The following is a 56255-nucleotide window of genomic DNA, read 5'->3' as shown; positions in this document are numbered from 1 at the left end:
ATGTATTAACTGATGAAAAAATGAAACAAGCACTCATACTAGATGAAACAGTAGTAAAGAAAACGATTGAAGATGCCATGGTATCCGATAAAGGGCAACAATTCTGGGAAAAGCTCTTTAAAGATCCTGAGTTCTCATCGAAGTTCGCTAAAAGTATGGGGAAAGAACAAACCCAATTAATGAAAACCTTATTAAAAGACCCTGAATATCAAGCAGGCGTTATAGAAATTATGAAAAATCCTGAAGTAGAAAAAATGATGTTACAAACAATGAAGAGTAAAGAATACCGTCAATATCTACAACAAGTACTAACAGAAACTGCTGAAAGTCCACTCTTCCAAGCCAAGATGATTGATATCATTAGTAAAGGTGTGCAAAAAGCTGAAAAAGGCGGATCTGGTAAGAAAGAAGCAGGCGGTGACGGTGGTTCTCAAGGCGGGAAGAAGGAAGAATAGTAAAAAATAATAACTATAATAACGAGTGGACAATTTATACATTGTTCACTCGTTATTACTTTATCTTGCTATTAACAGACGAAATGGCCCCCTCTAGTTAAGCGAAAGGTTTACTAGCAACAAAAGCCTTATTGTTGTCAGTAACAGGTGAACCCCACTGATTAAAGTTTCACTTTATTTTTGTGTAACAGCTGTTCTATCAATTACTGTTTCAGCTATTTTACTATAAATAATGCCCGTTGTATGTGTATCTTCATATACTGAAGGAGCAAAGTCTTCTTTATTCCAATCGGGTTGTTGTAGCGGAATGCGACCAAGAACATTCGTTTGTAATTCGGTAGCTAACTTATCTCCCCCGCCTTTTCCAAATACATATTCTTTCTCACCAGTTACCTTACTTTCAAAATATGCCATATTCTCAACAACACCAAGAATACTATGTTCAGTGCGCAATGCCATCGCTCCAGCACGCGCTGCTACAAACGCAGCTGTTGGATGAGGCGTCGTTACAATAATCTCTTTGCAAGATGGCAACATTGAGTGCACATCTAACGCAACATCACCTGTGCCTGGTGGCAAATCTAGTACTAAATAATCTAAATCGCCCCATTCTACTTCTGTGAAGAAGTGGTTTAACATTTTCCCAAGCATAGGTCCTCTCCAAATAACTGGTGCATTATCCTCTACAAAGAAGCCCATTGAGATTACCTTTACACCTAAACGTTCCACCGGAATTATCTTGTCACCTCTTACGATAGGACGTTTTTCTATCCCCATCATGTCTGGCACACTAAAACCGTAAATGTCCGCATCAATAATACCAACTTTTTTTCCTAAACGAGCTAAAGCAACTGCAAGGTTAACGGAAACAGTTGATTTTCCCACGCCACCTTTTCCACTCGCTACTGCTAAGAATGTTGTTTTTGAATTAGGTGACAATAAAGATTCACTTTGCTCTTCTTCTTGTTCCGGTGCAAACTGAGCTAATTCCTCTTCTGTAAATTCTGCAAAACGAAGTCCAACTGTTGCTGCCCCAAGTTCTTTTACTAACTTTACAATTCCAGACTGCAACTGCATTTGTTCCGCTGTACCGGTTTTTACGATTGCAATTTTGACACTCACATGTTCCTTCTCTGGCTTGACTGTTACCTCTTTAATTGCACTTGTTTCTTTTAATGTTTTATGTAAAAACGGATCTACAATCCCTTCTAACGCTTCAACCACTTGCTCTTTCGTTATCATAATTAGCCCAGCCCCCTGTATGAAAAATAACGTAATGTTAATTGAATTTATCTCTGCTTATCCTTGAAATAAATGCGTTTACATTTCCAGTATAACATATTTTCCGAAAACTTCGTTAACGAGAGAAGCTCAAAAAAATCCTCCTTATTCTGGAGGATTTCCTTTTTCCGTGAAATAACGTAATATACCACGGTATATTGCAGCTGCTACCTTTTGCTGATATTTCTCCGAATTTAACATATACCTTTCGTTCACATTCGATAAAAAGCCAGCTTCAATTAAAGCACCTGGTGTTTTAGAATACTTTAATAAATATACATGCGAAATTGTCTTAGCAGAACGATTCGTGTTTTCTAAACTTGTTCTCAATTCAGCCTGTATAAATTTTGCAGCACGTTCATTTTCAATCGAAGAGCGGTAATAGAACGTTTGTGCGCCTTTCGATCCACTACTAGTTAAAGCATTTAAATGAATACTTGCAAAAAAGTCTACATCAGGTTTATTGATGATTTCTACACGTTTTTTTAAATCCTCTGCTTTACGTCTACTATATGACTTTGTATCTTTGTTAGCTAAATCATAATCTCCCTCACGCGTTAAAATAACTAGTGCACCTTGTTCTTGTAAATAGTCTTGTACCTTTTTTGTAATTTCAAGCGTAATATCCTTTTCTATAATATCCTTTCCACCAACAGCCCCTCCATCTGGTCCACCATGCCCAGCATCTAATACAATTACTTTCCCTGATAAGGGTAAATTCCAAGCTCGCCACGATTTTGTAATTTGAAATTCTTGTTTAACTAAAAAAAACAATACAACCGCAGCGAGCGCAAAAGAGATAATTCGAATTCTCTTCATACCTTTCCTCCTCCAGCTAGTCCCTCTAATTACTTATATGGGACAAGAGGAAAGTTTATGCTTGTCTTAATGAAGCTTTAATCGATATCTTCTTTCACCTTTTTCATACCCTTCTTGCCACCACAATCCTATAAACTGCTGACAAGATTCAAAAAGTAATTCCTCATCTTTCAACTTTATTTCTCGCATAGTCATACTCGTTAAAAATTGAAATAGCGTTTCAGTTAATTGTTGTTCTTCTTCTAAAGCTCTATATTTCACATCAAAAATCGATTCACCATAATAACCAAATTTACTGTATCTCGCTCCTAATAAATAAGATTCTATCCCTAATTCAATACAGTAATCTTCATACTGACGATGAAGCTCTTGCATTTGAAAGGCATCACGAATATTTGAACGCAATGTTTTTAATGATAATTCCCGCAACATCTTCCGCTCGTATTTTAACTGCTTTTCTTTTTGTTTTTCTTGTAAGCTGACAATGACATTCATAGTACTTATAAACCTCCCTAATACGTATTAGTCTAAACTTCTAAAGAAGAAGCATACGCGTGGCGGTAGCACTAAAATATTCCAAGCTATAAAAATTGCAAAAGAGGAATGAAACATAAAAAAACCCCAACCAAGATGGTTGGGGTTTGTAGTTCGCAAAAATTAACGTTTTGAGAACTGAGGTGCACGACGTGCGCCTTTAAGACCGTATTTTTTACGCTCTTTCATACGTGCGTCACGAGTTAATAGACCTGCACGTTTTAGTGTTAGACGGTATTCTGGATCAGCTTTTAATAAAGCGCGAGAAATACCGTGACGAATAGCACCAGCTTGACCAGTGTATCCACCACCATTTACGTTTACAAGTACATCGTAGTTACCTAAAGTTTCTGTTGCAACTAGAGGTTGTTTCACTACTTCACGTAATGCAGCAAATGGGATATAGTTTTCAAAATCACGACCGTTAATGATAACGCGTCCTTCGCCTGGAACTAGGCGTACGCGCGCTACTGAACTCTTACGACGTCCAGTGCCATAGTATTGAACCTGTGCCAAAGTAAGCCCTCCTTTAATTAATTATCCGCGAAGTTCGTAAACTTCTGGTTTTTGTGCTTGGTGTGGATGCTCTGCTCCAGCATACACGTTAAGTTTCTTAGAAACTTGACGGCCTAAGCGTCCTTTTGGAAGCATGCCTTTAATTGCAAGCTCTAACATTTGTACAGGGTAGTTTGTACGCATTTCAAGAGCTGTTCTTTGCTTAAGTCCACCTGGGTGGTTAGTGTGACGGTAGTAAATTTTATCGTTTAATTTATTACCTGTTAAATGAATTTTCTCAGCGTTAATAATAATTACATGATCACCCGTGTCAACGTGTGGTGTAAATGTAGGTTTGTTTTTACCACGTAAAATGGATGCTACTTCACTAGCAAGGCGACCTAAAGTTTGACCTTCAGCATCAACCACATACCATTTACGCTCAACTTCGTTAGCTTTTGCCATAAAAGTCGTACGCATGTGTTTCCCTCCTCGTTATCTTTTCCATAGAAAAAATCTATTGTTTATCTTAAACACGATTTCCTTCCGGGGCTAATCGTGGTTTTAGAAACAATACCATATGTTATGATATACTTTTGAGTTTCTAATGTCAAGCAAATGTTACACCAGGATTAGTTGTTATAGTTTACCTCCCATAAGTAAAGCCCATGACCTGGAGCCATCTTTCCAGCAAACTGACGATTTTGTTTCGCTAAAATCTCTGGAATGCTATCAGGATCAAGCTTTCCTTGCCCTACGCTAAGTAACGTACCAACAATAATTCTGACCATATTATATAAAAATCCATTACCTACAAAACGAAAAATTATTTCATCATTTTGTTCAATTAACTCGATTTCATAAATTGTTCGCACTTTATCTTTTTTGTCAGTTTTTGCCGAACAAAAAGAAGTGAAATCATGTGTTCCAATAAAATAAGGAATTGCTTTTCTTATAGAGTTGATTTCGAGCGGATATGGATATTGATATACGTAATTTCTACGGAATACATCCGCAGTCTTTGATAATAATACACGATAACGATATTCTTTTTTCTCAACACCGTAACGTGCATGAAATTCTTCTGTTTTTTTCTCTACTTGCCTAATAACAATATCATCTGGCAACATTGTGTTTAAAGCATTAATCCATTGCCACTCTTCAAGAGACAAAGGAGTATCAAAGTGTATTACTTGTCCTTTTGCATGAACTGTAGAATCTGTTCTACCAGATGCCTGAACACGAACAAGTTCTCCCTTATGCAATTTCTGCAATGCTTTTTCTATCTCCTGTTGAACAGTACGATGGTTCGGCTGAATTTGATAACCACAAAAATGCATGCCATCATATGCAACCGTACATTTTATTCTATCCATTTCTCTATTCTCCATTACGATCGCACCCATGCCAAAATACAAGCTAAACAAAATAAGCTGACAATCGTTACTGTATCGCTTGTTTTCCAGCGTAGTTGCCTAAATTTAGTACGTCCTTCACCACTTTGATATCCACGAGCTTCCATCGCAATGGCTAAGTCCTCTGCACGCTTAAAAGCACTGATAAACAGAGGAACGAGCAGTGAAATAATAGCTTTCATTCTATCTTTTATCGGTCCCCCGGCAAAATCAATACCACGTGACGCTTGTGCTTTCATTATTTTACTCGTTTCATCCATTAATGTCGGGATAAAACGAAGAGAAATTGACATCATTAATGCGATTTCATGAACAGGAACCTTTATACGCTTCAACGGCTTTAATAACGTCTCCAAACCATCTGTAATTTCAATAGGTGTCGTCGTTAACGTTAATAATGTCGTCATTAAAATAATAACGAAGAATCGTACAGAAATGTATATCCCTTGCTCTAATCCTTTTTCATATATCGAAAACCAACCAAGCTGGAATAGTACATCCCCCTCCTTATTTGTAAAAATATGCAGGAAAAATGTAAAAAGAAAAATCCATAAAATTGGTTTTAAGCCCGAAAGTACATAACGAATCGGCACTTTTGCAAAAAATAAAGCAATGAGTGCATATAAAAATAAAAATCCATATGAAATCGCATTATTTGCTAAGAAAACAACAAATACATATAAAAAGACAATCAGCAGCTTCGTACGTGGATCAAGTTGATGAATAAGTGAATTCCCCGGGATATATCTCCCAATAATCAACTGCTGCATGATTCATGACCACCTTTTCGTAACACCTGCACAACTTCATGAGTAAGATCCTCTAAAGATAAGGTAGCCTTTGGAATTGAAATACCAAACTTCTCTTCAATTGCACGTTTATACTTTAATGACATAGGAAGATCCACACCAATTTTCTCTAGTTCATCGGCATGTGAAAATACTTCCTCTGCACTTCCTTGCAAAAAGACCGTTCCTTTATGCATAACTACAATCTGCTCCGCATACTGAGCAGCATCCTCCATATTATGCGTTACAAGGATAACTGTAAGCCCCTTTTCCTTGTGCAGCTTATAAAACATCTCCATAAGTTCGTTCTGCCCTTTTGGATCTAGTCCTGCTGTAGGTTCATCTAATACAAGCACTTCAGGTTCCATCGCCAGTACACCCGCTATAGCAACACGTCTCATTTGTCCACCACTTAATTCGAATGGAGAACGTGTTAACAGTTCCGGTTCTAGCCCTACAAGTTCAATTGCCTTTCTAGCCTTTTGCCTTGCTTCGTCTACAGATACTCCAAAATTAGTAGGGCCGAAACAAATATCTTTCTCCACAGTCTCTTCAAACAACTGATGTTCTGGGAATTGAAAGACAACCCCTACTTTTTTACGTAGTGGCTTTAACTTTTTTTCTTTCTTTCCTGCCGAAATCAAATGTTCACCAATTTGAACTGTACCATTTGTCGGCTGCAATAAACCATTTAAATGTTGAATCATCGTTGACTTACCTGAACCAGTATGACCAATAATGGCATAATAGCCCCCACTTGGAAACGACACATCTACATCATAAAGTGCGCGTCTTTCAAATGGAGTTTTATATTGATAACGATGCTCTACTTTTTGGAATGTAATCTCCAAAGTTCGTTCACCAAGCTTTCCATTGTAAGATGCGTATTTTGCAAGAGAATTTCATTTCTTTTTAATAATTCTGCTATTTTCACTGAAAACGGTACATCTAAGCCAATTTCTTGGAGCATATGAGAGGATTTGAAAATTTTTTCTGGAGTCCCTTCCTCTAATATTTCTCCCTTATTTAAAATAATGACACGATCTGACTGTGCCGCTTCTTCTAAATCGTGCGTAATCGATAACACGGTAATACCTTTTTGAGTAACAAGTTGTCTAACCGTTTCTACTACTTCACGTCTCCCTTGAGGGTCTAACATTGACGTTGCTTCATCTAATATTAAAATAGATGGTTGAAGTGCTAAAACGCCTGCTATTGCCACTCGCTGCTTTTGCCCACCAGATAAGGAATGAGGCTCATCATTAAGAAAATCTTCCATACGGACAAGTCGCAAGGCCTGTTCTAATCTTTCAATCATTTGTTCTCTTGGCATTCCGATATTCTCTAAGCCAAATACAACATCATCTTGCACTGTTGTTCCAACAAATTGATTATCTGGATTTTGAAATACCATTCCAATTTGTTTTCGAACATCCCATACCGTTTCCTCTGATAAAACCATTGTATCATTTACTGTAATAGTCCCTGCTTCTGGCAAAAACAAACCATTCAATAATTTTGCAAGTGTAGACTTTCCTGAACCGTTTTGTCCAATAATAGATACCCATTCTCCCTCATATAAGGAAAATGAAACATCTTTTAATGCATAAGTGGCTGCCCCAGGATATTGAAATGATATATTTTCTATCCGAAGTTTCTCTTTTTTCAATAGAAGGCACCCTTTCCTTCGCACAGTTAGCCTATTTTTATATTTAAAAAAAAGGGCCATGACCAGTTTCTTGAAAAGAACTGTCCTGCCCTTTTAATTATCATTATACTAACTCGATAATTACCATTGGTGCTGCGTCTCCGCGACGTGGACCAATTTTTGCAATACGAGTGTATCCGCCTTGGCGCTCAGCATAGCGTGGAGCTACATCAGCGAATAGTTTTTGAAGTGCATCTTGACCAGTCTCAGCGTTAGCTACTTCATTGCGAATGAAAGCTGCTGCTTGACGACGAGCATGAAGATCTCCGCGTTTACCTAAAGTGATCATTTTTTCCACTACAGAACGAAGTTCTTTTGCACGAGTTTCTGTCGTTTGGATGCGCTCGTTGATAATTAAATCAGTAGCTAAATCACGTAACATAGCTTTACGTTGCGCACTTGTACGGCCTAATTTTCTGTATGCCATTCGTAGTTCCCTCCTTTGTTGATGGGTTTAAATCCTCAGTCGTCTTTACGTAAACCTAAACCTAATTCCTCAAGTTTATGTTTAACTTCTTCTAAGGATTTACGTCCTAAGTTACGAACTTTCATCATATCTTCTTCTGTTTTGTTCGCAAGCTCTTGTACAGTATTAATTCCTGCACGTTTTAGGCAATTATAAGAACGAACAGAAAGGTCTAGTTCTTCGATAGTCATCTCAAGAACTTTCTCTTTTTGATCTTCTTCCTTCTCGACCATAATCTCAGCATTTTGTGCTTCATCAGTTAAACCAACAAAGATATTTAAATGCTCAGTTAAGATTTTGGCACCTAAAGAGATAGCTTCTTTTGGCCCGATGCTTCCATCCGTCCATACATCAAGCGTAAGCTTATCATAATTAGCCACTTGTCCGACACGTGTCTTTTCCACTTGGTAAGTCACACGTGATACTGGAGTATAAATAGAATCAATAGGAATTACTCCTATTGGTTGATCTTCGCTTTTATTTGCATCAGCTGGCGTATACCCACGGCCACGCTTTGCAGTTAAACGCACGCGGAAATGCGCATCTTTTGCTAACGTTGCAATGTGTAAATCTGGATTTAAGATTTCTACATCACTATCGTGAGTAATATCAGCAGCTGTGACAATACCTTCGCCCTGTACATCAATTTCCAACGTCTTCTCTTCTTCAGAGTAGATTTTAAGAGCTAACTTTTTCAAGTTTAAGATGATCGTCGTAACGTCTTCTACTACGCCCTCAACTGTTGAAAATTCATGTAATACGCCATCGATTTGGATAGCAGTAACAGCGGCACCAGGGAGTGAGGATAAAAGAATACGACGTAAGGAGTTACCCAAAGTAGTACCATATCCACGCTCAAGCGGTTCAATTACGAATTTACCATATTTAGCATCTTCGTTAAGTTCAACCGTTTCGATTTTCGGCTTTTCGATTTCAATCATTAACTAAACCCTCCTTCAAAACGTCGAAACCCCGGTTAAACAAAGGTATAACCCCTGTCTAACCGAAAGTCCCCCTTAGGCAGTTCCCGATTGTGCACAACAAGCGATGTTTCTGTACGAAATTTCTCGATAATGCATCATATCCATTATAGACAAAAGGGAAAATTCTATACAGAAAAATTACACACGACGACGTTTTGGTGGACGACATCCATTATGAGGAACTGGAGTAACATCTCTAATTGCTGTTACTTCTAGACCTGCAGCTTGAAGAGCACGAATTGCAGCTTCACGACCAGCACCAGGACCTTTAACAGTAACCTCTAAAGTTTTTAAACCGTGTTCCATTGCAGCTTTAGCAGCAGTTTCAGCAGCCATTTGCGCAGCGAATGGAGTAGATTTACGAGATCCACGGAAACCAAGTGCACCAGCACTAGACCAAGAAAGTGCGTTACCGTGAGTATCTGTAAGTGTTACGATTGTGTTGTTGAAAGTAGAACGAATATGAGCTATACCAGCTTCAATATTCTTTTTCACACGTTTTTTACGAGTGTTTGTTTTACGTGCCATTGTTAGTTCAACCTCCTTTACTTATTATTTCTTTTTATTTGCTACTGTACGACGTGGACCTTTACGTGTACGAGCATTGTTTTTAGAGTTTTGACCACGAACTGGTAAACCACGACGGTGACGAAGACCACGGTAAGAACCGATCTCCATTAGACGTTTGATGTTAAGAGATACTTCACGACGAAGGTCTCCCTCAACTTTAATACGATCGATGATATCACGGATACGTCCTAATTCGTCTTCCGTTAAATCACGAACTCGTGTTTCTTCAGAAATACCTGCTTCAGCAAGAATTTTTTCAGCAGTTGTGCGACCAATGCCGAATACGTAAGTTAAAGAAATAACAACGCGTTTGTCTCGAGGAATATCTACACCTGCGATACGTGCCATTACGAATGCACCTCCTTCTGATTAACCTTGTTTTTGTTTATGTTTAGGGTTTTCACAAATAACCATTACTTTTCCACGTCTACGAATAACTTTACATTTTTCGCAGATTGGTTTAACTGACGGTCTTACTTTCATGTCTCGAACCTCCTTAAAGATTACGGAGTGCTATATTATTTAAAACGGTACGTAATACGACCACGATTTAAATCGTACGGAGATAATTCTACCGTAACTTTGTCTCCTGGTAAAATACGAATGAAGTTCATACGGATTTTACCAGAAACGTGAGCCAATACGACATGCCCATTCTCTAATTCTACTTTGAACATAGCATTTGGCAACGTTTCAAGAACGGTACCTTCGACTTCAATTACATCATCTTTAGCCATTCAATAGTTCTCCCTTCTTCAAATCAGTAACATTTTACACTGCTCTGAAATCCCGGAGAGCCAGCTACTTATAAAGTGGTAAGGATTTCGTATCCTGCTTCTGTAAGAGCAATCGTGTGCTCAAAATGGGCACACCATTTACCATCTACCGTTACCACTGTCCAGTCATCAGATAGTGTTTTTACATATCGTCTTCCTTGATTCACCATCGGCTCAACACAGATGACCATTCCCGGCTTTAATCTAGGGCCTCTATTTGGTGGACCATAGTGCGGGATTTGAGGGTCCTCATGTAAGTCTTGCCCGATTCCGTGACCAACATACTCCCTAACGATCGAGAATCCATTCTCTTCAGCATGGGTTTGAACCGCATGTGAGATATTTGATAATCTCTCGCCTGGTTTTACTTGTTCTAGACCAAGATACAACGATTTTTCTGTGACATCAAGTAGCTTTTGAACAGATTCAGAAATGTTTCCAACTGGATACGTCCATGCAGAATCTCCATGGTACCCATTGTATTTCGCACCAATATCGATACTGATGATATCGCCCTCTTTGAGCTTGCGCTTCCCTGGAATTCCGTGTACAAGCTCTTCATTTACAGAAGCACATATGCTCCCCGGAAATCCGTTGTATCCTTTAAAAGATGGCGTAGCACCATATTTTTGAATCGTCTTTTCCGCTATTTGATCGAGCTCTTTCGTTGTAATTCCTGGAGTAATGTGCTGTTTCAACTCTTGATGAGTCAAAGCAACGATCCTGCCAGCTTCTCGCATGATTTCTATCTCGCGAGGAGTTTTGCAGATTATCATTACGCTAAGCCTCCGATGAGAACATCGATATCAGCAAATACTTTATTGATATCTTGCTCACCATTAATGCTTTGTAAGTAACCAAGCTCTTCGTAGAAATCAAGCAAAGGTTTTGTTTGCTTAATATTTACATCTAAACGATTTGCTACAGTTTCTTCATTGTCATCAGAGCGTTGATATAATTCGCCACCACATTTATCGCACACATCAGCTTTTGCTGGTGGATTGAATTCTAAGTGGTAAGTCGCACCGCACTCTTTACAAATGCGACGGCCTGTAAGGCGTTTTAATAACAACCCTGAATCCACATTAATGTTTAAAACATAGTCGATTTTTTTGCCAAGATCTTTCATAATTTCTTCAAGAGCTGATGCTTGTGCAACAGTTCGTGGGAAACCGTCTAGTAAGAAACCTCTTACGCAGTCGTCTTGACTTAAACGTTCACGAACGATTCCGATCGTAACTTCATCTGGAACAAGTGCACCTTTATCAATAAAAGATTTTGCTTGTAGACCCATTTCAGTTTCAGCCTTCATAGCTGCACGGAACATGTCTCCTGTTGAAATGTGAGGGATGTTATACTTGGCAACAATCTGTTCGGCTTGTGTACCTTTACCAGCACCAGGAAGCCCCATTAAAATTAAGTTCATCCTTGTTCCCCCTCAGAGTACATGAGCATGTAGGGAAGACAATTCTTCCCACTTACTCACTGCTTGATAAACCCTTTGTAATGGCGTTTTACCAGTTGGCTTTCTAGCTGCTTCATTGTTTCTAAAGCAACGCCGACAACGATTAACATACTCGTTCCACCGATCTGTGCAGATGGAGGAAGATTTCCCAATTTCGTAAAGATAACTGGTAAGATTGCAATCGCTGCTAGGAAAATTGATCCTACAAAGGTCAAACGATACAAGATTTTTGTTAGATATTGTTCCGTATTCTTACCCGGACGAATACCTGGAACATATCCACCTTGCTTGTTTAGATTCTCTGACATTTGCTCTGGATTAACCTGAACAAATGCATAGAAATATGTGAAGGCTACAATGAGCGCAACATATATGATCATTCCCACTGGGTGAGAATAGTTAAAGTTTGCAATAATCCACTGCGATACATCATGTTTCGGGAAGAACTGTGCAATAGTCGGAGGCGTAATTAAGAATGAAACAGCAAAAATTACTGGAATAACACCAGCACTATTTACCTTAAGCGGTAAATGTGTGTTTTGTGCTCCAGCATAACCACCATTTCCTCCTGTTACACGCTTCGCATATTGAATTGGGATCTTTCTAACAGCCTGTTGAATGAAAATAACACCCACAATAACTGCTAGCACAGCTAGTAAAATCAATGCAACTTTAACGATACTCATGAACAATTGATCTCCGATATTTTGAAACTGTTGCTGATACACTTGAGATATAACACTTGGGATCGCTGCGGCAATACCGCCAAAGATAAGGATGGAAATACCATTACCTACACCTTTAGCTGTAATCTGTTCACCTAACCACATTAAAAATGCAGTACCAGCAGTCAGTACCGTAGCAATGTATAAATAAGTGCTCCAACCTGGATTCAAAATTAATTGTCCACCTACCATACCGTTAAAACCGATTGACATACCAAACCCCTGAATAAACGCAAGAACAATTGTAAAGTAACGCGTGAATTGCGTTAATTTACGACGGCCCATTTCACCTTGCTTCGACCATTCCGAAAATTTAGGAACAACATCCATCTGCAATAATTGCACGATGATGGATGCTGTAATATACGGCATGATTCCCATCGCAAAGATGGAGAAGTTTTTCAAGGCTCCACCGCCAAATGTATTTAGAATACCTAAAGCATTTAATTGATCTTGTGCCTTCAGTACGTCTCCATTTGTAAATGGCACGGGGATAAACGTGCCAATCCTGAATACGATTAACATCGCTAAAGTGAATAATATTTTACGTCTTATCTCAGCAACGCGCATAAAGTTGGAGATTGTACGAAACATTAGATCACCTCAACTGATCCGCCAGCTGCTTCAATTGCTTCTTTAGCACTTGAAGAGAACTTGTGCGCTTTAACAGTTAGTTTTTTCTCTACTGCTCCGCTTGCAAGAACTTTAACACCGTCGTTTAACTTGCTGATAACGCCAGTTTCCAGCAATAATTCAGGTGTTACTTCTGTACCATCTTCAAAACGATTTAACGTTGATAAGTTTACAATAGCAAACTCTTTACGGTTAATGTTTGTGAAGCCGCGTTTTGGTAAACGACGGAATAATGGAGTTTGACCACCTTCGAAGCCAAGACGAACACCGCCGCCAGAACGTGCGTTTTGTCCTTTATGACCTTTACCAGCAGTTTTACCGTTACCAGAACCGATACCACGACCGACACGGTTACGTACTTTACGAGAACCTTCTGCAGGTTTTAATTCATGAAGTTTCATTCCCAGGCACCTCCTTATATTAATGAGTTATCCTTAAGCTTCTTTTACAGTTACAAGGTGAGAAACTTTGTTGATCATACCAAGAATAGCAGGAGTTTCTTCCTTAACTACAGTTGAATTCAACTTTTTAAGACCTAAAGCTTCTACCGTCGCACGTTGATCTTGTGGACGACCAATTACACTACGAGTGAGGGTAATTTCTAACTTTTTCGCCATTTGTTTTCCCTCCTTAACCTAGTAGCTCTTCTACAGATTTACCGCGTAATTTTGCAACATCTTCAGCGCGCTTAAGTTCGCTTAATCCGTTCACAGTAGCGCGAATCATGTTGATTGGTGTGTTAGAACCAAGAGATTTCGAAAGAATATCTTGTACACCAGCTAATTCAAGGACCGCACGAACAGGTCCACCAGCAATAACACCAGTACCCTCAGCAGCAGGTTTTAAGAATACTTCACCAGCGCCAAAATGACCGTTGATTGTGTGTGGAATTGTTGTACCAACTAATGGTACAGCGATTAAGTTTTTCTTAGCGTCTTCGATAGCTTTACGGATTGCGTCTGGTACCTCTTGTGCTTTACCAGTACCGAATCCAACATGACCGTTTTTATCGCCAACTACAACTAGTGCAGCAAAGCGGAAACGACGACCACCCTTAACAACTTTCGCGACACGATTTATCGTAACTACACGTTCTTCAAGTTCTAATTTACTTGGGTCAATGCGATGCATCAATTTTCCCTCCTTTGACCATTAAAATTGTAATCCAGCCTCACGAGCAGCTTCAGCTAGAGCTTTAACACGGCCATGGTATAAGTAACCACCGCGATCAAATACTACTTCTTTAACGCCTTTCTCTACAGCACGCTTAGCAACTGATTCTCCAACTTTCGTAGCAGCTTCAATATTGCTAGTACCGTTAAGAGCAAGGTCTTTATCAAGAGTAGATGCACTTACTAACGTTACACCATTCACATCATCAATAACTTGAGCGTAAATATGTTGGTTAGAACGGAACACGTTTAAACGTGGACGCTCTGCAGTACCAGTAAGTTTAGCACGTACACGTGCATGTCTTTTCTTACGAGTCGCATTTTTATCAGCTTTAGTGATCATTCTTGTCACTCCTTTCTCTCACCTAACGGGTTTACTTAGCAGTTTTACCTTCTTTACGACGAACAACTTCGCCTTCGTAACGAATACCTTTACCTTTGTAAGGCTCAGGAGCACGTACAGCACGGATGTTAGCAGCGAATTCGCCAACACGTTGCTTGTCGATACCTTTAATTACGATCTTAGTTGGTGCAGGTACTTCAACTTCAAGACCTGCTTCCGGAGTCATTTCTACTGGATGAGAATAACCTACGCTTAATACAAGTTTATCACCTTGTTTTTGAGCACGGTAACCAACACCGACTAATTCAAGTCCGCGTGCGAAACCTTCAGTTACACCTTCAACCATGTTTCCGATTAAAGCACGAGTTGTACCGTGTAATGCACGGTGTTCCTTCTGTTCAGATGGACGCTCAACTGTTAATGTATTCTCTTCAATTTTGATAAGCATATCAGCATTGAAAGTACGAGTTAATTCACCTTTAGGGCCTTTTACTGTTACAGTATTGTCTTCTGCAACTGTAATAGTAACACCTGCAGGGATTTCAAGAATCTTTTTACCAATACGAGACATGTGGTCACACCTCCGTTCGTTTTAAATATATATTACCAAACGTATGCTACTACTTCTCCACCAGTTTGTAATTGACGAGCGTCTTTGTCTGTCATTACTCCCTTAGATGTAGAAACAAGAGCGATACCTAATCCGTTAAGTACACGTGGTACTTCGTCAGCTTTAGCGTAAACGCGTAAGCCAGGTTTACTGATACGTTTTAATCCAGTGATTACACGTTCATTGTTTGCACCATATTTCAGGAAAATACGAAGGATACCTTGTTTGTTATCCTCGATGTATTCTACATCACGAATGAAACCTTCACGTTTTAAAAGTTCAGCGATCTCTTTTTTGATTTTAGAAGCAGGAACCTCTAATTTCTCATGACGTACCATGTTCGCATTACGGATGCGAGTAAGCATGTCTGCAATTGGATCTGTCATCACCATGTGTTTTACCTCCTTCCCATTTGTGGGTTTTACCAACTAGCTTTTTTAACACCAGGAATTTGACCTTTATATGCAAGTTCACGGAAACAAATACGGCAAAGTTTAAATTTGCGGTATACAGAATGCGGACGACCGCAGCGTTCGCAACGTGTATACTCTTGTACTTTAAACTTAGGAGTACGCTTTTGTTTCGCTATCATAGATTTTTTAGCCACGTTTTCGCCTCCTCTACTTAGCGTTGGCTTCCATTATTTTTGGAATGGCATACCGAATTGTGTTAAAAGTTCACGAGCTTCTTCATCAGTTTTCGCTGTAGTAACGATTACGATGTCCATACCGCGGACTTTGCTTACTTTATCATAATCAATCTCAGGGAAAATAAGTTGCTCTTTAACACCTAATGTATAGTTTCCACGACCATCGAATGATTTCTTAGAAACACCACGGAAATCACGTACACGTGGTAAAGAAACTGATACTAATTTGTCGAAGAACTCATACATTTGCTCGCCGCGTAAAGTTACTTTCGCACCGATTGGCATACCTTCACGAAGACGGAAACCAGCGATTGATTTTTTAGCACGAGTTACAACAGGTTTTTGACCTGTGATTTGTGTTAATTCTTCTACTGCGTTGTCTAACGCTTTTGAGTTAGATACCGCGTCACCAACACCAGTGTTGATTACGATCTTTTCGATTTTTGGTACCTGCATTACAGATTTATAGTTAAACTTGCTCACTAGAGCAGGAGTAATTTCCTTTTGGAACTTCTCTTTAAGGCGATTCAATGAAGTGACCTCCTTTCTTAAGAAAATTATTTATCTAATAATTCACCAGATTTTTTTGCAATACGAACTTTTTTACCATCTTCTACTTTGAAGCCTACACGAGTAGGTTCACCTGTTTTCGGATCTAAAATCATAACGTTAGAAACGTGAATAGGTGCTTCTTTAGTAATAATTCCACCTTGTGGATTTAATTGAGATGGCTTAGAGTGCTTCTTAACGATATTGACACCCTCAACGATAACACGGTTTTGCTTTGGGAAAGCCACAAGGATAACGCCTTGTTTTCCTTTGTCTTTACCAGTGATTACCTGTACTTTATCACCTTTTTTTACATGCATCTTAATTCTGCACCTCCTTAGCAAGGCAATACCTTAAATTATAGAACTTCTGGAGCTAAAGAAACGATCTTCATGAAGTTGCTATCACGTAATTCACGAGCTACTGGTCCGAAGATACGAGTACCACGTGGGCTCTTATCGTCTTTAATGATAACCGCTGCGTTTTCATCAAATTTGATGTAAGAACCGTCCGGACGACGAGCTCCGCTCTTCGTACGTACCACTACTGCTTTAACAACGTCACCTTTTTTAACAACGCCACCTGGTGTTGCTTGTTTTACCGTAGCAACGATAATGTCACCAATGTTAGCATATTTACGACCAGAGCCGCCTAATACTTTAATTGTTAAAAGTTCACGTGCACCAGAGTTGTCAGCAACTTTCAAACGAGATTCTTGTTGGATCATGTTATGAAACCTCCCTTCGGACTAAAAATTCCGATTCGTCTATTTAGATAATAACCGCTTCTTCAACGATTTCAACTAAACGGAAACGCTTAGTAGCAGAAAGCGGGCGAGTTTCCATGATTTTAACGATATCGCCAAGTTTCGCTTGGTTTTGCTCATCATGGGCTTTGTACTTCTTAGAATACTTAACACGTTTTCCGTACAAGGAATGAGTTTTGTAAGTTTCAACTAAAACTGTAATCGTTTTGTCCATTTTGTCAGACACTACACGACCAGTATAAACTTTGCGTTGGTTACGTTCGCTCACTATGCAAACCTCCCCTCAATTTATCGATTAATTCCGATCTCTCTTTCACGAACTACAGTTTTCATACGAGCAATTGCTTTACGCACTTCACGAATGCGAGTTGGATTCTCTAATTGTCCTGTAGCAAGTTGGAAGCGAAGATTAAACAACTCTTCCTTTAAAGCTTTAACTTTTGTTTCGATTTCGGCAGTGGTTAATTCACGAATATCATTAGTTTTCATTAGATTCACCACCATTTTCTTCACGTTTTACGAATTTACATTTCACAGGTAACTTGTGAGCTGCAAGACGTAATGCTTCGCGTGCTACCTCTTCAGATACACCCGCGATTTCGAACATAATTTTCCCAGGTTTTACTACTGCTACCCAGCCTTCTGGTGCCCCTTTACCGGAACCCATACGTACTTCTAGAGGTTTTGCAGTGTAAGGTTTAGAAGGGAAAATTTTAATCCATACTTTACCGCCACGTTTCATGTAACGAGTCATTGCACGACGAGCAGCTTCGATTTGACGGTTTGTAATCCATGAAGCAGCTTGTGCTTGTAAACCGAATTCACCGAAAGCAATTTCAGTTCCACCTTTAGCACGACCACGCATTTTACCACGATGCTCTCTACGATATTTTACGCGTTTTGGCATTAACATATTATTTTCCTCCTTCCTCAGAAGCTTTCTTTTTTGTAGGAAGGACTTCTCCACGGTAGATCCATACTTTTACGCCTAATTTACCGTATGTTGTATCAGCTTCAACTGCTGCATAGTCAATATCAGCGCGAAGTGTATGAAGTGGAACAGTTCCTTCACTGTAAGATTCTGCACGAGCGATATCAGCTCCGCCAAGACGACCAGAAACCTGTGTTTTAATACCTTTAGCACCTGCACGCATAGCACGTTGAATAACTTGCTTTTGTGCACGACGGAATGATACACGGTTTTCTAATTGACGAGCGATGTTTTCGCCTACTAATTTAGCGTTAAGATCAGCTCTCTTAACTTCTAAAATGTTGATGTGTACACGCTTGCCTGTTAATTGGTTAAGAGCTTTACGAAGTGCTTCAACTTCAGTACCACCTTTACCAATTACCATACCAGGTTTTGCAGTGTGAATTGTAACATTTACACGATTTGCTGCACGTTCGATTTCTACTTTAGCAACAGCAGAATCTTTTAAGCGTACATTAATGTACTCACGGATTTTGATGTCTTCATGTAATAATGTAGCGTAATCTTTCTCAGCGAACCAACGAGATTCCCAGTCACGGATAACGCCGACACGAAGACCAATTGGATTAACCTTTTGACCCATCGATTATCCCTCCTTCTTTTCTGATACCACAACTGTGATGTGGCTTGTGCGTTTGTTAATTTGGCTTGCACGACCCATTGCACGTGGACGGAAACGTTTTAACGTTGGACCTTCGTCAACGAAAACTTTTTCTACAACTAGGTTGTTAATGTCCATCTCATAATTGTGCTCTGCATTTGCGATTGCAGATTTTAAAACTTTTTCTACAACTGGAGAAGCAGTTTTTGGTGTGTGGTTAAGGATAGCAATCGCTTCACCCACTTGCTTGCCTCGGATTAAGTCTACTACTAAACGAACTTTACGAGGAGCAATACGAACTGTTCTCGCTACTGCTTTAGCTTGCATTGAAGTGCCTCCTCTCATTATCTTCTAGTTTTCTTATCGTCAGCAAGGTGACCTTTGTACGTACGAGTTGGTGCGAATTCACCTAACTTATGGCCAACCATATCCTCAGTGATGTACACAGGTACGTGTTTACGACCATCATATACAGCAATTGTGTGTCCGATGAACTGAGGGAAGATTGTTGAACGGCGAGACCAAGTTTTAACAACTTGTTTTTGCTCAGATGCAACTAATTTTTCCATTTTGCTCATTAAGTGATCATCGACAAATGGTCCTTTTTTTAAGCTACGAGCCATTTTGGTGCCTCCCTTCGTGATTGGCGTACGGTTCTAGAAATGAACCGTACTACAATCCCATTATTTTTTACGACGACGAACGATGAATTTGTCAGACGCTTTGTTTTTCTTACGAGTCTTGAATCCAAGAGTTGGTTTACCCCATGGAGACATTGGAGACTTACGTCCGATTGGAGAACGTCCTTCACCACCACCGTGTGGGTGATCAACCGGGTTCATTACAGAACCACGAACTGTTGGGCGTTTACCTAACCAGCGAGAGCGACCTGCTTTACCGATTTTGATAAGTTCGTGTTGTTCGTTACCTACTTGACCGATTGAAGCGCGACAAGCAGATAATACAAGACGTACTTCACCAGAAGTTAAACGTACAAGTACGTATTTACCTTCTTTACCAAGTACTTGAGCAGATGTACCAGCAGAACGAACTAATTGTCCGCCACGACCAGGCTTAAGCTCGATGTTATGAACAACAGTACCTACTGGAATGTTGATTAATGGTAATGCGTTACCGATTTTAATGTCAGCTTCTGGGCCAGACATAACTTCCATACCTACTTCTAAAGATTTAGGAGCAAGAATGTAACGTTTTTCACCGTCAACGTAGTTAATTAATGCGATATTCGCAGAGCGGTTTGGATCGTATTCGATCGTAGCAACGCGTCCTGGAATTCCATCTTTGTTACGCTTAAAGTCGATGATACGGTATTGACGCTTATGTCCGCCACCTTGATGACGTACAGTGATTTTACCTTGGTTATTACGACCAGCCTTCTTGCTTAAAGGAGCAAGTAATGACTTTTCGGGTCTATCAGTCGTGATTTCAGCGAAATCATTCGTAGTCATATTACGACGACCGTTAGTAGTTGGATTATACTTTTTGATTCCCATCTCAATTTCCCTCCTTCTTTAGTAAGAATTAAACGCCTTGGAAGATTTCGATTTCTTTGCTGTCAGCAGTTAGCTTAACGATTGCTTTACGACGACGGCTAGTAAAACCAGCGTGACGACCAACGCGTTTTGCTTTCGGCTTGTAGTTCATGATGTTCACTTTTTCTACTTTAACACCAAAGATCGCTTCAAGAGCATCTTTAACTTCTGTTTTATTAGATTTAACGTCCACATCGAACGTGTATTTTTTTTCAGCCATCATTTCCATAGAACGTTCAGTGATAACTGGGCGCTTAATGATATCACGAGGATCTCTCATTATGCAAGCACCTCCTCTACTTTTTCCACTGCCGCTTTTGTCATGATTAGCTTATCATGATGAAGCACGTCTAAAACGTTTACGCCATCAGCAGTGATTACTGTTACTCCAGGGATATTGCGAGCAGATAACTCTACAGATTCGTTTGCATCAGCAGTTACGATAAGAGCTTTCTTCTCAACAGTTAATCCTTTAAGTACTGCTAGCATATCTTTTGTTTTTGGTGCATTTAACACTAGGTCTTCAAGAACTACAATGTTGTTCTCAACTACTTTAGTAGCTAATGCAGATTTGATTGCTAAACGACGAACTTTCTTAGGAAGTTTGTACGCATAGCTTCTTGGTGTAGGTCCGAATACCGTACCACCACCACGCCATTGAGGAGAGCGGATAGACCCTTGACGAGCACGTCCAGTTCCTTTTTGACGCCATGGTTTACGACCACCACCGCGAACTTCAGAGCGAGTTTTTACTTTGTGTGTACCTTGACGTAAAGATGCACGTTGCATCATTACAGCTTCGAAAAGTACAGCTTCATTTGGTTCGATACCGAAAATAGCTTCAGCTAATTCGATTTCACCAACCTGTGAACCAGTTTGGTTATATACAGTAACTTTTGGCATTGGAATTCCTCCTTCCTATTGTGAATTATTTGCTAACCTTCACAGCGCCTTGAACAACTACAAGAGATTTCTTAGCACCTGGAACGTTACCTTTTACTAGTAATAAGTTGCGCTCAGTGTCAACTTGAACGATTTCTAAGTTTTGGATAGTAACTTGGTCTCCACCCATACGTCCAGCAAGTTTTTTGCCTTTGAATACACGGTTCGGAGCAACTGGGCCCATTGAACCTGGACGACGGTGATAGCGAGAACCATGAGACATAGGTCCGCGAGATTGTCCGTGGCGTTTGATAACACCTTGGAAACCTTTACCTTTAGAAATTCCTGTTACATCAACGATTTCACCTGTAGCGAATACGTCAACTTTTACCTCTTGACCAACCTCTAATCCGTCCACGTCTGCATCGCGGATTTCGCGAATGAAGCGCTTAGGAGTTGTAGATGCTTTAGCAGTGTGGCCTTGTTCAGGTTTGTTAGTTAATTTTTCACGTTTATCTTCAAATCCTAACTGGATTGCATTGTAGCCATCAGTTTCAGTTGTTTTCTTTTGAAGAACAACGTTTGGATTAGCAGCGATAACTGTTACTGGGATTAACTCACCGTTCTCAGCAAATACTTGAGTCATACCGATCTTTCTTCCTAAGATTCCTTTGGTCATGAGTTACACCTCCTACATTTTTAAGTTATATAAATTATAGTTTGATTTCGATATCTACACCAGATGGTAAATCTAAACGCATTAATGAATCTACTGTTTGTGGAGTAGGACTCACGATGTCGATTAGACGTTTGTGCGTGCGCATTTCGAATTGCTCACGAGAATCTTTGTACTTATGAACAGCACGAAGAATTGTGTAAACAGTTTTTTCAGTTGGTAATGGGATCGGACCAGAAACTGTTGCCCCAGAACGCTTAGCTGTTTCTACAATTTTCTCAGCTGACTGATCAAGAATACGGTGATCGTAAGCTTTTAAACGGATACGAATTTTTTCTTTTGCCATTATTTTCCCTCCTTCGTTCGCCTATTTCTAAAATAGACCTTCTCCATGGAAATTTCCCCACACCATGCCATGGCAAAGCGGCCGGGTGTGTCAGCAACCTTCCACTTCATCGCAGTCAAAGACCAACATTGTCTATTATACAATGTTATTCGTCTAGATGCAAGCATCTTTTTGTTTGCATCTGCTTTTCTCTACTTTTGCTATTATACATGGCACTTTAAAGAATTTCAAGTTTTCATCTAACAGAATTCATTTTACAGTTTCTGGATTATCTTTTGTTGTTTTTATATTACTATAGAAGAAACTCGTCAAAACAAAAAAACACTCTCTTCTCCCTTATATAAACGCAAACAAAAAACCTAAGGGAAAATCCCTTAGGTTTTTTTATATCAGTTAAGATTACTCAACGATAGTAGCAACTACACCGTAACCTACTGTACGTCCACCTTCACGAATAGAGAATTTAGTTCCCTCTTCGATAGCGATTGGAGCGATAAGTTCGATAGTCATTTCGATGTTGTCACCAGGCATTACCATTTCAGTACCTTCTGGTAATTGGATGATACCAGTTACGTCAGTTGTACGGAAGTAGAACTGAGGACGGTAGTTAGCGAAGAATGGAGTGTGACGTCCACCTTCTTCTTTAGATAATACGAAAACTTCAGCTTTGAATTTAGCGTGAGCTTTTACAGAACCGCTTTTTGCAAGTACTTGTCCACGTTGGATGTCTTCACGAGCAACCCCACGAAGTAAAGCACCGATGTTGTCTCCAGCTTGAGCTTGGTCAAGAAGTTTACGGAACATCTCTACACCAGTTACAGTTGTAGAAGCATTTTCTTCAGCAAGACCGATGATTTCTACTACGTCACCAACTTTAACGATACCGCGCTCAACACGACCAGTAGCAACTGTACCACGACCTGTGATAGAGAATACGTCCTCTACAGGCATTAAGAATGGTTTGTCAGTTTCACGTTCTGGAGTTGGGATGTAAGCATCAACTTCAGCCATTAATTCAATGATTTTTGCTTCCCAATCAGCTTCTCCTTGAAGAGCTTTAAGAGCAGAACCTTTGATTACAGGAATGTCGTCGCCTGGGAATCCGTATTCAGATAATAGGTCGCGAACTTCCATTTCTACTAATTCTAATAATTCTTCGTCATCTACCATGTCGCATTTGTTTAAGAATACAACGATGTAAGGAACACCTACTTGACGAGAAAGAAGGATGTGCTCACGTGTTTGAGGCATTGGGCCATCAGCAGCAGATACTACTAAGATACCGCCGTCCATTTGAGCAGCACCAGTGATCATGTTTTTAACATAGTCAGCGTGACCTGGGCAGTCAACGTGTGCATAGTGACGAGTTTCAGTTTCGTACTCAACGTGTGCAGTTGAGATTGTGATACCGCGCTCTCTTTCTTCTGGAGCAGCATCGATTTGATCGTATCCGCGTGCTTCAGCACCACCAGCTTTTGCAAGAACTGTAGTGATCGCAGCAGTTAATGTAGTTTTACCATGGTCAACGTGGCCGATTGTACCGATGTTAACATGGGGTTTAGAACGTTCGAATTTAGCTTTAGCCATTCTAAATTCCTCCTTAGTTTATATAGGTTATTTTATATTTAGACTAGAAAGTGAAACTTACGTCCCACTTTCTAAGCTTACATAAGTAGTTATACTTGAACAATCGATAAAAATCAATTATTCACCTTTATTTTTTTTGATAATTTCTTCAGAAACAGACTTTGGTACTTCTTCATAGTGGTCAAACACCATAGAGAATGTTCCGCGTCCTTGAGTGTTAGAACGTAATGACGTTGCATAACCGAACATTTCAGAAAGTGGAACCATAGCGCGAACAACTTGTGCGTTACCGCGAGCTTCCATACCTTCTACACGTCCACGACGAGATGTTACGTCACCCATAATGTCACCCATGTACTCTTCAGGAATTACAACTTCAACTTTCATCATTGGCTCAAGAATTACTGGGCTACATTTAGAAACCGCAGCTTTAAGTGCCATAGATGCAGCGATTTTGAACGCCATCTCAGATGAATCGACATCATGGTAAGATCCGTCAACTAATGCAGCTTTAATGTCAACTAGTGGATAACCAGCTAGTACACCATTTTTAAGTGCATCTTCAAGACCTGCTCCAACAGCTGGGATGTATTCACGAGGAACTACACCACCGACGATCTTGTTTTCGAATTCGAATCCTTTACCTTCTTCGTTAGGTTCAAACTCAATCCAAACGTGACCGAATTGTCCACGACCACCAGATTGACGAGCGAACTTACCTTCAACTTTCGCAGCAGCGCGGAAAGTCTCACGGTATGCTACCTGAGGAGCACCAACGTTTGCTTCCACTTTGAATTCACGACGCATACGGTCAACGATGATATCAAGGTGAAGTTCACCCATACCAGCGATGATAGTTTGGCCAGTTTCTTGGTCAGTGTGAGCACGGAATGTTGGATCTTCTTCAGAAAGCTTAGATAATGCTGTACCCATTTTATCTTGGTCAGCTTTAGATTTTGGTTCGATAGCTACAGAGATAACTGGCTCTGGGAATTCCATAGACTCAAGGATAACAAGGCTCTTCTCGTCACAAAGAGTATCACCAGTAGTAGTATCTTTTAAACCTACAGCAGCAGCGATATCACCAGCGTAAACTGTTGAAATCTCTTCACGGCTGTTAGCGTGCATTTGTAGGATACGACCTACACGCTCACGCTTACCTTTAGTTGAGTTTTTCACGTATGATCCAGAGTTTAACACACCAGAGTACACACGGAAGAACGTTAACTTACCAACATAAGGGTCAGTCATGATTTTGAATGCTAAAGCTGCGAATGGTTCTTCATCGCTAGACTTACGTTCTACTTCTTCATCTGTATCCGGTAGAGTACCTTTAATAGCAGGTACATCTAGTGGAGATGGAAGGTAGTCGATAACTGCGTCTAACAGAATTTGAACACCTTTGTTTTTGAATGCAGAACCACAGATTACTGGGAAGAATTCTACAGAAGTTGTAGCCTTACGGATACCAGCTTTAAGCTCTTCTACAGTGATTTCTTCACCTTCTAGGTACTTCATCATCATTTCTTCATCAAGCTCAGCTACCGCTTCAATAAGTTTTCCACGGTATTCTTCAGCTAATTCTTTGTGCTCTTCAGGAATTTCAACACGTTGAATGTCTGTTCCTAAATCGTTACCGTACATGTAAGCACACTCTTCAACAAGGTCAATGATACCATTGAACTCATCTTCAGCACCGATTGGTAACTGAATTGGATGTGCGTTTGCTTGTAAACGATCGTGGATTGTTCCTACAGAGTATAAGAAATCTGCACCGATCTTATCCATTTTGTTAACGAATACGATACGAGGTACGCCGTAAGTAGTAGCCTGACGCCAAACAGTTTCTGTTTGTGGTTCTACACCAGATTGCGCATCAAGTACTGCTACAGCGCCATCAAGTACGCGTAAAGAACGTTCTACTTCTACTGTGAAATCTACGTGTCCTGGAGTATCAATGATGTTTACACGATGACCTTTCCATTGTGCTGTAGTTGCAGCAGAAGTAATTGTGATACCACGCTCTTGCTCTTGCTCCATCCAGTCCATCTGAGATGCACCTTCGTGAGTTTCACCGATTTTATGAATACGTCCTGTGTAGTACAGAATACGCTCAGTTGCTGTTGTTTTACCAGCATCGATGTGAGCCATGATACCAATATTACGAGTGTTTTCTAAAGAGAACTCTCTTGCCATTTGGTGTCTTGCTCCTTCCATATATGGATTGGATTTTTTTATTTTAAGTAGCAAAAAAGCCACTTTATATTGTTACACATGTCAGTATGTCCAGTACTCTCATTATGTAAAACGAGCGCCCGATGAAAGGGAGAGGCATTCTCCCTCTCCACACTTCCATAAGCGACAAATAAAGCGGTTTATGCTTACATTTATTTTACGTTGAATCCTACCAACGGTAATGAGCAAATGCTTTGTTAGCTTCTGCCATTTTATGAGTGTCTTCACGTTTCTTAACAGATGCACCAGCGTTGTTAGCTGCATCTAAGATTTCGTTAGCAAGACGCTCTTCCATAGTTTTTTCACCACGAAGACGAGCGTAGTTTACTAACCAACGAAGACCTAAAGTTGTACGGCGTTCTGGACGAACCTCAACTGGAACTTGGTAGTTAGCACCACCAACACGACGAGCGCGTACTTCAAGAACAGGCATGATGTTCTTAAGAGCTTGCTCGAATACTTCCATTGGCTCTTTACCAGTACGTTCGTTTACGATATCGAACGCATTATAAAGAATTGTTTGAGATTTACCTTTTTTACCGTCAACCATCATTTTGTTGATAAGGCGTGTTACTAGCTTCGAATTGTACATTGGATCTGGTAACACGTCACGTTTCGCAACAGGTCCTTTACGAGGCATATTGAGTTCCTCCTTTCATTTTAAAGTTATTATTTTTTAGCAGGTTTTGGTCTCTTAGTACCATATTTAGAACGTCCTTGCATACGTTTGTCAACACCAGCTGTGTCAAGCGCACCACGAACGATGTGGTAACGTACCCCCGGTAAATCCTTTACACGACCACCGCGAATTAATACTACGCTATGCTCTTGTAGGTTATGACCGATACCTGGGATGTAAGCTGTAACCTCGATACCGTTTGTTAAACGTACACGAGCGTATTTACGTAACGCTGAGTTAGGTTTCTTTGGAGTCATTGTACCAACACGAGTACATACACCACGTTTTTGAGGTGCAGAGATATCAGTTGATTTTTTCTTTAAAGAGTTAAAACCTTTGTTTAACGCAGGTGATTTAGATTTCCATACTTTATCAGTACGACCATTTCTCACTAATTGGTTAATAGTAGGCATTTGATTATCCTCCCTTCGCATGTTTGTATGACCACATATCCAGGTGGTTCATTATTAGTTGAAAACAAAGTTTTTGCAAGGAAGAGCAAATGCTCTCTCCTCACAAAAACAGTTTTAACTTATTATTCCTATTGCTGAAGCTCCCACTTGAATCCCCGAAGCTTTACCAAGCTTACGAACTGATTCAACTTTTGTTATGGGCACGTTATATTGCATTGCGACACGAATGATAGCATGGGTTAACCGCATGTCAGCATCCTCTGCGATGACAACTTCTTTAACTGTACCATTTTTGATTGCCTCCAATGTGCGTTTATGACCAACGACTACATTTTCAGCAGTTGATACTTTTTGATAAGACATATAAATATCCTCCAAAGCATCGTTCAGGAGCAACCTTGATTATAGTAACATTTTGACTCATACAATGTCAACTAAGATTAATTGTTTTTATACAAAATTTATGCCGGAAAATTTTACTGTTCCACATAAACCTCATCGTTTTCTACATTCATGTCATCTTGTGTTGTTTTTACAAGATCCACTTTGCGATAACGATTCATACCTGTTCCAGCAGGAACAAGTTTACCGATAATAACATTTTCTTTTAATCCTAGAAGTTCATCGCGTTTACCCTTAATTGCTGCATCAGTTAAGACACGAGTTGTTTCTTGGAACGATGCTGCAGATAAGAATGAATCTGTTTCAAGTGAAGCTTTTGTAATACCAAGTAGAACAGGTCTAGCTGTTGCTGGTTGCTTACCTTGCAGTAAGACCTTAGCATTCGCATCAGTGAACTGATGGATATCTAGTAATGTTCCTGGTAATACATCTGTTTCACCTGCATCACTTACACGAACTTTACGTAACATTTGACGTACCATTACTTCTACGTGTTTGTCACCAATTTCTACCCCTTGCATACGGTATACTTTTTGAACTTCACGTAATAAGTATTCTTGAACCGCCGTAATGTCCGTTACTTTTAGTAATTCTTTCGGATCAATAGAACCTTCTGTTAACTCTTTACCGTGGCTAATTGGCTGTCCTGGAGTTACTTTCAGACGAGCACCGTAAGGAATAGCATACGTACGAGCTTCAACTTCACCCTGTACAACTACTTCTTGGCGATCTTTAACGTCGTTGATCGCTGCGATAACACCGTCGATTTCACTGATAACTGCCTGACCTTTCGGATTACGAGCTTCGAAGATCTCTTGGATACGAGGTAAACCTTGAGTGATATCATCTCCGGCAACCCCACCTGTATGGAATGTACGCATCGTTAACTGTGTACCTGGCTCACCGATAGATTGAGCTGCGATAATACCTACCGCTTCTCCTACTTCTACGTCTGTTCCAGTTGCTAAGTTACGACCGTAACACTTCTTACATACACCGTGGCGAGTGTTACACGTAAACGCTGAACGAATGTTTACAGTTTCAACACCCGAATTTTCAACGATATGAGCGATATCTTCAGTAATTAATTGATTTTCAGCAACTAATACTTCACCTGTTTCAGGATGTTTTACAGTTTTTCTTGCAAAACGTCCAACAAGACGATCATATAATGACTCGATAACTTCATTACCCTCTTTAATCGCACCGATTAATAAACCGCGATCTGTTCCACAATCATCTTCACGAACGATTACATCTTGTGCAACGTCAACAAGACGACGTGTTAAGTAACCAGAATCGGCAGTTTTAAGTGCTGTATCAGCAAGACCTTTACGCGCACCGTGCGTAGAGATGAAGTACTCAAGTACTGTTAAACCTTCACGGAAACTCGATTTGATTGGAAGTTCGATGATACGACCAGATGGATTGGCCATAAGACCACGCATACCAGCAAGCTGAGTAAAGTTAGATGCGTTACCACGGGCACCTGAGTCACTCATCATGAAGATTGGGTTGCGTTTATTCAAGGATTTCATCAGTTTTCCTTGGATAACATCTTTTGCATTACTCCAAATAGAGATAACGCGATCGTAACGTTCTTCTTCCGTGATTAAACCGCGACGGAATTGTTTAATTACATTATCTACTTTTGCTTGTGCTTCGTGGAGAATTTCATCTTTTTCGCCTAATACAAGAATGTCAGATACCCCAACTGTAATACCAGCTTTTGTAGAGTACTTGAATCCTAAGTTTTTCATACGGTCAAGCATGCGAGACGTTTCTGTAATTTGGAAACGTTTGAATACTTCCGCAATGATGTTACCAAGGATTTTCTTGCTAAATGGCGCCACTTCTTCGCGACTAGCAATAATTTCTTTAATGTTCGCACCTTTTTCAACGAAATATTTCGCTGGTGTTTCTTTTTCAAGGTTTGAATTTGTTGGTTCATTAATATAAGGGAACGACTCTGGTAAGATTTCGTTAAATATTAATTTACCAACTGTTGTTAATAGAAGCATACTCTTTTGCTCTTCAGTAAATGTTGCGTTGTTTACTGCACTTGCAGCTACTGCAACACGTGTATGAAGATGAACATATCCATTTTGATATGCAAGCAATGCTTCGTTTGCATCTTTGAAGACCATACCTTCACCGATTGCACCTTCACGCTCAAGTGTTAAGTAATAGTTACCTAATACCATATCCTGAGATGGAGTAACAACTGGTTTACCGTCTTTCGGGTTCAAGATGTTTTGTGCCGCTAACATAAGAAGACGAGCTTCAGCTTGAGCTTCTGATGATAAAGGTACGTGAACGGCCATTTGGTCACCGTCAAAGTCCGCGTTGTATGCAGTACATACAAGTGGGTGAAGACGGATTGCGCGACCTTCTACTAATGTAGGTTCAAACGCCTGGATACCAAGACGGTGAAGTGTTGGTGCGCGGTTTAGAAGTACTGGATGTTCTTTAATCACAGACTCTAAAACGTCCCAAACTTCAGGTTGTACACGCTCGATTTTACGTTTCGCACTCTTAATGTTATGTGCTAATCCTTTTTCAACTAACTCTTTCATTACGAAAGGTTTGAACAGTTCAAGCGCCATTTCTTTTGGTAATCCACATTGATACATCTTTAAGTTCGGTCCTACAACGATTACAGAACGACCAGAGTAGTCAACACGTTTACCTAATAAGTTTTGACGGAAACGTCCTTGTTTACCTTTAAGCATGTGAGATAGTGATTTTAATGGACGGTTACCTGGTCCAGTAACTGGACGGCCACGACGACCATTATCGATTAATGCGTCTACAGCTTCTTGTAACATACGTTTTTCGTTTTGAACGATGATGCTTGGTGCACCTAAGTCCAATAGACGTTTTAAACGATTGTTACGGTTAATTACACGACGGTATAAGTCGTTTAAGTCAGAAGTAGCAAAACGTCCACCGTCTAACTGTACCATTGGGCGTAGTTCTGGTGGAATTACTGGTAGAACATCTAAGATCATCCAAGACGGTTCATTTCCAGAGTTACGGAATGCTTCTAATACTTCTAGACGTTTAATAGCACGAGTACGGCGTTGTCCTTGTGCTGTTTTTAATTCTTCTTTTAAGAAGTCTACTTCTTTATCTAAATCGATGTCTTGTAGTAGCTTTTTAATTGCTTCTGCACCCATAGCAGCTTGGAATGTGCTACCATATCGATCACGATATGCACGGTATTCTTTTTCAGAAAGTAATTGCTTCTTATCAAGTGGTGTATCTCCACTTTCTGTTACAACATAAGAAGCGAAATAAATTACTTCTTCAAGCGCGCGAGGGGACATGTCTAAGACAAGTCCCATGCGGCTCGGGATACCTTTGAAATACCAAATATGAGATACAGGAGCAGCTAATTCGATATGACCCATACGTTCACGACGTACTTTTGCACGCGTTACTTCAACGCCACATCGATCACAAACTACACCTTTATAACGTACACGTTTGTATTTTCCGCAATGACATTCCCAGTCCTTTTGTGGTCCGAAAATACGCTCACAGAACAAGCCATCTTTTTCAGGCTTTAACGTACGATAGTTAATAGTTTCTGGTTTCTTAACTTCACCGTATGACCAAGAACGAATCTTGTCAGGTGAAGCAAGTCCAATCTTCATATATTCAAAGTTATTTACATCTATCAAGGGGCCTACCTCCCTTTTAGTCTACAGGTTATCCCAATTATTCCTTAGTTGTCTCAACTTCGACATTCAATTTATCTGCTGATTGATGATCATCGTCATCTTCTGTATCACGCATTTCAATTTCTGTATCGTCGCTAGACATCATTTTAACGTCCATACCTAAACTTTGCAGCTCTTTAATCAATACTTTGAATGATTCAGGAACGCCTGGTTCTGGAACATTTTCGCCTTTAACAATTGCTTCATAAGTCTTAACACGTCCAACAACATCATCAGACTTCACTGTTAAGATTTCTTGAAGAGTATAAGCAGCACCGTAAGCTTCAAGTGCCCAAACCTCCATCTCACCGAAACGCTGTCCACCGAACTGAGCTTTACCTCCAAGAGGTTGCTGCGTTACAAGTGAGTATGGTCCAGTAGAACGAGCATGAAGTTTATCGTCAACCATGTGCGCAAGTTTGATCATATACATGACACCAACAGATACGCGGTTATCGAATGGTTCACCAGTACGTCCGTCATACAGGATTGTTTTCGCGTCATTTGCCATACCAGCTTCTTCAATTGTGCCCCAAACATCTTCCTCACGAGCACCATCGAATACTGGTGTTGCAATGTGAATGCCAAGGTATCTTGCTGCCATACCAAGATGAAGCTCTAATACCTGACCGATATTCATACGAGATGGTACCCCTAATGGGTTTAACATGATATCGATTGGCGTACCGTCTGGTAAGTAAGGCATATCTTCTTCTGGTAAAATACGAGAAATAACACCTTTGTTACCGTGACGTCCGGCCATCTTGTCACCTTCAGAAATTTTACGTTTTTGAACGATATATGCACGTACAAGTTGATTCACGCCTGGTGGCAATTCATCGCCATCTTCACGGTTGAATACTTTTACGTCTAAGATAATACCGCCACCACCGTGTGGTACACGTAGTGATGTATCACGTACTTCACGCGCTTTTTCTCCAAAGATAGCATGTAATAGACGTTCTTCAGCTGTTAATTCTGTTACACCTTTAGGTGTTACTTTACCAACAAGTAAATCTCCATCTTTTACTTCAGCACCAACGCGAATGATACCGCGCTCGTCAAGGTTACGTAATGCATCTTCCCCAACGTTTGGAATGTCACGTGTAATTTCTTCTGGTCCAAGCTTCGTATCACGAGCTTCTGATTCATATTCTTCAATATGAATAGAAGTGTACACATCATCTTTTACAAGGCGCTCACTCATGATGATCGCATCCTCGTAGTTATAACCGTCCCAAGTCATGAAGCCAACAAGCACGTTACGTCCAAGTGCTAGTTCACCTAATTCCATAGAAGGACCATCCGCAAGGATTTCACCTTTTACAACTTCATTTCCAACACTTACGATTGGACGTTGGTTGTAACAAGTTCCTTGGTTAGAACGAATGAATTTTTGCATTTTGTAGCGATCTAAGTCGCCTTTTACTGTTTGACCGTCAACTTCTACATAGCGACGTACCCAAACTTCACGTGCTTCTACGCGCTCAACAACACCAGGATGTTTACAGATTACTGCAGCACCTGAGTCTTTTGCTGATACGTACTCCATACCTGTACCTACAATCGGAGATTCCGGATTCATTAACGGAACCGCCTGACGTTGCATGTTCGCTCCCATAAGTGCGCGGTTAGAGTCATCGTTTTCTAAGAACGGAATACAAGCTGTCGCTGCCGACACTACTTGTTTTGGAGATACATCCATGTAGTCGATGCGTTCTCTATTTGTGACAATGTTTTCACCACGGAAACGAGCTACGATATCTTCACTTAGGAATTCACCTTCGTCAGATAATTTCATATTCGCTTGGGCTACAACATAATTATCTTCTTCATCTGCTGTTAAGTAATCAACATGCCCTGTTACAAGACCAGTTTCTGGGTCAACACGACGGTATGGTGTTTCAATGAAACCAAACTCATTTACTTTCGCGAACGAAGATAATGAGTTAATCAAACCGATGTTTGGTCCCTCTGGTGTTTCAATCGGACACATACGACCGTAGTGAGAGTAATGAACGTCACGCACTTCAAAGCCTGCGCGCTCACGCGTTAAACCACCAGGTCCTAATGCAGATAGTCTTCGTTTGTGAGTTAACTCTGCTAATGGGTTTGTTTGGTCCATAAACTGAGATAACTGAGAACTTCCGAAGAACTCTTTAATAGATGCAATAACAGGACGAATATTAATTAGTGCCTGTGGTGTAATCGCATTTGTATCTTGGATCGACATTCTCTCACGAACAACACGTTCCATACGAGAAAGACCGATACGGAATTGATTTTGTAATAGTTCTCCAACAGAACGCAGACGACGGTTTCCTAAATGGTCAATATCATCTGTATCCCCTACTTTGTATAGTAGGTTGAAGAAGTAACTGATAGAAGCAAGGATATCACCTGGTGTGATGTGTTTCACATCACGAGTAATGTTTGCATTACCAATTACATTAATTACGCGTTCGCCTTCCGACTCAGGAGCATAAATCTTAATAGATTGCAGCTCAACATCGCCTTCTACCACTCCACCCATTGGTTTCGCTGTTTTGAATCCAATGTTTTTCTCTAAGTAAGGTAAAATGCGATCAAGTGTACGACGATCTAAGATTGTTCCTTCTGCCGCTAAAATTTCACCAGTTTCTGGATCCACTAATGTTTCAGCTAAACGTTGATTAAACAATCTGTTTTTAATGTGTAACTTCTTGTTGATCTTATAGCGACCTACATTTGCTAAATCGTAGCGCTTTGGATCGAAGAAACGAGACACAAGTAAGCTCTTAGCATTTTCTACTGTTGGTGGTTCACCAGGACGTAGACGCTCATAAATTTCAAGCAATGCTTTTTCTGTGCTATCTGTGTTGTCTTTTTCTAATGTGTTGCTTAAGTATTCGTTATCACCTAAAAGCTCGGTGATTTCTTGATCAGAGCCAAACCCTAATGCGCGTAACAAAACAGTTACAGGAAGTTTACGCGTACGGTCAATACGCACATATACAACATCCTTAGCATCTGTCTCATACTCTAACCAAGCTCCGCGGTTTGGAATTACAGTAGCAGTAAAACCACGTTTTCCGTTTTTATCCACTTTGCCACTATAGTATACGCTTGGAGAGCGAACTAACTGGGAAACGATAACACGTTCTGCACCGTTAATTACGAATGTTCCAGTCTCTGTCATGAGTGGGAAATCTCCCATGAACACATCTTGTTCTTTTACTTCACCAGTTTCCTTGTTGATTAGACGCACTTTTACACGAAGTGGTGCTGCATACGTCACATCACGCTCTTTGCATTCGTCTACAGAGTATTTAGGTTCACCTAAGCTGTAGTCGATAAATTCAAGCGATAGATTTCCCGTAAAGTCTTCAATCGGAGAAATGTCTTGGAACATTTCTCGCAAACCCTCATCAAGAAACCACTGATAAGAAGAGGTTTGAATTTCGATAAGATTTGGTAACTCTAATACTTCACTAATACGGGCATAACTTCTTCGTTGGCGGTGGCGTCCGTATTGAACTAGTTGACCTGTCAACTGCTTCACCCCTCAAATCATGAGTATTATAAATGCACAAAAAAATTTGTGCAAAATCACAAATAAATACAACTACTGCTATTAGCGTAGTCTCTTTCTCTTAAAGATAAATACGTTGAGTCTTTCTACCTGCTCAAAAAAGAAAAATGGCTTCTATAAGAAAACCATCATTCTGTTTCATAATCTGCTGATTTTACTATCTTTTCCAAGAGAAACAAAAATATACATCTTTCTCAACGCAGAAAATCATATATTGGCATTGTATAATGTTAACATAGCCAAAAATAACCGTCAACGTTTTTTTGATTTTATGATATAATATCCTTTTTTCTTTTCTACAACCTCAACTTCAGAAAATACTTCTTCTAGTTTTTTTAGCGCAGACGGTGCACCTTGTTTCTTTTGAATAACAATCCAAAGCTCTCCATCTGGAACTAAATACTCCACAGCTTTTTCTAAAATCTCATGTACGATATCTTTACCCGCACGAATTGGAGGGTTAGATAGAATAGCAGCATACTTACCATCTACATTTTCATAGACGCTACTTTGAAAAATACGTATATTCTCGATTTTGTTATTAGCGGCGTTTTCTTTCGCAAGCCCAAGTGCCCTCTCGTTCACATCCACCATGTGAACTTCACGACCTTGAAACTCTTTCGCTAACGACAAACCAATAGGACCGTATCCGCAACCTACGTCTAATATATCACCTTTAATATCTGGCATTTGAAACGCTTCAATTAAAAGACGGGAACCAAAGTCCACTTCGTTTTTCGAGAACACCCCATGGTCAGATAAGAAAGTGAATCGAGATCCACGAAGGGCAAACTCCCATCGCTTACGATCACTTTTACTAGAAGGGTCGTTAGAAAAATAATGGTCTGCCATATGGCCACCTCTTTTCTTTACAGTTAAAAAAAAAGCTCGCATGAGAGCGAGCTTTTTTTAAAGCATCAAAAGTTAATTACTTAACTTCTACAGCAGCGCCAACTTCTTCAAGTTTAGCTTTGATTTCTTCAGCTTCTTCTTTAGCAGCAGCTTCTTTGATTACTTTTGGAGTGTTGTCAACTAATTCTTTAGCTTCTTTTAAGCCAAGACCAGTGATTTCACGAACAACTTTGATAACTTTGATTTTTTGTGCACCAGCGCTAGTTAGTTCCACATCAAATTCAGTTTTCTCAGCAGCAGCTTCTCCAGCGCCACCAGCAACAGCTACAGGAGCAGCAGCAGTTACGCCGAATTCTTCCTCGATAGCTTTTACTAAGTCGTTAAGTTCTAATACAGTCATAGATTTAACTGCTTCAATGATTTGTTCTTTAGTCATTGTAAATATCCTCCCTTAAATAGGTTTGTATTGTTTTATCGATAATACGTAATTATCTTTTAAAAAATTAAGCGCCTTGCTCTTCCTTTTGGTCTGCAACTGCTTTAGTAGCAAGTGCAAGGTTACGGATTGGAGCTTGAAGAACGCTAAGAAGCATAGAAAGTAAGCCTTCACGTGATGGAAGAGTAGCGATTGCTTTAACCTCATCAAGTGTTACAAGTTTACCTTCGATTACGCCCGCTTTAATTTCTAAAGCTTCATGATCTTTAGCGAAGTCGTTTAATACTTTCGCAGGAGCAACTACATCCTCGTTACTGAACGCGATTGCGTTTGGTCCTGTTAAGAATTCATTTAACTCAGCCATTTCAGCAGATTCTGCAGCACGACGAGTTAGAGAGTTTTTGTAAACTTTGAACTCAACGCCAGCTTCACGTAATTGCTTACGTAATTCTGTTGCTTCAGAAACTGTTAAACCACGGTAGTCAACAACGATTGTAGATTTACTAGCGCGAAGTTTGTCCGCGATTTCAGTTACAACTTGTTGTTTAGTTTCGATTACTTTGCTCATGTTATTACACCTCCTGTAGATTATATAGAAGATGTACCGAAAGTGCACTAAAAACCTCCATGCCCAACTTGTAGACATGGAGGCATATAGTCACAGAAAAAAGATTCCGCTTCGTATATTAACACCTAGGTAGGAAATTAAGTCTATTGACACCTACTGTCTACGGTACACTAATTAAATTCACAACATAAATGATTATATTAAAACTTCTTTATGAAGTCAACTTCCAAAATTTACGCTAATGTAGAAACGTCTACACGTACGCCAGGTCCCATTGTAGAAGCAACTGTTACGTTCTTCATGTAAGTACCTTTTGCAGCAGCTGGCTTAACTTTTTGTAAAGTGTCAGCAATTGTTTTGAAGTTTTCTACTAATTTAGCATCTTCGAAAGATACTTTACCGATTGGAACGTGGATGTTACCAGCTTTATCAACGCGGTATTCAACTTTACCAGCTTTGATTTCGTTAACAGCTTTAGTTACATCGAAAGTAACTGTTCCAGTTTTAGGGTTTGGCATTAAACCTTTAGGTCCTAATACGCGACCAAGTTTACCAACTTCACCCATCATGTCAGGAGTTGCTACTACTACATCGAAATCGAACCAACCTTGTTGGATTTTACCGATGTAATCAGTATCGCCTACGAAGTCAGCTCCAGCAGCTTCAGCTTCTTTAGCTTTTTCACCTTTAGCAAATACTAATACACGTTGTACTTTACCAGTACCGTGTGGAAGAACAACTGCACCACGGATTTGTTGGTCAGCTTTCTTAGGGTCAACACCTAAACGGAATGCAGCTTCTACAGTTGCATCAAATTTAGCTGTGTTTGTTTTCTTTACTAATTCTACTGCTTCTGTTGCAGAGTAAGCAGCTGCACGATCAACAAGCTTTGCAGCTTCTACGTACTTTTTACCTCTTTTAGCCATTTTTATTTCCTCCTCGAATGTGGTTTTAGCGGAATAACCTCCCACGTTTACGCCTGTTTTCAGGTATAACCTGAGGATGAGCGCCATCCATTTATTTAAAAACGATAATCATTTACGATAATAAAGGTTGCGAATTGGAATTCCAGACCCGCAACCTTTTTTAAAAACAAATCGAATTAGTCTTCGATAACGATGCCCATACTGCGTGCAGTACCTTCAACCATACGCATTGCAGCTTCTACGCTAGCAGCGTTTAGGTCAGGCATTTTAGTTTCAGCGATTTCGCGTACTTTATCACGCTTAACAGTTGCCACTTTATTACGGTTTGGTTCACCAGAACCAGACTCAATACCAGCTACTTTCTTAAGAAGAACAGCAGCAGGAGGAGTTTTAGTAATGAAAGTGAATGAACGGTCCTCAAATACCGTAATTTCAACAGGGATGATAAGACCAGCTTGATCTGCTGTACGAGCGTTAAACTCTTTACAGAAGCCCATGATGTTAACACCTGCTTGTCCTAATGCTGGACCAACTGGTGGAGCTGGGTTAGCTTTACCTGCAGGAATTTGAAGCTTTACCATTTTAATTACCTTTTTAGCCACGAGACACACCTCCTTAAGTCCGTGATGTGGTCAATTGGACAGTGATTTGCCCTCCCACGTCATATTTTATCTGTAAGGATAAAATCTTTCAAAAAACGTCTCCGATAACGAAGACGTACTGACTTAAAAGATATTATCACTTTTTACAATTCATTTCAAGTTTCATTTTATAATTTTTCAATTTGATGGAAGTCAAGTTCAACTGGAGTCTCGCGACCAAACATGTCCACAAGCACGCTAACCTTTTTCTTCTCCACATCAATTTCTTCAATAGCACCTGTATAATCTGCGAATGGCCCCTCATTTACACGTACTGTCTCATGAAGTTCAAAGTCGAAATCAACCACTTCGTTGTCCATTCCCATATGTTTCATAATGGTAACAACTTCCTCTTCTAATAGAGGTGATGGTTTAGATCCAGAACCAGAAGAACCAACGAACCCAGTTACACCCGGCGTGTTACGTACAACATACCAAGAGTCATCAGTCATGATTAATTCTACTAATACATAACCTGGGAACACTTTTCTTTTCATTAATTTTTCTTTTCCGTTTTTCATTTCTACTTCTACTTCTTCCGGGACAACAACACGGAAAATTTTATCTTGCATACCCATTGATTCTACACGTTTCTCTAGGTTTGCTTTTACTTTATTTTCATATCCAGAATAAGTATGGACAACATACCAACTTTTTTCCATTCATTTAGGACGAGCGTCCTTCCCTCCCTGACGTACATTTTTTTGCGCAAATGAAAAAACCCGTTCACCGGGCTTTTACACAGTTCTTATAAATAACATTATATCATGGATAAGTGCTTCTTATTCAAGAATTAACCAAGAATTAACCGAATTAAAGAAGAAATGCCCATATCAACTACTGCGAAGAAAATCGCAAAGAACACAACTGTAGCAACAACAGTCGCTGTTGAGCGGAGTAATTCATCTTTTTTAGGCCAACTTACTTTTTTCATTTCGCGACCTACATCGCCGAAAAAGTTCGTTAAACGCATCTGCGGGACCTCCAGTGTATTATTTCAATTATTTATTTTGTTTCCTTGTGAACTGTATGCTGATTGCATGTTTTACAAAACTTTTTTATTTCAAGTCGCTCTATTGAGCTCGTATCTTTCATAGTAGAGTAGTTTCGATTTTTACACTCTTCACATGAGAGTACAACTTTTTTCCTCATTAGTTACACCAACCTTGTAACATTATGTCCCTAAAAATGTATCATACAATAAAAGACAATGTCAATGACATGCATTTTGTACTCTCTACAAAAGAAAACAGGTGATTTATTTTACACCTGCAGCACTTGTTACTTATTATGAATTTAAAGTTGTACTTTCTCTCATTTCCATATATCGTTCCAATTTCCTCTTTACTCTTTGTAAAGCGTTATCAATAGATTTCACATGCCTGTTTAACTGTTCTGAAATCTCTTGATAAGAACGACCATCTAAATATAAAGAAAGCACTTTTCTTTCTAAATCGCTTAATAATTCAGATATTTTTGATTCTATGTCTGTATATTCTTCCTGGCTAATGATCATCTCTTCAGGATCAGTCACCTTCGCTTCAGAAATAACATCCAATAACGTTCGATCAGATTCCTCATCGTAAATCGGCTTATCTAAAGACACATACGAATTTAAAGGAATATGTTTTTGTCTTGTTGCCGTTTTAATAGCGGTAATAATTTGTCGAGTGATACATAGTTCAGCAAATGCTTTGAATGAAGACAGCTTGTCCTCTTTATAATCACGAATTGCTTTAAACAACCCTATCATACCTTCTTGAACAATGTCTTCTCGATCGGCACCCACTAAAAAGTAAGATCTTGATTTCGCACGAACAAAGTTCTTATACTTGTGAATTAAATATTCTAGAGCGTCAGTATTACCTTTTCGAACTAACTCAACGATTGCCTCATCCTCTAAATCACGAAATGTAACGTCGCCTATACTTACGAAGCCTGCTTCCACCTTGATCCCTCCGACCGCTATTTATTTAGCAATATTATACAGTAAAAAGATAAAGAGCGTCAATGCTTCAACGCTCTCCTCTTCTTAATTTTTCTAATTTTTCTGTAATATCCTTACTAAATATCTTTCGCATGGCGGGCTGCTGTTCTTTCGCGTCTTTTGTACGCCTTCTTACTTGTTGTTCCATCGCTTGTACTTCCAACTCTAATTCACGCGCAGATTTTCGAAGGGCACCTTGCGCAAATATAACCCATTGTTCTGTATAATCAGAAGTCGCAACATATATTTGTGTATTTATATTTCTAAGCTCTATCGCAAGTTGCTCTATCTTTTCGTCTGCAGTTTGATTCTTTCGTGTGAATATTACTTCTACACGAGATTGTTTCATCTTTTTTTCAATACCATGGACTGTATAGGCATCAAAGACTATCATCACTTTTGTGCCTGTATAACCTTGATAATCCGCCATCTTATCAATAAGCGCATCTCTTGATGATTGTAAATCTACATCCCGCAGTTTCTTCAAATCTCCCCAAGCTCCGATAATGTTGTAGCCGTCAACGATTAAAATATCGTTCATTTTTTATTTACCAATTTCGTGACGTTTACGATATACCTCATACATTAACAAACTTGCGGCTACTGAAGCATTTAAGGATGTAACTTTACCAACCATCGGTAGAGTGATTAAGAAATCACACTTTTCACCAATAATACGACTCATACCTTTTCCTTCACTACCAATTACTAATCCAATCGGCATTGTACCATCTAAATTACGGTAATCCGTTTTCCCTTTGGCATCTGTACCAGCAATCCAAAGTCCACGCTCTTTTAATTCATCAATTGTACGAGATAAGTTTGTTACGCGCGCAACAGGAATGTATTCAATCGCTCCTGTTGATGCTTTCGCAACTGATGCGGTAAGTCCCACAGCTCTTCTCTTCGGAATAATAATTCCATGAGCTCCTGTTGCATCAGCAGTACGCATAATAGAACCTAGGTTATGCGGATCTTCAATCTCATCTAAAATCAAGAAGAACGGATCTTCATTACGTTTTTCTGCCACTTTGAATAAATCTTCTAACTCTGCATACTGATATGCAGCTACTTGAGCAATTACACCTTGATGATTACCCTCAACTAATTGATCTAACTTTTTCTTTGGTGCATGTTGTAAAATAATCTTATTTTCTTTCGCTAACGCTAGTACAATTTGTACTTGTCCTTTGGCAGCACCTTCTGCGATCCAAATTTTATTAATATCTCTCCCTGATCTTAACGCTTCAATTACAGGGTTACGTCCGATAATATATTCACTAGTCATGATGATGCGCCCCCTTCCTTTTCTTCTAAAACTGCAATTGCCTTATATACAATTTCGTCTAATCTTTCACGATTATTTAATAAATGATGATAACCAATTAGTGCTTCAAAGGCTGTACTATGTCGATATGTTTGTACATCCGTATTTTTCGGAACTGTACCTGAATTTGCATTACGCCCTCTTCTTAATACCGCCTCTTCTTCCTCTGTCAAAAATGCCGTCTCTAATAAATGATAAACAACTTTCGCCTGTGCTTTTGCTGAAACAAAGCTCGTCCCTAAGCGATGTAATTGATTAGGGCGAACTTTTCCTTTTTGAAGGAGGTGATAGCGGATATATTGTTCATATACCGCATCACCCATATACGCTAACGCCAAGCTGTTTAATTGCTTTGCATCAATCATCCTTATCCTCTTTTCCATCTTGTACCTTGAGCGGTATCTTCTAAAATAATATTACGTTCTTTTAAATCGTCACGAATTTGATCAGACAATGCGAAATCGCGATTTTTACGAGCTTCAATGCGCTTTTGGATAAGCTCTTCAATTTCTTCATCCAGTAATTCTTCTTTTGATAATTCTAATCCTAAAATATCAAATAACGTTTCCAGTTGTTTTACGTATGCTTCAATCACAACTTTAGATGTATGTTCTTCAAGTAAATATTGATTTGCATGATTTGCTACGTTGTATAATTCGGTAATTGCATTTGCAGTGTTAAAGTCATCATTCATTGCCTCTTCAAATGCAGTCTGGAATTTCTCTATTTCAGCTAACCATTTCTCATTATGGTCCGTTAAATCCGTACTACTCTCCATACGATGCTTTAAGTTTCCATAAGCTGTTTTAATTCTTTCCAGTCCATTATTCGTACTTTGTAATAACTCTTCACTAAAGTTAATCGGGTGACGATAGTGTACTGATAACATAAAGAATCTAATTAACTGCGGGTCGTATTGCTTAATAATATCGTGAACTAAAATAAAGTTACCCAGCGATTTAGACATCTTCTCATTGTTAATATTAATATATCCATTATGCATCCAGTAACGTGCAAACGTTTTTCCAGTCAATGCCTCTGACTGCGCAATTTCATTTTCATGATGCGGGAACGCCAAGTCTTGCCCACCAGCATGAATGTCAATTGTATCCCCTAAGTACTTACGCGCCATTGCTGAGCATTCAATATGCCATCCTGGACGTCCTTGCCCCCAAGGGCTTTCCCAGAAGATTTCTCCTTCTTTCGCAGCTTTCCATAAAGCAAAATCAAGAGGGTCTTGTTTCTTTTCCCCTACCTCAATACGAGCACCGTGACGTAAATCTGCGATTGGTTGATGTGATAATTTACCGTAACCTTCGAATTCCTTCGTCTTAAAGTACACATCACCCTCTGATTCATATGCATACCCTTTATTCACAAGTTCTTGAATAAATTCAATAATGATATCCATATTTTCTGTTACACGAGGATGAACTGTTGCGTGTTTGCAACCTAGTGCTGTTACATCTTCAAAGTACGCTTCAACAAAACGATCAGCAATCGTTGGTACATCTTCACCTAATTCATTTGCCGCTTTAATTAATTTATCATCTACGTCCGTAAAGTTAGATACATATTGCACATCGTATCCTTTGTATTCTAAATAACGACGCACTGTATCGAATACCATAGGAGGTCTTGCATTCCCAATATGAATGTAGTTATAAACTGTAGGTCCGCATACATACATCTTTACCTTATTTTCTTCTAATGGAACAAACTCTTCTTTTTGACGTGTTAACGTATTATAAATGTGAATAGTCATTTTTATCCTTCCTTTCTACCTTTAATTCCAATTGTTTCTTCAATTTATCAAGTTCTACTTCCATAGCCTTTAATTTATCAAAAATCGGATCTGGAAGGTCAGAGTGATTTAATTCTTGACCAATCTTTACTCCATTTTGAATAACGACACGGCCAGGTATACCTACAACTGTAGAATGTGCAGGAACTTCTTTTAATACGACAGACCCTGCTCCGATTTTAGAATTCTCTCCCACAGTAATAGACCCAAGAACTTTAGCACCCGTCGCAATTAATACATTATCCTGAATTGTTGGGTGCCTCTTCCCTTTTTCTTTTCCTGTACCACCTAATGTAACCCCTTGATAAATCGTTACATTATCACCAATTTCACAAGTTTCTCCAATTACAACTCCCATTCCATGATCTATAAAAAAGCGTCGACCAATAGTTGCTCCTGGATGGATCTCAATGCCAGTAAAAAAGCGGCTCACTTGTGAAACAAAACGTGCAAGAAAGAAAAAATTTCTTTTATAAAAAGCATGTGCAATTCGATGGGCCCAAACTGCATGTAATCCAGAGTAAGTTAAAATGACTTCGAAATAACCTCTTGCCGCTGGATCCTGTTCAAAAACGACTTCAATATCTTCCCGAAGCCTCTTAAACATCGGTGTTCCCTCCCCTTTATGGGCTGCTTTTTTGTCGAACGAACTAACTCCCCTAACTCATCACTTCTCCCCTAATTCTTTATATAAGGAGATAAATTCTATATTCATACCTATTTACACGGTATAAAAAAAAGGCGTCTCTGTCATATTGACAGAGACGCCTTTTAAGCGCGGTTCCACTCTGTTTAGGCTTAAAAAAGCCTCAAACTCATCCATGATAACGGTGTACACCGCTTCTGCTTACTTTGCGGCCTAAGACATCCCACGAAGCAATTCGCTGTTCAGCAGAAGACTCGAAGGGGCATTTCAAAAATCCGCTTATAAACCACTCCCAGCCTAAAGGTGGTTCTCTCTGTAAAAAGCCTGATTTTCTACTTCTCCTTCTCGTCGCTTTTCCTTATTAGGTTTTAGGTATACTTATTATATTTCTAAACCTAGAAAATGTTAACCAATTACTTTTTGAAGACGATTTAAAACTTTTTCTTTTCCAAGAAGTGCAATAGCATTCGGAAGCTCTGGACCATGCGTTTGTCCTGTAGTTGCAACACGGATTGGCATAAATAAATTTTTACCTTTATGTCCCGTTTCCTTTTGAACTGCTTTAATCGCTGCCTTAATTGCTGCTGGCTCCATTGCTTCTAGAGCTTCTATTTGACCAGCAAATGCACGAAGTACTTCAGGTACTTGTTCACCATTTAATACTTCTTGTCCTTCTTCTTCATAATCAACATGATCTTTAAAGAACATTTCAGAAAGCTCTACAATTTCAGCTCCAAAACTCATTTGTTCATGGTATAAAGCAATTACATCACGAATCCAAGCTTGGTCTTGTTCGCTTAAAGTTTCTCCCACACGTCCAGCTTTCACTAAATGCGGTAAGCTTAACTCTACAACCGTATCTAAATCTTGCTTTTTCATATACTGGTTGTTCATCCATTTTAGTTTTTGAGAATCAAATAATGCAGGTGATTTTGATAAACGAGCTGCATCGAACATTTTGATAAACTCATCTTTAGAGAAGATTTCTTCTTCTCCTACCGGAGACCAACCTAGTAGTGCAATAAAGTTAAAGATTGCTTCTGGAAGATACCCAAGCTCTTTATATTGCTCAATAAATTGAATAATAGATTCATCACGCTTACTTAACTTTTTACGACTTTCATTAACAATTAGAGTCATATGACCGAATTGTGGAATATCCCAGCCGAAAGCTTCATAAATCATCATTTGTTTCGGTGTATTTGAAATATGATCATCACCACGAAGTACATGTGTAATTTCCATTAGATGATCATCTACTGCTACTGCAAAGTTATAAGTTGGAATTCCATCTTTTTTCACAATAACAAAATCACCGAAATCATTTGAATGGAACGCAACTTCATCTTTTACAATATCTTTGAATGTGTAGTCACGATCAGCTGGTACACGGAAACGAATACTTGGAATACGTCCCTCAGCTTCAAATTCTTTCACTTGTTCTTCAGTTAATTCACGGTGGTTACCTGCGTAACGAGGTGTTTCACCGCGAGCGATTTGTCCTTCACGCTCTGCTTCTAGCTCTTCTTCTGTCATATAACATTTATAAGCTAGACCACGCTCTAATAAATCTTCATATAATTTTTTATAAATATCTAAACGCTCTGTTTGGCGATATGGTCCAAATTCACCACAAACATCAACACCTTCATCCCAGTCCATACCGAGCCATTTCAAGTATTTTAATTGGCTTTCTTCTCCACCAGCCACGTTACGTTTTACATCAGTATCTTCAATACGAATAATAAATTTGCCATCTAAATGACGAGCAAATAAATAATTAAATAATGCCGTACGCGCATTTCCGATATGTAAGTGTCCTGTTGGACTTGGCGCGTAGCGCACTCTCACTTGCTTTTCCATAATTGGTACACCTTCCATTCTTAATGTCAACACATTCTATAATTGTACACCAAAAAAATGTGATTATCCATCTTACGAATTAAAAACCATTATTTTTTCTGTAATAAAACAACCGCTTGAGAAGCAATCCCTTCTTCTCTACCTGTAAATCCTAATTTTTCTGTTGTTGTTGCCTTTACATTAATGTTATTGATAGACGTTTCTAACAGTTCACTAATGCGCTTACGCATGCTCTCAATATGTGGTGCCATTTTTGGTTTTTGAGCAATAATTGTACAATCTAAATTTCCTAACTCGTAACCTTGTTCACGCACAAATTCCCAAACTTTTTGTAACAATACAGCTGAATCTGCATCTTTAAAAGCTGGGTCTGTATCAGGAAAATGCTTTCCGATATCTCCTGCTGCAATCGCACCTAAACATGCATCAGCAATCGTATGTAACAATACATCTGCATCTGAATGACCAATTAATCCTTTCTCGTGTGGAATTGTAATTCCACCGATAATCAACGGACGCCCTTCCGCAAATTCATGTACATCAAAACCTTGTCCAATTCGAAACATCCTTACTTCCTCCTTAAGCTAAACTACTGAGCTTTATGACTCTATATTATATCGCTATCCTTATAAAGAAAAGCCCGGCTGTTGCCGAGCTTTTCTTTATTAACACATCATCAACGTTATTTCTTCTGAACACGAAGGAAACTTTCAGCAATTAGTAGATCTTCCGGAGTCGTCACTTTAATATTATAGTAACTCCCCTCCACTACACCAACTTGCTTCCCAACGCGTTCTACGAGACTTGCATCATCTGTGCCAAGAAAACAACTTTGCTTTGCGCTTCTATGAGCTTCTAGCAAAAGAGAAACAGAGAATCCTTGTGGTGTTTGTACAGCGTTAAGTTGAGACCGCTCTACCGTTTCTACAACAACACCCTGCTCTACTTTCTTAACAGTATCTTTTACTGGCACTGCACAAATGGAAGCTCCATATTTTTCTGCTGCAGTTAATACATCGCGAATCACTTTATTCGTTACGAACGGGCGCGCCCCGTCATGAACAAGAACATATTCGACACCACTCGCATACTGAAGTGCGTTATATACGCTATCTTGTCTTTCGGCTCCACCCTGAATAAATTGTACGTGCTTTTCAATCTGGTACTTCTGCATCAACTCTTCAAAATACGGGCGTTCTTCTTCGTTAATTGCCATAATAATACTTTTGCACGCTTTATCTTTTTCAAAAGCACGCAATGTGTGCACAATAATTGGTACTTCATCTATAAGTAAAAATAACTTATTTTTACCAGCACCCATTCGTTTCCCTTGGCCCGCTGCCGGAATAATTAATGTATACATATTAATAATCCTCTACTTATAATGCTTTTTCTAGCAATTTACGTTTTGCGAAAATCATACGACCAGCCGATGTTTGTAATACGCTAGTAACAAGTACATCAAGTTGTGAACCCACATACTCTCTACCATCTTCTACTACAATCATCGTACCATCATCTAAGTATGCAACACCTTGATTTTGTTCTTTACCATCTTTCACAACATAAACACTTAATTCTTCACCAGGGAGTACGACTGGTTTAATCGCATTAGCTAAATCATTAATGTTTAACACCGTAACCCCTTGTAATTCAGAAACTTTGTTTAAATTGAAATCGTTTGTTACTACAGTTCCACCAGTGATTTTTGCCAACTTTACAAGCTTGCTATCTACTTCTTGGATATCATCGAAATCGCCTTCATAAATTTCTACCGGAATTGGCATCTCCTTTTGAATACGATTTAAAATGTCTAGCCCTCTGCGGCCACGATTACGCTTTAAAGCATCTGAAGAATCGGCAATATGCTGAAGCTCTTCTAATACGAATTGCGGAATGACAATTGTTCCTTCTAAAAACTTTGTTTGGCAAATATCTGCAATACGTCCGTCAATAATTACACTCGTATCAAGAATTTTCCAATGAGTCGTAGATTTTTCTGCTTCGACCTCTACCTCTTCATTCTCACTATTGTTTTTCTTCTTACCTCCGCGTTGGGGTAATGTAAATAATCCTAGCAATTCATTCCTCTTTTTAAACCCTACTTGGAATCCTAAATATCCAAGTAAAAGGGTGAAGAACACTTGCAACACCGTACTAATAACTGGAATTGTAAATTCACGAATTGGTATCAAAATTAAATATGCAACAATAAGACCAGAGATTAATCCTAATGTACCAAATAAAACATCTGCTACAGGCGCCTTTACAAGAGCCTCTTCAATATGCTTAATAAGTTGAACAATATAATCTACAAGCCAAAATGTTGTTAAAAATAAAATAATTGCACCAATAATTGCACGAACATACGATCCTTCCAACAAAGGAACCGCACCGATATCTAATACATTAATAATTTTTGGGATTAAGTAAATCCCTAACGCTCCCCCGATCACTAAAAAGAAGAGCTGTACAATCCGTTTTAACATCCAACCACCTCCTACTCATTATTAACCATTGTTTCGCTAATCAAAACGCCGAATGCAAAAGCGGACGTGTTTTTTTGTAAATAGTTTTATTTACCAATATATCATATCATATACCAAAAATGTTCTAGTGTCGTTATATTATAGAATCAATGTAATATTCTTAATTGTGTCTACTCATATAGAGATGCTCTTGAATTCTTTTTAGACCTTCTCGTATTTTCTTCGCTCTCACTTCTCCAATTCCTTCCACATCATCCAATTCATTAATAGTTGCTCGGCAAACACCTTGCAATGTTTTAAATCGATTAATTAAATTCTCGATAATAAGTGGCGGAACACGAGAAATCTTGCTTGTGATTCGGTACCCTCTAGGTGTCACACTTTCTTCTAAACTTGTTTGTCCTGGATACCCAAGTAATTTAACTAAATCACTATCCTCTAAAAGTTGTGTATTTGCAAGATCTTGTAACTTTTTCAAGATTTGATGATGGTCTTGTGTTTTCTCCTGGTGATAATCTTTAATTAACAATGCTGCCTCTGCCTCTAAATCAGCTAGTAATTCTGTAAGCTGTAAACGAATTAACCTACCTTCTGTTCCTAGCTCATGAATATAGCTCAATATTTCATTTTTTATACGCAGCACCATTTCAACACTATGTAAAACGTGAACCACCTCGGACATTGTAACGACCTCTTCAAATTCTAGAATACCCAAATTCGTAATGCCGTCATTCCATACAGCCTTATATTTTTCTAGCGTTTGAATTGCTTGATTTGCCTTCGTTAAAATGACACCTATATCTTTTAGTGTATAACGTAAGTTCCCTTGATATAGCGTAATTACATTACGTCTTTGTGAAATGGCCACAACAAGGCTGCCCGTCTGCTTTGCTACACGCTCTGCTGTTCGGTGACGCATACCTGTTTCAATAGAATCAATAGATGAATCCGGAACTAACTGTGCGTTTGCAATTAAAATTTTACTTCCAGTTTCATTTAAAATAAGTGCTCCATCCATTTTTGCTAATTCATATAAACTAGCAGGAGAGAATGCGCAATTAATATGAAAACCACCATCAACAATGCTTTTAATCTGCTCATTATACCCAAGAACAATTAGTCCCCCTGTTTGTGCACGAAGTACATTATCTATCCCTTCGCGCAGTGGTGTTCCCGGGGCCACGAGCTGTAAAATATTAATTATACTTTTGACACGTTGCTTATTTTCTTCCATAGCCTAGCCTCCTAATGTCAAACGAAGCGCTTCTCCTAAATTAGAAACACCTACAACCTCAATCCCCTCTGGAATTGTCCACCCCCCTAAATTTTTTCTAGGAATGATAGCACGTTGAAATCCTAATTTAGCTGCTTCTTGTACACGTTGTTCGATTCTTGATACTCTTCTTATTTCTCCAGTTAATCCAACTTCTCCTATTACCGCATCAGTTGGTGCCGTAGATTTATCTCTAAAACTTGAAGCTATACTTAAGGCAACAGCTAAATCAATTGCCGGTTCATCTAATTTCAAACCACCAGCTACTTTTAAATACGCATCTTGATTTTGTAATAGTAAACCTGTTCTTTTCTCTAGTACCGCCATAATAAGCGAGACACGATTATGATCAATTCCTGTCGCCATTCTTCGAGGATTTCCAAAACTAGTAGGGGAAATTAATGCCTGTATTTCTACTAAAACTGGTCTTGTTCCTTCCATTGAGGCAACTACTGTTGAACCTGCAACTCCAACTGGTCTTTCCTCAAGGAAAATTTCAGAAGGATTTAAGACTTCTGCAAGGCCAAGTTCTTTCATTTCAAAGATACCCATTTCATTCGTAGAACCAAAACGATTCTTTACAGCTCGTAAAATACGATATGTATGGTGTCGATCTCCTTCAAAGTAAAGAACTGCATCGACCATATGTTCTAACATACGCGGCCCCGCAATTGCACCTTCTTTTGTCACATGTCCTACGATGAAAATTGGGATTCCCTTTGTTTTTGCAAGTTTCATTAATTCTGCTGTACATTCACGTACTTGCGCCACGCTACCAGGAGCTGATGTCACCTCAGGTAAATGTATCGTTTGAATAGAATCAATAACAACAAAAGCAGGATTCATCTCTTCAATATGTGCTGCAATACGCTGTAAATCTGTCTCTGATACAACAAATAGATTACTACCATTTACATGTAAACGATCTGCACGAAGTTTAATCTGCTTTGCTGACTCCTCACCTGATATATACAATACATCATATGAAGCATCTGCTAATTGCGAGGAAATCTGTAATAATAACGTTGATTTTCCAATCCCAGGGTCCCCACCAATAAGTACTAAAGATCCATCTACAATTCCGCCACCTAGTACACGGTTAAACTCCTGAAATTTTGTTTCAATACGTGCCTCAGACTTTGTTTCTACTTCTGTAAGACGTCTTGGTTTTGTTACTTCTGTTTGAATTGCATTTGCATAATTTAGGCGTCTGGATGATACAACGGGTTCCATCTCTTCAACAAGCGAATTCCATTGACCACACCCTGGACATTTACCCATATATTTTGGTGATTGATAACCACACTCTTGACATGTGAATTTTGTTTTCTTTTTAGCCATATCTTTTTATATTTCACTTCGCTTTCATCTATAAACATTTGACCTTCTCGTACAAGAAAGAGGGCTATCTCGTAGCCCTCTTAGTTTGTCTATACTTATTTTACCTTTTCAGCACTATGAATGACAAATGTTTCCCCTTCTACATCAAAGATAACTTTTTGTCCTTTCTCAATAGCACCTTTTAAAAGTTCTTCCGATAGTCTATCTTCTACATGCTTCTGAATTGCTCTACGTAGTGGACGAGCACCATATTCACGATCAAACCCTTTATCAGCAATAGCTGCAATCGCCCCTTCTGTTAATTGCAATTCAATTTCTTGTTCTTTTAAGCGATTCACTAACTGATTTACCATAAGAGTCACAATTTCTTGAATATGTTTTTTCTCAAGCATATGGAATACGATAATTTCATCAATACGGTTTAAGAATTCTGGACGAAATGCCTTTTTCAGCTCATCCATTACTTTACCTTTCATATCCGAATAATCACGGCTTTCATCTTGTACGTTAAATCCAAGATGTTTGTTACGTTTTAACGCCTCAGCACCAACGTTAGACGTCATAATAACAATCGTATTACGGAAGTCAACTGTACGTCCTTTAGAATCAGTTAAACGACCATCTTCCAATACCTGTAGTAAAATATTAAATACATCAGGATGCGCCTTCTCTACTTCATCTAATAGGACAACTGAATACGGCTTACGACGAACCTTCTCTGTTAATTGTCCGCCTTCTTCATACCCAACATATCCTGGAGGAGAACCAACTAAGCGAGAAGTTGAATGTTTCTCCATATACTCAGACATATCAATGCGAATCATTGCATCCTCATCACCGAACATAGATTCTGCCAATGCTCTTGCTAATTCTGTTTTACCTACACCTGTTGGTCCTAAGAAAATAAATGAACCAATTGGACGTTTCGGATCTTTCAGTCCTGCTCTTGCACGACGAACAGCTTTCGCTACAGCCACTACCGCTTCATCCTGGCCGATGACACGATCATGAAGAATGGATTCTAAGTTTAATAATTTATCAGTCTCTGTTTGTGCAAGTTTAGAAACAGGGATACGTGTCCATGTAGAAACGACATTTGCAATATCTTCTACCGTAACCTCTGAATTTTCTTTTCCTTGTTGTTCTTTCCACTGACGCTTTGTATCTTCCAATTTCTCACGTAAGCGTTGTTCCATATCACGTAAGGAAGCAGCCTTTTCAAACTCTTGACTTTGTACAGCCGCATCTTTTTCTTTTCGAATTTCCTCAAGATTCACTTCAAGCTCTTTTAAGTTTGGTGGTGTTGTATAAGAACGTAAGCGAACCTTTGAAGCAGCTTCATCAATTAAATCAATTGCTTTATCTGGTAAGAAACGATCCGTAATATAACGATCGGAAAGTTTCACAGCTGCATCAATTGCATCATCTGTAATAGACACACGGTGATGGGCCTCATAACGATCGCGTAAACCTTTCAAGATTTGAGTTGATTCTTCTAGACTCGGCTCATCAACATGAATTGGCTGGAAACGTCTCTCTAAAGCTGCATCCTTTTCAATATATTTACGATACTCATCTAAAGTTGTCGCACCAATACATTGTAATTCTCCGCGTGCTAAAGATGGTTTTAAAATATTTGATGCATCGATTGCACCTTCTGCTCCACCTGCACCGATTAATGTATGAAGTTCATCAATAAATAGAATAATATTCCCTGCTTGACGTATTTCATCCATTACTTTCTTTAAACGATCTTCAAACTCACCACGATATTTCGTCCCAGCTACCACTGTTCCCATATCTAGTGTCATAACACGCTTATCTCTTAACGTTTCAGGAACTTCATTATTTACGATTTGCTGTGCTAACCCTTCAGCAATTGCTGTTTTACCTACACCAGGCTCTCCAATTAACACTGGATTGTTTTTTGTTCTACGGCTTAACACTTCAATTACACGTTGAATTTCTTTACTACGTCCAATAACAGGATCCAAACGATTCTCACGTGCAACAACTGTTAAGTCGCGCGCTAAACTGTCTAGTGTCGGTGTATTTGCATTTGTCGATGAACCACCTTGGTGACCTGAACTTGCTTCGTTACTTCCAAGAAGTTGTAACACTTGTTGTCTTGCTTTGTTAAGGCTGACGCCTAAATTATTTAAAACACGTGCCGCTACACCTTCACCTTCACGGATTAAGCCAAGTAAAATATGTTCTGTTCCAACGTAAGAATGTCCTAGCTTACGCGCTTCATCCATAGACAATTCAATAACTTTTTTAGCACGAGGTGTATAATGTACAGTTTGAGAAGCTTCTGTTCCACGTCCAATTAACGCTTCTACCTCTTTTTGCACTTTCTCCGGGCTCAATCCAAGAGCAATTAACGCTTTTGCTGCAATTCCTTCACCTTCGCGTACAAGCCCAAGTAAAATATGTTCTGTTCCAATATTATTATGCCCAATGCGAATTGCTTCCTCTTGAGATAAAGCTAATACTTTCTGTGCTCTTTCTGTAAATCTTCCAAACATCATAGAAATCGCCTCCTACTTGCGCTTAGTTTTTTTCAATACGTAATCGCTCACGGATTAAGGTTGCTCTTCGATAATCTCTTTCTTCTGGTCCTAAAGGTCCTCCTGCGTATTGTTGTAAAATACCTGGTTGCGTAAGAACCATTAGCTCAGTCAAAATATTTCTCGATATACCTTTTATATATCCTAGATCAATACCAAGTCGTACATCCGATAAGCAAGTTGCCGCTTCTGCAGATTGAATTAAACGACTATTTGCTAGTATACCGTAAGAACGATAAACCTTATCTTCAAGCTCAATACTCGAATTTTGTACAATTAATTCTCTGGCCAATTTTTCTTGTTGTATAATTTGCTGCATGACACTCTTTAAATCTGCAATAATATCTTCTTCGGATTTCCCTAGCGTCATTTGATTTGATACTTGAAATATATTACCTAACGCTTCGCTACCTTCACCGTATATTCCTCTTACTACTAAACCTAATTTTTGAATTACTTGTATAATACGGCTAATTCTTTTTGTTAAAACCAGCCCTGGTAAATGAATCATTACAGAAGCTCTTAATCCTGTACCAACGTTAGTAGGACAACTCGTAATATATCCAAGTGATTCATCAAAAGCATATTCAACCTCTTTCTCAATCCAATTATCTATTTGATTGGCGCTTTGAAGCGCCTTTGATAACTGTAGTCCTGGAAATAGGCACTGAATCCTAATGTGGTCTTCCTCATTAAGCATCACACTAATGTGTTCGCTTTCTGATAACAGACATGCTCCATATTCAGTCCCTGCTAGATTTGGACTAATTAAATGCTTTTCGACTAAAACTCTCCTTTGAAGAGGCGTTAATTCATTCATTTTTAATAGTCCAAACTTCCCAAAGGGCTCTACCGCTTTATTTATAAATTTCTTTTTAAATAATTCTTGAACCTTTTGAGCTTCCTCTTCGTTTTGCATAGTAGAAAATTGATATTGCTTAAAATTACGAGCCAAACGAATTCGACTACTTAAAACAATATCAGAATCAGGGCCATCCCCCTTCATCCATGGACTAATCGCTTCATTCATAATTTTGTCCAGTGACATAGAACTACTCCCCCTCTCTATGCTCACTAAGCTGAGTTTCAAGCCCTCGAATTTCATCTCTTACCTCAGCAGCTTTCTCAAACTCCTCATTCTGTACATATTGTTTCAGAATAAGTTTTAGTTCATCTAATTCTTTCTTTAAGTGGATATTTCCTTCCATTCGTTCCGGAATTTTTCCACAATGTTCTGTATGTCCACCATGAAGTCGTTTTAACAATGGGTTTAAGTGTCCTTTAAATGTATCGTAACAAGAAGCACAACCAAGGCGTCCCACCTTTGTAAAATGTTCGTATGTCATCTTACAACCTGGACATCTTATTGTATTTGTATTTGAAAACCCGTTTTTTCCTTCTCCAAACATTGTTGATTCACCGTGTAATAAACCAGCAAATACATCATGAAATGAAAAGTTAGACTGTGATGATTGAAAGAAAGACGTATAGCCACTTTGCTCTGCACATTGCTCACAAAGATGAACTTCCGCCTTCTTCTCGTTGATTACTTTTGTATAATGTAAAGTTGCTGGTCTTATATTACAGTTTTGACAAGTCATCAATATCCCCACCTTTACAACAGGAACGATCTACCTCATGATACTTTTCATACATTACTAGATTGTCCTCTTTCCTTAATCCATTTAGATAAAAGTACATGCTCTTTTTCAAAACTTCTACAATATTTAACTGCCCTATCTTAATTATCATTCTTTTACAAAAGCTGTATTTATTTATATTTCAGTGTTCTTAACATTGCGCATAATATTCGAGCCCTAAGTTCATCTCGAGAAGGAATATCCATTGATAATACAGAACGATCTAGTACACTTAACATTAGTTTTGCTTCACGGCCTGTTATGATTCCCTCTTCTAATAAACGTATAATCATACTCTCTGCATTCCCTTGTGCAACGCTATGATCAATCATATGAAGCATTTGATCAATAATGTCTATATCATCATGCAGTTTGACTTTTATAATGCGAATGTAACCTCCTCCACCACGTTTACTTTCTACTACAAATCCTCTTTCTAATGTAAAACGGGTATTGATTACATAATTGATTTGAGATGGTACGCACTCGAATCGATCCGCAATCTCATTTCTTTTGATTTCAATCACATTATTATTACTTAAGTCAATAACTTGCTTTAGATATTGCTCAATGATATCAGATATATTTCTCATTTATCCGCCACCTTTATTGACTTTGACTATCTTTGACTTTAATTATATACGTATTAATAAAATTTGCAACTCTTTTGCTTATTCACTATCCTAGCCACATTCCCCTGCATTTAATCAAAATAGTAATTATTTAAGGACATTTTTTTAATTACTATGGATTATAAAAGAAAACACGAAAAAACACGAGTCATTTGACTCGTGTTTAGTTGCTTGGCGACGTCCTACTCTCACAGGGACAAGGTCCCAACTACCATCGGCGCTAGAGAGCTTAACTTCCGTGTTCGGTATGGGAACGGGTGTGACCTCTCTGCCATCATCACCAAACTATGAAGGCATATTCCTTCAAAACTAGATAACATTTGCTACATATTATATGGTTAAGTCCTCGATCTATTAGTATTCGTCAGCTCCACATGTCACCATGCTTCCACCTCGA

Annotated in this window: 71 protein-coding genes, 1 rRNA gene and 2 other annotated features (1 of these 74 running past the window's edge); of the genes, 1 reads left to right on the top strand and 71 read right to left on the bottom strand. The window is 39.1% G+C overall.

Going from position 1 to position 56255, the window contains the following annotated elements:
* Nucleotides 1-455, top strand: partial view of a spore germination lipoprotein GerD gene (gene gerD, locus ES895_RS26860; RefSeq protein WP_000827296.1) — the 3' portion only. The gene continues 160 nt to the left of window position 1, outside the view; only the last 455 of its 615 coding nucleotides appear in the window; its start codon lies off the left edge, out of view; its stop codon occupies nt 453-455.
* Nucleotides 456-629: 174 nt separating this feature from the next.
* On the opposite strand, the gene ES895_RS26855 is transcribed toward gerD, so the two are convergent.
* The 71 genes from ES895_RS26855 to rrf all read right to left on the bottom strand — a co-directional run bounded on the left by ES895_RS26855 (nt 630) and on the right by rrf (nt 56143).
* Nucleotides 630-1697, bottom strand: coding sequence for an Mrp/NBP35 family ATP-binding protein (locus tag ES895_RS26855; RefSeq protein WP_000628846.1), 1068 nt, complete (start codon nt 1695-1697; stop codon nt 630-632).
* Between the two features lie 144 nt (nt 1698-1841).
* A complete protein-coding gene (gene cwlD / locus ES895_RS26850) occupies nt 1842-2555 on the bottom strand; it encodes an N-acetylmuramoyl-L-alanine amidase CwlD (RefSeq protein WP_000822439.1) in 714 nt (237 codons plus the stop codon).
* Between the two features lie 66 nt (nt 2556-2621).
* A complete protein-coding gene (locus ES895_RS26845; RefSeq protein ID WP_001101007.1) occupies nt 2622-3050 on the bottom strand; it encodes a DUF2521 family protein in 429 nt (142 codons plus the stop codon).
* A 162-nt stretch (nt 3051-3212) separates the two neighbouring features.
* Nucleotides 3213-3605: a 30S ribosomal protein S9 gene (gene rpsI, locus ES895_RS26840; protein WP_000079986.1), complete on the bottom strand. Its 393-nt coding sequence runs from the start codon at nt 3603-3605 to the stop codon at nt 3213-3215.
* Between the two features lie 21 nt (nt 3606-3626).
* Nucleotides 3627-4064 (bottom strand): 50S ribosomal protein L13, encoded by a 438-nt coding sequence (gene rplM, locus ES895_RS26835; protein WP_001260793.1) that lies wholly within the window; start codon nt 4062-4064, stop codon nt 3627-3629.
* 152 nt (nt 4065-4216) lie between these two features.
* A complete protein-coding gene (truA, locus tag ES895_RS26830; protein ID WP_002098927.1) occupies nt 4217-4960 on the bottom strand; it encodes a tRNA pseudouridine(38-40) synthase TruA in 744 nt (247 codons plus the stop codon).
* Nucleotides 4961-4974: 14 nt separating this feature from the next.
* A complete protein-coding gene (locus ES895_RS26825) occupies nt 4975-5769 on the bottom strand; it encodes an energy-coupling factor transporter transmembrane component T family protein (protein ID WP_001186526.1) in 795 nt (264 codons plus the stop codon).
* Nucleotides 5757-6638 (bottom strand): energy-coupling factor ABC transporter ATP-binding protein, encoded by an 882-nt coding sequence (locus tag ES895_RS26820; RefSeq protein WP_000406535.1) that lies wholly within the window; start codon nt 6636-6638, stop codon nt 5757-5759. Before ES895_RS26820 ends, ES895_RS26825 begins: the two co-directional genes overlap by 13 nt.
* Nucleotides 6614-7456 carry an energy-coupling factor ABC transporter ATP-binding protein gene (locus ES895_RS26815; protein WP_000711759.1) on the bottom strand — a complete coding sequence of 281 codons (843 nt, stop codon included), beginning with the start codon at nt 7454-7456 and terminating at the stop codon, nt 6614-6616. Before ES895_RS26815 ends, ES895_RS26820 begins: the two co-directional genes overlap by 25 nt.
* A 103-nt stretch (nt 7457-7559) precedes the next feature.
* A complete protein-coding gene (rplQ, locus tag ES895_RS26810) occupies nt 7560-7922 on the bottom strand; it encodes a 50S ribosomal protein L17 (RefSeq protein WP_000331490.1) in 363 nt (120 codons plus the stop codon).
* A gap of 35 nt (nt 7923-7957) precedes the next feature.
* Complete coding sequence (locus ES895_RS26805; protein ID WP_000569643.1) at nt 7958-8902, bottom strand: DNA-directed RNA polymerase subunit alpha; 945 nt, start codon at nt 8900-8902, stop codon at nt 7958-7960.
* A gap of 180 nt (nt 8903-9082) precedes the next feature.
* Nucleotides 9083-9472, bottom strand: a complete 390-nt coding sequence (gene rpsK, locus ES895_RS26800) for a 30S ribosomal protein S11 (protein ID WP_000101798.1) — start codon at nt 9470-9472, stop codon at nt 9083-9085.
* Between the two features lie 24 nt (nt 9473-9496).
* Nucleotides 9497-9862 (bottom strand): 30S ribosomal protein S13, encoded by a 366-nt coding sequence (gene rpsM, locus ES895_RS26795; protein ID WP_000090788.1) that lies wholly within the window; start codon nt 9860-9862, stop codon nt 9497-9499.
* A 21-nt stretch (nt 9863-9883) separates the two neighbouring features.
* Entirely contained in the window at nt 9884-9997 is a 114-nt protein-coding gene (gene rpmJ, locus ES895_RS26790) for a 50S ribosomal protein L36 (RefSeq protein ID WP_000868344.1), read from the bottom strand.
* A 35-nt stretch (nt 9998-10032) separates the two neighbouring features.
* A complete protein-coding gene (gene infA / locus ES895_RS26785) occupies nt 10033-10251 on the bottom strand; it encodes a translation initiation factor IF-1 (protein ID WP_001029884.1) in 219 nt (72 codons plus the stop codon).
* A gap of 68 nt (nt 10252-10319) precedes the next feature.
* Nucleotides 10320-11066: a type I methionyl aminopeptidase gene (gene map / locus ES895_RS26780; RefSeq protein WP_000582539.1), complete on the bottom strand. Its 747-nt coding sequence runs from the start codon at nt 11064-11066 to the stop codon at nt 10320-10322.
* Nucleotides 11066-11716 (bottom strand): adenylate kinase, encoded by a 651-nt coding sequence (locus ES895_RS26775; protein WP_001048989.1) that lies wholly within the window; start codon nt 11714-11716, stop codon nt 11066-11068. The genes map and ES895_RS26775 overlap by 1 nt, the downstream gene beginning before the upstream one ends.
* A gap of 56 nt (nt 11717-11772) precedes the next feature.
* A complete protein-coding gene (gene secY, locus ES895_RS26770) occupies nt 11773-13074 on the bottom strand; it encodes a preprotein translocase subunit SecY (RefSeq protein ID WP_000490117.1) in 1302 nt (433 codons plus the stop codon).
* Entirely contained in the window at nt 13074-13514 is a 441-nt protein-coding gene (rplO, locus tag ES895_RS26765) for a 50S ribosomal protein L15 (protein ID WP_000766081.1), read from the bottom strand. The genes secY and rplO overlap by 1 nt, the downstream gene beginning before the upstream one ends.
* 33 nt (nt 13515-13547) lie before the next feature.
* Nucleotides 13548-13730, bottom strand: coding sequence for a 50S ribosomal protein L30 (gene rpmD / locus ES895_RS26760; protein ID WP_001085234.1), 183 nt, complete (start codon nt 13728-13730; stop codon nt 13548-13550).
* Between the two features lie 13 nt (nt 13731-13743).
* Nucleotides 13744-14244 carry a 30S ribosomal protein S5 gene (rpsE, locus tag ES895_RS26755; RefSeq protein WP_000554646.1) on the bottom strand — a complete coding sequence of 167 codons (501 nt, stop codon included), beginning with the start codon at nt 14242-14244 and terminating at the stop codon, nt 13744-13746.
* 21 nt (nt 14245-14265) lie between these two features.
* On the bottom strand, nt 14266-14628 hold the full coding sequence (gene rplR, locus ES895_RS26750) for a 50S ribosomal protein L18 (protein ID WP_000628816.1): 363 nt from the start codon (nt 14626-14628) through the stop codon (nt 14266-14268).
* A gap of 31 nt (nt 14629-14659) precedes the next feature.
* Nucleotides 14660-15199 (bottom strand): 50S ribosomal protein L6, encoded by a 540-nt coding sequence (rplF, locus tag ES895_RS26745; RefSeq protein ID WP_000086558.1) that lies wholly within the window; start codon nt 15197-15199, stop codon nt 14660-14662.
* A gap of 32 nt (nt 15200-15231) precedes the next feature.
* Nucleotides 15232-15630 carry a 30S ribosomal protein S8 gene (rpsH, locus tag ES895_RS26740; RefSeq protein WP_000245511.1) on the bottom strand — a complete coding sequence of 133 codons (399 nt, stop codon included), beginning with the start codon at nt 15628-15630 and terminating at the stop codon, nt 15232-15234.
* A gap of 29 nt (nt 15631-15659) precedes the next feature.
* Nucleotides 15660-15845 (bottom strand): 30S ribosomal protein S14, encoded by a 186-nt coding sequence (rpsN, locus tag ES895_RS26735; protein WP_001085700.1) that lies wholly within the window; start codon nt 15843-15845, stop codon nt 15660-15662.
* 33 nt (nt 15846-15878) lie between these two features.
* A complete protein-coding gene (gene rplE / locus ES895_RS26730) occupies nt 15879-16418 on the bottom strand; it encodes a 50S ribosomal protein L5 (protein ID WP_001080831.1) in 540 nt (179 codons plus the stop codon).
* Between the two features lie 26 nt (nt 16419-16444).
* Entirely contained in the window at nt 16445-16756 is a 312-nt protein-coding gene (gene rplX, locus ES895_RS26725) for a 50S ribosomal protein L24 (protein ID WP_000558200.1), read from the bottom strand.
* 38 nt (nt 16757-16794) lie between these two features.
* Nucleotides 16795-17163 (bottom strand): 50S ribosomal protein L14, encoded by a 369-nt coding sequence (rplN, locus tag ES895_RS26720; protein WP_000615912.1) that lies wholly within the window; start codon nt 17161-17163, stop codon nt 16795-16797.
* A gap of 43 nt (nt 17164-17206) precedes the next feature.
* Entirely contained in the window at nt 17207-17470 is a 264-nt protein-coding gene (gene rpsQ, locus ES895_RS26715) for a 30S ribosomal protein S17 (RefSeq protein WP_000004106.1), read from the bottom strand.
* Between the two features lie 20 nt (nt 17471-17490).
* Nucleotides 17491-17691, bottom strand: coding sequence for a 50S ribosomal protein L29 (gene rpmC / locus ES895_RS26710; RefSeq protein ID WP_000855718.1), 201 nt, complete (start codon nt 17689-17691; stop codon nt 17491-17493).
* On the bottom strand, nt 17681-18115 hold the full coding sequence (gene rplP / locus ES895_RS26705; RefSeq protein ID WP_000928969.1) for a 50S ribosomal protein L16: 435 nt from the start codon (nt 18113-18115) through the stop codon (nt 17681-17683). Before rplP ends, rpmC begins: the two co-directional genes overlap by 11 nt.
* 1 nt (nt 18116) lies before the next feature.
* Nucleotides 18117-18776, bottom strand: a complete 660-nt coding sequence (gene rpsC / locus ES895_RS26700; protein WP_000529956.1) for a 30S ribosomal protein S3 — start codon at nt 18774-18776, stop codon at nt 18117-18119.
* 3 nt (nt 18777-18779) lie between these two features.
* Nucleotides 18780-19121 (bottom strand): 50S ribosomal protein L22, encoded by a 342-nt coding sequence (gene rplV / locus ES895_RS26695; protein WP_001148024.1) that lies wholly within the window; start codon nt 19119-19121, stop codon nt 18780-18782.
* Between the two features lie 17 nt (nt 19122-19138).
* The gene (gene rpsS / locus ES895_RS26690) at nt 19139-19417 is read right to left on the bottom strand and encodes a 30S ribosomal protein S19 (RefSeq protein WP_000124454.1); all 279 of its coding nucleotides are present in this window, start codon (nt 19415-19417) and stop codon (nt 19139-19141) included.
* A gap of 60 nt (nt 19418-19477) precedes the next feature.
* Nucleotides 19478-20308 carry a 50S ribosomal protein L2 gene (gene rplB / locus ES895_RS26685; RefSeq protein ID WP_000511583.1) on the bottom strand — a complete coding sequence of 277 codons (831 nt, stop codon included), beginning with the start codon at nt 20306-20308 and terminating at the stop codon, nt 19478-19480.
* A gap of 28 nt (nt 20309-20336) precedes the next feature.
* A complete protein-coding gene (rplW, locus tag ES895_RS26680) occupies nt 20337-20627 on the bottom strand; it encodes a 50S ribosomal protein L23 (RefSeq protein ID WP_001205558.1) in 291 nt (96 codons plus the stop codon).
* On the bottom strand, nt 20627-21250 hold the full coding sequence (rplD, locus tag ES895_RS26675; RefSeq protein WP_001127258.1) for a 50S ribosomal protein L4: 624 nt from the start codon (nt 21248-21250) through the stop codon (nt 20627-20629). The genes rplW and rplD overlap by 1 nt, the downstream gene beginning before the upstream one ends.
* A 25-nt stretch (nt 21251-21275) precedes the next feature.
* Nucleotides 21276-21908 carry a 50S ribosomal protein L3 gene (gene rplC, locus ES895_RS26670; protein ID WP_000160207.1) on the bottom strand — a complete coding sequence of 211 codons (633 nt, stop codon included), beginning with the start codon at nt 21906-21908 and terminating at the stop codon, nt 21276-21278.
* Nucleotides 21909-21942: 34 nt separating this feature from the next.
* Nucleotides 21943-22251, bottom strand: coding sequence for a 30S ribosomal protein S10 (gene rpsJ / locus ES895_RS26665; protein WP_001040596.1), 309 nt, complete (start codon nt 22249-22251; stop codon nt 21943-21945).
* A 399-nt stretch (nt 22252-22650) separates the two neighbouring features.
* Entirely contained in the window at nt 22651-23838 is a 1188-nt protein-coding gene (gene tuf, locus ES895_RS26655) for an elongation factor Tu (RefSeq protein WP_001029614.1), read from the bottom strand.
* Nucleotides 23839-23955: 117 nt separating this feature from the next.
* Nucleotides 23956-26034, bottom strand: coding sequence for an elongation factor G (gene fusA, locus ES895_RS26650; protein ID WP_000090370.1), 2079 nt, complete (start codon nt 26032-26034; stop codon nt 23956-23958).
* Between the two features lie 208 nt (nt 26035-26242).
* Nucleotides 26243-26713, bottom strand: coding sequence for a 30S ribosomal protein S7 (rpsG, locus tag ES895_RS26645; RefSeq protein ID WP_001137491.1), 471 nt, complete (start codon nt 26711-26713; stop codon nt 26243-26245).
* Between the two features lie 29 nt (nt 26714-26742).
* On the bottom strand, nt 26743-27165 hold the full coding sequence (gene rpsL / locus ES895_RS26640) for a 30S ribosomal protein S12 (protein WP_001142341.1): 423 nt from the start codon (nt 27163-27165) through the stop codon (nt 26743-26745).
* 114 nt (nt 27166-27279) lie between these two features.
* Nucleotides 27280-27528 (bottom strand): 50S ribosomal protein L7ae-like protein, encoded by a 249-nt coding sequence (locus ES895_RS26635; protein ID WP_000121837.1) that lies wholly within the window; start codon nt 27526-27528, stop codon nt 27280-27282.
* Nucleotides 27529-27641: 113 nt separating this feature from the next.
* Nucleotides 27642-31253 carry a DNA-directed RNA polymerase subunit beta' gene (gene rpoC / locus ES895_RS26630; RefSeq protein WP_000567939.1) on the bottom strand — a complete coding sequence of 1204 codons (3612 nt, stop codon included), beginning with the start codon at nt 31251-31253 and terminating at the stop codon, nt 27642-27644.
* A gap of 37 nt (nt 31254-31290) precedes the next feature.
* Nucleotides 31291-34824 carry a DNA-directed RNA polymerase subunit beta gene (gene rpoB, locus ES895_RS26625; RefSeq protein WP_000147553.1) on the bottom strand — a complete coding sequence of 1178 codons (3534 nt, stop codon included), beginning with the start codon at nt 34822-34824 and terminating at the stop codon, nt 31291-31293.
* A 291-nt stretch (nt 34825-35115) separates the two neighbouring features.
* Nucleotides 35116-35715, bottom strand: a complete 600-nt coding sequence (locus tag ES895_RS26620) for a class I SAM-dependent methyltransferase (protein ID WP_000763262.1) — start codon at nt 35713-35715, stop codon at nt 35116-35118.
* 76 nt (nt 35716-35791) lie between these two features.
* On the bottom strand, nt 35792-36151 hold the full coding sequence (gene rplL, locus ES895_RS26615) for a 50S ribosomal protein L7/L12 (protein WP_000159736.1): 360 nt from the start codon (nt 36149-36151) through the stop codon (nt 35792-35794).
* A gap of 67 nt (nt 36152-36218) precedes the next feature.
* On the bottom strand, nt 36219-36719 hold the full coding sequence (gene rplJ, locus ES895_RS26610) for a 50S ribosomal protein L10 (protein ID WP_000048716.1): 501 nt from the start codon (nt 36717-36719) through the stop codon (nt 36219-36221).
* A 39-nt stretch (nt 36720-36758) separates the two neighbouring features.
* Nucleotides 36759-36903: a sequence feature (ribosomal protein L10 leader region), on the bottom strand.
* Nucleotides 36904-36952: 49 nt separating this feature from the next.
* Complete coding sequence (gene rplA, locus ES895_RS26605; RefSeq protein ID WP_001987630.1) at nt 36953-37645, bottom strand: 50S ribosomal protein L1; 693 nt, start codon at nt 37643-37645, stop codon at nt 36953-36955.
* Nucleotides 37646-37821: 176 nt separating this feature from the next.
* Entirely contained in the window at nt 37822-38247 is a 426-nt protein-coding gene (gene rplK, locus ES895_RS26600) for a 50S ribosomal protein L11 (RefSeq protein ID WP_001085872.1), read from the bottom strand.
* A gap of 167 nt (nt 38248-38414) precedes the next feature.
* Nucleotides 38415-38948, bottom strand: a complete 534-nt coding sequence (nusG, locus tag ES895_RS26595; protein ID WP_000415794.1) for a transcription termination/antitermination protein NusG — start codon at nt 38946-38948, stop codon at nt 38415-38417.
* Nucleotides 38949-39079: 131 nt separating this feature from the next.
* Nucleotides 39080-39259 (bottom strand): preprotein translocase subunit SecE, encoded by a 180-nt coding sequence (gene secE / locus ES895_RS26590; RefSeq protein ID WP_001241323.1) that lies wholly within the window; start codon nt 39257-39259, stop codon nt 39080-39082.
* Nucleotides 39260-39291: 32 nt separating this feature from the next.
* The gene (gene rpmG / locus ES895_RS26585) at nt 39292-39438 is read right to left on the bottom strand and encodes a 50S ribosomal protein L33 (RefSeq protein WP_014481927.1); all 147 of its coding nucleotides are present in this window, start codon (nt 39436-39438) and stop codon (nt 39292-39294) included.
* Between the two features lie 136 nt (nt 39439-39574).
* Complete coding sequence (locus tag ES895_RS26580; RefSeq protein WP_000387193.1) at nt 39575-40234, bottom strand: RNA polymerase factor sigma-70; 660 nt, start codon at nt 40232-40234, stop codon at nt 39575-39577.
* A gap of 67 nt (nt 40235-40301) precedes the next feature.
* Nucleotides 40302-40814 carry an NYN domain-containing protein gene (locus ES895_RS26575; protein ID WP_000997880.1) on the bottom strand — a complete coding sequence of 171 codons (513 nt, stop codon included), beginning with the start codon at nt 40812-40814 and terminating at the stop codon, nt 40302-40304.
* Nucleotides 40815-40817: 3 nt separating this feature from the next.
* Complete coding sequence (gene rlmB, locus ES895_RS26570) at nt 40818-41561, bottom strand: 23S rRNA (guanosine(2251)-2'-O)-methyltransferase RlmB (RefSeq protein ID WP_000200237.1); 744 nt, start codon at nt 41559-41561, stop codon at nt 40818-40820.
* Complete coding sequence (locus ES895_RS26565) at nt 41558-41965, bottom strand: Mini-ribonuclease 3 (protein WP_135238770.1); 408 nt, start codon at nt 41963-41965, stop codon at nt 41558-41560. Before ES895_RS26565 ends, rlmB begins: the two co-directional genes overlap by 4 nt.
* A gap of 2 nt (nt 41966-41967) precedes the next feature.
* On the bottom strand, nt 41968-43365 hold the full coding sequence (gene cysS, locus ES895_RS26560) for a cysteine--tRNA ligase (protein WP_000152276.1): 1398 nt from the start codon (nt 43363-43365) through the stop codon (nt 41968-41970).
* Entirely contained in the window at nt 43346-44011 is a 666-nt protein-coding gene (cysE, locus tag ES895_RS26555) for a serine O-acetyltransferase (protein WP_000476497.1), read from the bottom strand. Before cysE ends, cysS begins: the two co-directional genes overlap by 20 nt.
* 150 nt (nt 44012-44161) lie before the next feature.
* Nucleotides 44162-44408 (bottom strand) — a binding site (T-box leader).
* A gap of 47 nt (nt 44409-44455) precedes the next feature.
* Nucleotides 44456-45913, bottom strand: coding sequence for a glutamate--tRNA ligase (gene gltX / locus ES895_RS26550; RefSeq protein ID WP_135238769.1), 1458 nt, complete (start codon nt 45911-45913; stop codon nt 44456-44458).
* An 89-nt stretch (nt 45914-46002) separates the two neighbouring features.
* A complete protein-coding gene (ispF, locus tag ES895_RS26545) occupies nt 46003-46479 on the bottom strand; it encodes a 2-C-methyl-D-erythritol 2,4-cyclodiphosphate synthase (RefSeq protein WP_000488388.1) in 477 nt (158 codons plus the stop codon).
* 116 nt (nt 46480-46595) lie between these two features.
* Nucleotides 46596-47276 carry a 2-C-methyl-D-erythritol 4-phosphate cytidylyltransferase gene (ispD, locus tag ES895_RS26540; RefSeq protein ID WP_000288284.1) on the bottom strand — a complete coding sequence of 227 codons (681 nt, stop codon included), beginning with the start codon at nt 47274-47276 and terminating at the stop codon, nt 46596-46598.
* A 16-nt stretch (nt 47277-47292) separates the two neighbouring features.
* A complete protein-coding gene (locus tag ES895_RS26535) occupies nt 47293-48402 on the bottom strand; it encodes a PIN/TRAM domain-containing protein (protein ID WP_000919677.1) in 1110 nt (369 codons plus the stop codon).
* Between the two features lie 160 nt (nt 48403-48562).
* A complete protein-coding gene (disA, locus tag ES895_RS26530) occupies nt 48563-49636 on the bottom strand; it encodes a DNA integrity scanning diadenylate cyclase DisA (RefSeq protein ID WP_000392158.1) in 1074 nt (357 codons plus the stop codon).
* A 3-nt stretch (nt 49637-49639) separates the two neighbouring features.
* Nucleotides 49640-51016, bottom strand: a complete 1377-nt coding sequence (radA, locus tag ES895_RS26525) for a DNA repair protein RadA (RefSeq protein WP_001085202.1) — start codon at nt 51014-51016, stop codon at nt 49640-49642.
* 95 nt (nt 51017-51111) lie between these two features.
* Nucleotides 51112-53547, bottom strand: a complete 2436-nt coding sequence (gene clpC, locus ES895_RS26520) for an ATP-dependent protease ATP-binding subunit ClpC (protein ID WP_000971187.1) — start codon at nt 53545-53547, stop codon at nt 51112-51114.
* A 22-nt stretch (nt 53548-53569) separates the two neighbouring features.
* Nucleotides 53570-54634 (bottom strand): protein-arginine kinase McsB, encoded by a 1065-nt coding sequence (gene mcsB / locus ES895_RS26515; RefSeq protein ID WP_000050842.1) that lies wholly within the window; start codon nt 54632-54634, stop codon nt 53570-53572.
* A 4-nt stretch (nt 54635-54638) separates the two neighbouring features.
* The gene (mcsA, locus tag ES895_RS26510) at nt 54639-55187 is read right to left on the bottom strand and encodes a protein-arginine kinase activator protein McsA (protein WP_000128398.1); all 549 of its coding nucleotides are present in this window, start codon (nt 55185-55187) and stop codon (nt 54639-54641) included.
* Nucleotides 55188-55357: 170 nt separating this feature from the next.
* Nucleotides 55358-55819 carry a transcriptional regulator CtsR gene (gene ctsR, locus ES895_RS26505; protein WP_001244565.1) on the bottom strand — a complete coding sequence of 154 codons (462 nt, stop codon included), beginning with the start codon at nt 55817-55819 and terminating at the stop codon, nt 55358-55360.
* A 208-nt stretch (nt 55820-56027) separates the two neighbouring features.
* Nucleotides 56028-56143 (bottom strand): 5S ribosomal RNA (gene rrf / locus ES895_RS26500).
* Between the last annotated feature and the right edge of the window lie 112 nt (nt 56144-56255).

This window comes from Bacillus sp. 007/AIA-02/001 (genome assembly GCF_004634455.1).
Lineage (GTDB): Bacteria > Bacillota > Bacilli > Bacillales > Bacillaceae_G > Bacillus_A > Bacillus_A cereus.
This window is presented reverse-complemented; position numbering and strand designations above follow the sequence as displayed.

What these genes read in the sequence shown, in the direction of transcription:
- ES895_RS26855 (WP_000628846.1), bottom strand. Translation starts at nt 1,697, where the DNA reads ATGATAACGAAAGAGCAAGTGGTTGAAGCGTTAGAAGGGATTGTAGAT.
- cwlD (WP_000822439.1), bottom strand. Translation starts at nt 2,555, where the DNA reads ATGAAGAGAATTCGAATTATCTCTTTTGCGCTCGCTGCGGTTGTATTG.
- ES895_RS26845 (WP_001101007.1), bottom strand. Translation starts at nt 3,050, where the DNA reads ATGAATGTCATTGTCAGCTTACAAGAAAAACAAAAAGAAAAGCAGTTA.
- rplM (WP_001260793.1), bottom strand. Translation starts at nt 4,064, where the DNA reads ATGCGTACGACTTTTATGGCAAAAGCTAACGAAGTTGAGCGTAAATGG.
- truA (WP_002098927.1), bottom strand. Translation starts at nt 4,960, where the DNA reads ATGGATAGAATAAAATGTACGGTTGCATATGATGGCATGCATTTTTGT.
- ES895_RS26825 (WP_001186526.1), bottom strand. Translation starts at nt 5,769, where the DNA reads ATGCAGCAGTTGATTATTGGGAGATATATCCCGGGGAATTCACTTATT.
- rplQ (WP_000331490.1), bottom strand. Translation starts at nt 7,922, where the DNA reads ATGGCATACAGAAAATTAGGCCGTACAAGTGCGCAACGTAAAGCTATG.
- ES895_RS26805 (WP_000569643.1), bottom strand. Translation starts at nt 8,902, where the DNA reads ATGATTGAAATCGAAAAGCCGAAAATCGAAACGGTTGAACTTAACGAA.
- rpsK (WP_000101798.1), bottom strand. Translation starts at nt 9,472, where the DNA reads ATGGCACGTAAAACAAACACTCGTAAAAAACGTGTGAAAAAGAATATT.
- rpsM (WP_000090788.1), bottom strand. Translation starts at nt 9,862, where the DNA reads ATGGCACGTATCGCAGGTGTAGATATTCCTCGAGACAAACGCGTTGTT.
- rpmJ (WP_000868344.1), bottom strand. Translation starts at nt 9,997, where the DNA reads ATGAAAGTAAGACCGTCAGTTAAACCAATCTGCGAAAAATGTAAAGTT.
- infA (WP_001029884.1), bottom strand. Translation starts at nt 10,251, where the DNA reads ATGGCTAAAGATGATGTAATTGAAGTCGAAGGTACCGTTCTTGAAACG.
- map (WP_000582539.1), bottom strand. Translation starts at nt 11,066, where the DNA reads ATGATAATCTGCAAAACTCCTCGCGAGATAGAAATCATGCGAGAAGCT.
- ES895_RS26775 (WP_001048989.1), bottom strand. Translation starts at nt 11,716, where the DNA reads ATGAACTTAATTTTAATGGGGCTTCCTGGTGCTGGTAAAGGTACACAA.
- secY (WP_000490117.1), bottom strand. Translation starts at nt 13,074, where the DNA reads ATGTTTCGTACAATCTCCAACTTTATGCGCGTTGCTGAGATAAGACGT.
- rplO (WP_000766081.1), bottom strand. Translation starts at nt 13,514, where the DNA reads ATGAAACTTCATGAATTAAAACCTGCAGAAGGTTCTCGTAAAGTACGT.
- rpmD (WP_001085234.1), bottom strand. Translation starts at nt 13,730, where the DNA reads ATGGCGAAAAAGTTAGAAATTACCCTCACTCGTAGTGTAATTGGTCGT.
- rpsE (WP_000554646.1), bottom strand. Translation starts at nt 14,244, where the DNA reads ATGCATCGCATTGACCCAAGTAAATTAGAACTTGAAGAACGTGTAGTT.
- rplR (WP_000628816.1), bottom strand. Translation starts at nt 14,628, where the DNA reads ATGATCACTAAAGCTGATAAAAATGCGACTCGTAAGAAAAGACATGCA.
- rplF (WP_000086558.1), bottom strand. Translation starts at nt 15,199, where the DNA reads ATGTCTCGTATTGGTAAAAAGATTCTTGAAATCCCTGCAGGTGTTACT.
- rpsH (WP_000245511.1), bottom strand. Translation starts at nt 15,630, where the DNA reads ATGGTGATGACAGATCCAATTGCAGACATGCTTACTCGCATCCGTAAT.
- rplX (WP_000558200.1), bottom strand. Translation starts at nt 16,756, where the DNA reads ATGCATGTAAAAAAAGGTGATAAAGTACAGGTAATCACTGGTAAAGAC.
- rplN (WP_000615912.1), bottom strand. Translation starts at nt 17,163, where the DNA reads ATGATCCAACAAGAATCTCGTTTGAAAGTTGCTGACAACTCTGGTGCA.
- rpmC (WP_000855718.1), bottom strand. Translation starts at nt 17,691, where the DNA reads ATGAAAACTAATGATATTCGTGAATTAACCACTGCCGAAATCGAAACA.
- rplP (WP_000928969.1), bottom strand. Translation starts at nt 18,115, where the DNA reads ATGTTAATGCCAAAACGCGTAAAATATCGTAGAGAGCATCGTGGTAAA.
- rpsC (WP_000529956.1), bottom strand. Translation starts at nt 18,776, where the DNA reads ATGGGTCAAAAGGTTAATCCAATTGGTCTTCGTGTCGGCGTTATCCGT.
- rplV (WP_001148024.1), bottom strand. Translation starts at nt 19,121, where the DNA reads ATGCAAGCTAAAGCAGTAGCGAGAACAGTTCGTATTGCTCCTCGTAAA.
- rpsS (WP_000124454.1), bottom strand. Translation starts at nt 19,417, where the DNA reads ATGGCTCGTAGCTTAAAAAAAGGACCATTTGTCGATGATCACTTAATG.
- rplB (WP_000511583.1), bottom strand. Translation starts at nt 20,308, where the DNA reads ATGGGAATCAAAAAGTATAATCCAACTACTAACGGTCGTCGTAATATG.
- rplW (WP_001205558.1), bottom strand. Translation starts at nt 20,627, where the DNA reads ATGAGAGATCCTCGTGATATCATTAAGCGCCCAGTTATCACTGAACGT.
- rplD (WP_001127258.1), bottom strand. Translation starts at nt 21,250, where the DNA reads ATGCCAAAAGTTACTGTATATAACCAAACTGGTTCACAGGTTGGTGAA.
- rplC (WP_000160207.1), bottom strand. Translation starts at nt 21,908, where the DNA reads ATGACCAAAGGAATCTTAGGAAGAAAGATCGGTATGACTCAAGTATTT.
- rpsJ (WP_001040596.1), bottom strand. Translation starts at nt 22,251, where the DNA reads ATGGCAAAAGAAAAAATTCGTATCCGTTTAAAAGCTTACGATCACCGT.
- tuf (WP_001029614.1), bottom strand. Translation starts at nt 23,838, where the DNA reads ATGGCTAAAGCTAAATTCGAACGTTCTAAACCCCATGTTAACATCGGT.
- fusA (WP_000090370.1), bottom strand. Translation starts at nt 26,034, where the DNA reads ATGGCAAGAGAGTTCTCTTTAGAAAACACTCGTAATATTGGTATCATG.
- rpsG (WP_001137491.1), bottom strand. Translation starts at nt 26,713, where the DNA reads ATGCCTCGTAAAGGACCTGTTGCGAAACGTGACGTGTTACCAGATCCA.
- rpsL (WP_001142341.1), bottom strand. Translation starts at nt 27,165, where the DNA reads ATGCCTACTATTAACCAATTAGTGAGAAATGGTCGTACTGATAAAGTA.
- ES895_RS26635 (WP_000121837.1), bottom strand. Translation starts at nt 27,528, where the DNA reads ATGTCTTATCAAAAAGTATCAACTGCTGAAAATGTAGTCGTTGGTCAT.
- ES895_RS26620 (WP_000763262.1), bottom strand. Translation starts at nt 35,715, where the DNA reads ATGGCAGACCATTATTTTTCTAACGACCCTTCTAGTAAAAGTGATCGT.
- rplL (WP_000159736.1), bottom strand. Translation starts at nt 36,151, where the DNA reads ATGACTAAAGAACAAATCATTGAAGCAGTTAAATCTATGACTGTATTA.
- rplJ (WP_000048716.1), bottom strand. Translation starts at nt 36,719, where the DNA reads ATGAGCAAAGTAATCGAAACTAAACAACAAGTTGTAACTGAAATCGCG.
- rplA (WP_001987630.1), bottom strand. Translation starts at nt 37,645, where the DNA reads ATGGCTAAAAGAGGTAAAAAGTACGTAGAAGCTGCAAAGCTTGTTGAT.
- nusG (WP_000415794.1), bottom strand. Translation starts at nt 38,948, where the DNA reads ATGGAAAAAAGTTGGTATGTTGTCCATACTTATTCTGGATATGAAAAT.
- secE (WP_001241323.1), bottom strand. Translation starts at nt 39,259, where the DNA reads ATGCGTTTAACGAACTTTTTCGGCGATGTAGGTCGCGAAATGAAAAAA.
- rpmG (WP_014481927.1), bottom strand. Translation starts at nt 39,438, where the DNA reads ATGAGGAAAAAAGTTGTACTCTCATGTGAAGAGTGTAAAAATCGAAAC.
- ES895_RS26575 (WP_000997880.1), bottom strand. Translation starts at nt 40,814, where the DNA reads ATGAACGATATTTTAATCGTTGACGGCTACAACATTATCGGAGCTTGG.
- rlmB (WP_000200237.1), bottom strand. Translation starts at nt 41,561, where the DNA reads ATGACTAGTGAATATATTATCGGACGTAACCCTGTAATTGAAGCGTTA.
- ES895_RS26565 (WP_135238770.1), bottom strand. Translation starts at nt 41,965, where the DNA reads ATGATTGATGCAAAGCAATTAAACAGCTTGGCGTTAGCGTATATGGGT.
- cysS (WP_000152276.1), bottom strand. Translation starts at nt 43,365, where the DNA reads ATGACTATTCACATTTATAATACGTTAACACGTCAAAAAGAAGAGTTT.
- cysE (WP_000476497.1), bottom strand. Translation starts at nt 44,011, where the DNA reads ATGTTTAAGAGGCTTCGGGAAGATATTGAAGTCGTTTTTGAACAGGAT.
- gltX (WP_135238769.1), bottom strand. Translation starts at nt 45,913, where the DNA reads ATGGAAAAGCAAGTGAGAGTGCGCTACGCGCCAAGTCCAACAGGACAC.
- ispF (WP_000488388.1), bottom strand. Translation starts at nt 46,479, where the DNA reads ATGTTTCGAATTGGACAAGGTTTTGATGTACATGAATTTGCGGAAGGG.
- ispD (WP_000288284.1), bottom strand. Translation starts at nt 47,276, where the DNA reads ATGTATACATTAATTATTCCGGCAGCGGGCCAAGGGAAACGAATGGGT.
- ES895_RS26535 (WP_000919677.1), bottom strand. Translation starts at nt 48,402, where the DNA reads ATGTTAAAACGGATTGTACAGCTCTTCTTTTTAGTGATCGGGGGAGCG.
- disA (WP_000392158.1), bottom strand. Translation starts at nt 49,636, where the DNA reads ATGGAAGAAAATAAGCAACGTGTCAAAAGTATAATTAATATTTTACAG.
- radA (WP_001085202.1), bottom strand. Translation starts at nt 51,016, where the DNA reads ATGGCTAAAAAGAAAACAAAATTCACATGTCAAGAGTGTGGTTATCAA.
- clpC (WP_000971187.1), bottom strand. Translation starts at nt 53,547, where the DNA reads ATGATGTTTGGAAGATTTACAGAAAGAGCACAGAAAGTATTAGCTTTA.
- mcsB (WP_000050842.1), bottom strand. Translation starts at nt 54,634, where the DNA reads ATGTCACTGGACAAAATTATGAATGAAGCGATTAGTCCATGGATGAAG.
- mcsA (WP_000128398.1), bottom strand. Translation starts at nt 55,187, where the DNA reads ATGACTTGTCAAAACTGTAATATAAGACCAGCAACTTTACATTATACA.
- ctsR (WP_001244565.1), bottom strand. Translation starts at nt 55,819, where the DNA reads ATGAGAAATATATCTGATATCATTGAGCAATATCTAAAGCAAGTTATT.